Origin of the sequence: Citricoccus sp. SGAir0253 (genome assembly GCF_005877055.1) — a bacterium.
GTDB lineage: Bacteria > Actinomycetota > Actinomycetes > Actinomycetales > Micrococcaceae > Citricoccus.
Genome location: NZ_CP039424.1, coordinates 2,564,897 through 2,621,639 on the forward strand (window position 1 = coordinate 2,564,897; position 56,743 = coordinate 2,621,639).

Below are 56,743 nucleotides of genomic sequence, written 5' to 3' on the forward strand. Positions count from 1 at the left end.
CACGGAGGTGTCCAGCAGGTAGGACTTCTCCCCCACGCTCATCCGCTCAGCGGGCTGGGTGGCCACCGGGGTGCTGGTGGCGAGGGAGGATGACAGGTGTTCCATGTCGGACTCCAGACCGGGGCGCGCGCCCCGACGATCGGGGGTGGATGGGACGGACCGGCCGGGGCCGGAACGACCCCCCGCTGCGTGCTGTCTGGAGTGACGGCATACGGCCTGGCCTTTCCGATCAATCCGCAGGTCCGGTCCGGGGTTCCGGCGCCGACGTCCTGCCGCTGACTGATGCTCCCACCGTAGGCACCCCGGACCGCGCGTGGGGCCATTCCCTCGATGTGACGCGGTAAACATTCGGTGAAGGACCGGTCACGCCCCGGCCACGACGGTGCCCGGGCGGGCGGGGCCTCAGGAGCCGAAGCGGCGCTGGCGGGAGGCGAAGTCCCGCAGGGCGCGCACGAAGTCCACGCGCCGGAAGTCGGGCCAGAGCGCCTCGCAGAAGTAGAACTCCGAGTAGGCGGACTGCCACATGAGGAACCCGGAGAGCCGCTGCTCCCCCGAGGTGCGGATCACCAGGTCGGGGTCCGGCTGGCCGCGGGTGTAGAGCCGGGCGGAGATCTGCTCGTCGCTGAGCTCGGCGGCCACCTCGGCGGCGCTGCGCCCGGCGGCGTCGGCTTCCAGCAGCAGCTCCTTCACGGCGTCCACGATCTCCCGGCGGCCCCCGTAGCCCACGGCCACGTTGACGTGCAGGCCCTCGGCGTCCGCGGTGCGGGCCTCGAGGTCGGCGAGCGTGGCGGCCAGTCCGTCCGGCAGCAGCTCGGAGGCGCCCACGGCCTGCACCCGCACACGGTGCCCGTTCTCGAGCCCGTCGCCCAGGCGCTCGAGGGTGGTGCCGATGATGTCCACGAGCTGCTGGAGCTCGTCCGCGGGCCGGTTCATGTTGTCGGTGGAGAGCATGTAGAGGGTGACCACCCGGATCCCGAGCTCGTCACACCAGCCGAGGAACTCGTGGATCTTCTCCGCCCCGGCCTGGTGGCCGTCCGCGGTGGTCGCCCCGCACGCCCGGGCCCAGCGCCGGTTCCCGTCCAGGACCACCCCGATGTGCCGGGGAAGCCGGTCCGCGTCGAGGCCGGCGGCGATGAGACGCTCGTAGAGGCTGTAGAGGACGTGCGGTCGCCTCATGGTCCCGTTCCTTTCCCGCCGCGGCGCGCTGTGTGGCCGGGCTCCTGCTGTGTCCTACGGTATCGAACGCGCGGACACGGTCCCGACGCCGGCCCGCGCCCTCCCGGCCCCGGGCGGCCCTTCCGGGCCGGTCGCCGCCCCGCCTCCGGACCGGCCCGGGCGGGCCGGCGCCCTCCCTACGCGCCGGTAGTCTGGGCGCATGAGCGCGCCCCCCGACCAGACGGCCACCGGCAGCCGCCGGTGGCGCGTGGAACGGGTCACCGACCCGGACCACCCCGACTTCAAGCCGCGGCTGCGCGGCCACCTGCACGCGGCCATGGCCCCGGTGGCCCTCGTCGCGGGGGTCGTCCTCGTGGCACTGTCCCCCACGCCGGGGCTGGCGTGGGCCTCCGCGGTCTACGCGCTGACCGGGCTCCTGCTGTTCGCCGTCTCGGCCACCTACCACCTGGTCCAGTGGGCCCCGGAGGTGGCGCTCGTGCTCAAGCGGCTGGACCACACCAACATCATGCTGGTCATCGCCGGGACGTACACCCCGCTGTCCGTGGCCCTGCTGCCGCCGGGCCGGGCCACCGTGCTGCTCGTCCTCGTGTGGATCGGCGCCCTGGCCGGCGTGGCGTTCCGCGTGCTGTGGACCGCCGCCCCGCGCTGGCTCTACACCCCGGTCTACGTGGCCCTGGGCCTGGCCGCCCTGCTGTACATCGGGGACTTCCTCGCCGCGAGCGTGGTGGCCACGGTGCTCGTCTGCGCCGGGGGCGCCCTCTACATCGCCGGAGCCGTGTTCTACGCCCTGAAGCGGCCCAACCTGCACCGCGAGTGGTTCGGCTTCCACGAGCTGTTCCACCTGTTCACGGTCGGCGGGTTCGCCTGCCACTACGCCGCCATCCTGGTCGCCGTGCTCGGGCGCTGAGCCCGGCAGCCCCGTCCCGCTCCCGGTGCTGCGGGGCCCGCCTCCCCCGCCCCCCTCGGGGACCCTCAGCCCCGGCCGGGGGAGAGCCCGGCGAGCCGGTCCAGCGCCGCCGTCGTGCCCACGGGGGCGTGGCACAGCGTCCCGTGGCACAGGTAGAGCGCCGGGCCGCCGTCGCGCGAGGTGCGGCCGGCGGCCACGTCGTCTGGGTCCGGCGGCACCGTCCGCTCCGGTGCGGATCCCGCCGGCCCCGCCACGCCCACCACGCCGTGCACGAGCGCCCAGGCGAGCGACCGCCGTCGTTCCCCCGCGGGATCGTCCGCCCCGCCCGTGGCCACGAGCAGGTCCTCCACCGCCGCGTGCCGGGCGGCCAGCCGCAGCGCCGTGCCGGTCTCCACGGGCGCCTGCGGGCCGAGGCGGTCCACGTGGGCGAGCAGCCCCTCCGCCCAGGCGCGCGCCCCGCCGGCGGGCAGCGTGGCCGCGTGCCCGGGCGAGACCACGTGCCACTGCAGCAGCACCTCCGCCCAGGACCCCACGGCCGAGGGTTCCGCGCCGTCCAGCGGGGAGGCGAAGGCCGGCCCGCCCTGCGCGGCCGCGAGCGCCCGGTCCCCGGCCGGGGAGGCCAGCAGCGCCGGCCCGTGGTCCGTGTCCACCACGAGCGTGGCGACGACGGCCTCGACCACCGCGCGGGCCCGCGCCTTCCAGTCCGGGTCGCCCGTGGCGCGGTACAGGGCGAGGAACGCCCCGGCGGCGTGGGCGTGGTCGGCCAGCGTCCCGGGGGCCGGGCCGGGCCGGCCGTCGAGGGCCGAGCGCAGCACGACGGCGGGTCCGGCGGCCCCCGCCGTCCCGTCGGCCGGCGTGTCCGCCCCGCCGCCCCCCGCCTCGGCCGCCTGCTCCGCGGCGCCCCGTTCCGCCGTCGGCGTCCCCACCGGCGTCCCGCCCGGGAGCGCCAGGCCCCGGCAGTGCACCCGCCACAGGGCCCGGCCGGCGGCCAGGGCGGACCCGAGCAGCGAGTCCTCCCCCAGCAGCGCCCATGCCTCGGCCAGCGCGGTGACGGCCATCCCGTTCCACGCGGCGACCTCCTTGCCGTCCCGGGCCGGCTGGGGGCGGGCGGCGGCCCGGCGGCGCAGTTCCGGCAGCGCGCGGTCCCACAGCCGTTGCTCGGCGTCCGTGAGCAGGCGCCCGGCATGCAGGGTCAGCTCCCGGCCCCCGGCCTCGACCGGCACGCCGGCCAGGACCCCGGCCAGGTGCGCGACGTCGGCGGCCCGGGCCTCCGGGGCCCCGGCGGCCAGCGCCTCGCCCAGCTCGAACGGCGTCCACGTGTAGGTGGCGCCCTCCACGGGGCGGTCCCCGACCACGGTGTCCGCGTCCAGGCTGGCGGCGAAGGCCCCGGAGGCCGTCCGCATCCGCCCGTCGAGCCACGCGGCGGTCCCGAGGGCCAGGCGGCGGCCGAGCCCGGGGTGGCGCGGGTCCACCGGCTCGAGGTCCACGAGCCCGGGCAGGGCCGCCCAGCGGGCGTACCAGCGCAGCAGCTGCGCGTTGTCGTAGAGCATCTTCTCGAAGTGCGGCAGGGCCCAGTCGCGGTCCGTGGCGTAGCGCGCGAAGCCGCCGGAGAGGGGGTCGGCGAGGGCCGAGGTGCCCATCGTGGCCAGCGTGCGCGAGGCCAGCTCCCAGGCCGCGCGGCGTTCCGGGGCCGGCCCGGTCGAGGCCATCTGGAGCAGGAAGCCCAGGGCGGGGCTCGGCGGGAACTTCGGGGCGCGCGTGCCGAAGCCGCCGTGGCCCTCGTCCTCGAGCTCGGCCAGCCGAGCCAGCGCGCCGGTCAGGGCGGGGCCGAACCGCCGGGGGCCCGCCTCGGCGCCGGGCGCGGCGGTCGCCTCGGCCGGCTCGGCGAGCCCCGCGGGCCGCAGGTCGAGCGGGTCCGGCGGGCCGCCGTCGGGGCCGTCCGCCCCCGGGGGCTCCCCGGCCCCGGACGCGGGGCCGTCCTGGGCACCCCGCTCCGCCGCCGTCCCGTCACCCCGCCCTGCGGCCGTCCCCGCACCGGATCCGGCGCCCAGGACGATCCCGGCCAGCGCGCCGGACTGCCGGCCCACCTCGGCGGCGAGGGCCGCGGCGGCACGCTCCACCTCCGCGCGCCGGGAGCTCCACGCGGAGAAGACGGCGGCCAGCACCTCGCGGAAGGACGGCACGCGCCCGCCGTGGGCCGCACCGTCCCCGCCACCGACCTGCCGCGGCGTGGGCGGGTAGTACGTCCCGGCGTGGAAGGGACGGCCGTCCGGCGTGGTGAACACGCTCATCGGCCAGCCGCCCCGGCCGGTCAGCAACTGGGTGGCGGTCATGTAGGCGTCGTCCACGTCCGGGTGCTCCTCGCGGTCCACCTTGACCGCCACGAAGTGCTCGTTGAGCTCCTCCGCGGTGGCCTGGTCCTCGAAGGACTCGTGGGCCATCACGTGGCACCAGTGGCACGCGGCGTAGCCGATCGAGACGAAGACGGGGACATCGCGCCGGGCGGCCTCGGCGAAGGCCTCGGCGCCCCAGGGCCGCCAGTGCACCGGGTTGCCGGCGTGCTGGAGCAGGTAGGGGCTGGTCGTGTCGGAGAGCTGGTTGCCGGTGGGATCCACCCTCCCAGCGTCCCACCCGGCGGGCGGGCCGGTCAGCCCCCGGGACGCGGCGGGGTCGGCCGGGGCGGGACCAGGGGCGGGGGGTCGGTCGCGCGGACTCAGTCGCGGCCGGAGTCCGGGGCCTTCGGCTCCGGGGCCGGGCTGTCCAGGTAGCCGGGGTAGCGCTTCTGCAGGCGGGCGCGCTGGACGTCCACGTCCGAGCCGGGCCGCTCGTCCGGGTCCCGGTCCCCGGGACGCCGCACGTCCTCGGGCAGGTAGCCCTGGTAGCGGTCCACGAGCATGTCCTCGGCCTGCTCGGACCGGTACTGGACCCGGCGGATGGAGCGCACCATGAGCCGGATGACCACGATCGCCATGGCGACCATGAGCGCCGTGAACAGGAAGCCCTCGATCCCGGGGGTCACCTGCGCCTGGTCGAGGCCGGGGCGCAGGGTCGGCTCCGGCACGCCCGGCACCGGCTGCCCCGTGGCGCCCTCGGTCCCGGTGGGGGCGGCGGAGGCGGACAGCAGGAGCGGAAGGAAGGCGATCACGGGAGACCAGTCTACCGGGGCGGCCGGGGCCCGGAGGGCCTCAGCGCAGGCCCGTGAACAGGTCCGTCTCCGGCAGCGTGGTCTCGACCCGCGAGTCGATCAGGACGTAGTCCTCCCACGGCCAGGTGCGCCGCAGCAGCTCGTTCGGGGCCGCGAAGAAGTGGCCGGTGGGGTCCACCTGCGTGCGGTGCGCCCGCAGGGCGGTGTCCCGCCGTTCGAGGTAGTCCGCCACGTGGATCTGGGTGGTCACGCGGTGGTCGGTGAGGCGGAACCGGGGCACCCGCGAGTGCTGGGGCCGACCCTCGGCCGGGGCGTCGTCCGCCTCGGCCGAGGCGCCCTCCTCCGTCCCGCGCTCGGCCTGCTGGGCCTCACGTGCCTGCTGCGCCCGCTCGGCCTCCCGGGCCTGTTCCTCCTCCAGCGACGCGTACCACTGCATCCGCTCGGCGAAGGGGGACTCCTCCCCCGCCGCGAGGTAGGCCTCGTGGAGGGCGCGGTACTTGTCCGGGTTGAACGCCCGGTCGTAGTACAGCTTGGACGGGGTCCACGGCTCGCCCGTGCCGGGGTACCTCTCCGGGTCACCGGCAGCGCGGTAGGCCTCCACCGTGATCTCGTGGGCCTTGATGTGGTCCGGGTGCGGGTAGCCGCCGATCTCGTCGTAGCCGATCAGCACGTGCGGGCGGAACTCCCGGATGACGCGGACCAGCGGCGCCGCGGCCTGCTCCAGGGGGACGGTGGCGAAGCAGCCGGCGGGCAGCGGCGGCAGCGGATCGCCCTCGGGCAGGCCGGAGTCCATGAAGCCGAGCCAGCGGTGCTCGATCCCCAGCGCGGCCCCGGCCTCCTCCATCTCGGCCCGGCGCACCCCGGTGATGTCCCGGTCCAGGCGCACGGTGTCCCCGTAGGCGGGGTTCAGCAGATCCCCGCGCTCACCCCCGGTGCACGTGACCACCATGACCTCGGCGCCGGCCTCCTCGTAGGCGGCCATCATGGCCGCGCCCTTGGAGGACTCGTCGTCCGGGTGCGCGTGCACCGCCATCAGGCGCAGCCCGTGCGAGGCCGGGACGCCGCGCGCCTCGGGACCCGTGTGCGAGTCCTCGGGCTCGACCGTGCCGTAGGCCGCCTGGCCCACGGGCACCCCGAACTCCGGCGTGCCGGTCCCGTCCCGGTCCTCGGGGGAAATGCTGCTCACGTGGGCCTCGGTGTCTCTGCCGCCGGGGCGCCCCGCAGGAGCGGGCGCGGCGGCATGGTCGGGGACCGGTGCGGTCCGCTGGTCTGGAGGGGGTGGTGCCGGGGCGCCGGGATACCATGGAGGGAAATGGACGACTCACTCCAGGCCTCGGCGCACGAGGCGCCGACAGACAGCCTAGCGAACCGGTATGGCCGTCCCCAAAGCCCCCGGGGCCCCTCGGGGCGCCGCCGGGGCAGGGCGATCGCGGTCGCCGCACTGGTGCTGGCCGTCGGCCTCGTCGCCTGGTTCACCGCCTCGGCCACCGGCCGCGGCCTGGACTGGAAGGACGTGGGCTTCGAGATCGCCTCGCCCACCCGGGCGTCGGTGACGTTCCAGCTCACCAAGGACCCGGCGGACACGGTCGAGTGCGCCGTGCAGGTGCTCTCCGAGGAGTACGCGGTGGTGGGCTGGCGGACCGTCGTCATCGGCCCCCAGGACGCCTCCGGCACCGGGCTGCCCTCGGACCGGACGCGGTACTACGACGTGGACCTGCGCACCGACGCGCTGGGCGTCAACGGCGGCGTCAACTCCTGCTGGGTGCGCGACGCCTGAGCCGGATCCCCGCGTGACGCCGTGAGACGGGGCCCACGTCCCGGCTGACGGACGTGAAGCAGATCCGTTAGAATCGTCGCATTGGTTTCCAGCCCCGCCTGTCGGGGGCCGCCCGGACCCCGGGCAGGCTCCGCCGGCGGGGTTCTTGCATGGACGCCCCCCGGGCTGCAGTCAGCGGCTCAGCGTCATGCATCGGCAGCCCGGTACGCACGCCGGGCCGTCGGCGCCGATCGACCCGAAGGAGAACACGTGTCCCCGAGCAACACCGAGAGCGCTCCCTGGCTGACCCAGGAGGCCTACGACCGCCTCAAGCGGGAACTGGACTTCATCTCCGGTCCCGGGCGCCAGGAGATCATCGACCGCATCGAGCAGGCCCGCGAGGAGGGGGACCTCAAGGAGAACGGCGGCTACCACGCCGCCCGCGAGGAGCAGTCCAAGAACGAGGGCCGCATCCAGGAGCTCAAGCACCTGCTGGAGACCGCCGTGATCGGCGCCGCCCCGGCGGACGACGGCGTGGTGGAGCCCGGCATGGTCGTCGAGGCCAAGATCGCCGGGGACCTGGAGACCTTCCTGTTCGGCAACCGCGAGATCGCCGACGACAAGGACAGCATCACCGTCTACTCCGAGCGCTCCCCGCTGGGCACCGCCATCCACGGCGCCAAGGTCGGCGACAAGCTCGCCTACACGGCCCCGAACGGCAAGGACATCGCCGTGGAGATCGTCTCCGCGAAGCCCTACAAGGGCTGACACCCCACCCGCGGGTGGGCCGTGCCGGAGGGCTCCGGCAGGACACCCGCAGGCCCGACGGCGGCGCACCGGTCCCCAGGACCGGTGCGCCGCCGTCGTAGTTGCTAGGTTGGGGACATGCTCATCGTCGAAGAGACCTTCCTGCTGCTGACGAAGGACCACGGGCCGACCGAGCGCGTGGGCGCCTACCGGCGCCACGGCCTCGTGACCGCCCTGCTGGCGGACCTGGAGGAGGCGGGGGTCGTCCGCATCGGCGACGAGGCCGATCCCAAGGTGACCGTGGTGCGCGGCGGGGCCACCGGCCGGCCGGTGCTGGACGAGGCGCTGCCCGCCCTGGACGGGCTCTCCGGCACGCGGCTGGGCAAGGTGCTCGGCGCCAAGGCCCTGGACCCGGGGACGGCCGTGGGCCGCTCGCTCGCGGCGCAGGGGATCGTGCAGGAGGTCCCCCACCGGTTCGGCGCGCCGGACTTCGTGGTGGTGAACCCGGCCCCGGAGATCGCGCTGCGCCGGCGCCTGGGCGAGGTGCTGTCCGGCAGGCGCACCGCCACGACGGCCGATGCCACGGAGCTCGGCATCCTCAAGGCGCTCAACCTCGCCTACCGGCTGCTCGCGCCCGGGCGCGGCGAATTCGACCGGAGCACCCTGGACCGGACCCTCGTGCCCGTGGTCCAGGACCGGCCCCTCGTCGCCGCGCTGCAGCGCGCGGTCCCTCCAGTGACGGCCTCCACCACGGTCGCCGTCACCGCCCCCGGCGCGGCCGGGGTGGCCGAGCGCCACTGAGGAGGGCGCCGGACCGAGCGGCCCCGGACGGCCGGCGTCGGGAGGCCCGCTCCTAGTGGGGCACCTGCGGCTGGTACCCCGAGGCCCGGAGCCGGCCGAGGACCTGCTCGGAGTGGTCCAGTCCGCGCGTCTCCATGTCGATCGTGATGGTCACGTCCCCCATGCCCAGCGAGCCGCCGATCCGGGTGTGGTCCACGCGCGTGACGTTGGCGTCCGTCTCCGCGATGATCCGGGAGATGGTGGACAGCTCGCCCGGGCGGTCCCGCAGGGACATCTTCACGGTGAGGTAGCGCCCCGCCGCGGTCAGCCCCGACTGGATCACCTTGAGCATGAGCATGGGGTCGATGTTGCCGCCCGAGAGCAGCACCACGGTGTGCTGGGACCGGATCCCCAGCTCCGCGAGCTTGCCCTCCAGCAGCGCCGCCACCCCGACGCCACCGGCCGGCTCCACGACCATCTTCGAGCGCTCGAGCAGGAACACGAGCGCATTGGCGATCGCGTCCTCGGAGACGGTGACGACTCCGTCCACCAGCTCGCGGATGATCTGGAAGGGGATCTGGCCCGGCTTGCCCACGGCGATGCCGTCGGCGATCGTGGACACGTGCTCGAGCGGCACGAGGGCGTCCGCGGCGAGCGAGGGCGGGTAGGCCGCCGCGTTCTCCGCCTGCACGCCGATGATGTTGATGTGCCGCCCCTGGCGCCGGGCGATCTCCTTGACCGCCACCGCCACGCCGGCCAGCAGCCCGCCGCCGCCGATGCCCATGACGATGGTGTCCACGTCCGGGGCCTGCTCGAGGATCTCCAGCCCGATGGTGCCCTGGCCGGCCACCACGTCGGCGTTGTCGAAGGGGTGGATGAAGACCGAGCCGGTCTCCTCGGCGTACCGCTGGGCCTCGGCGAGGGCCTCGTCCACGTTGTTGCCGTGCAGCACCACCTCGGCGCCGTGGTCCCGGGTGGCCTGCAGCTTCGGCAGCGCCACGCCCAGGGGCATGAAGATCCGGGCCTTGATGCCCAGCTTGGAGGCGGCCAGGGCCACGCCCTGGGCGTGGTTGCCGGCCGAGGCGGCCACGACGCCGCGGGCCCGCTCCTCCGGGGTCAGCTTGGCCATGCGCACGTAGGCCCCGCGGACCTTGAAGGAGCCGGCGCGCTGCAGGTTCTCGCACTTCAGGTGCACGGTGGAGCCGGTGATCCGGCCCAGCGCCCGCGAGTGGTCCAGGGGCGTGGACACGATCACGCCCTCCAGCATCCGGCGGGCCTGCTCGATGTCCTCCAGCGTGACGGGCAGGCCGGCGTGCGGCACCGGGGATCCGGCGGCGTCCTGCCGGTGGCTCTGCGGGGTGGTGGTCACTGGGGTCCTCCGTCCTGGTCCGGCCCTCGGCCGGAGTGGTCCATCCCCGTATTGTCCTCCTCCGGCGGGCCCGCCGCGCGCACATTGCCGTCCGGGGCGGACGGGGACGCCTCGGTCTCCCCCGGCGCCGGGGCGGCCGGGGGCGCCGGGGGGACCGGGCCACCGTCGTCCCGGCCGCCCCAGCGCAGGGGCAGCAGCCGGGTGCGGGAGCGGAGGCGGGAGCGGGAGCGCTTCAGGGCCCGCCGCTCCCGCCGGGCCCGGCGCTGCGCGTCCGCCTCGGCCGCGCCCGTCGCCTTGCGCACCACGCCGTCGATGGTCACGTAGGCGCGGGCCCACGGCCCCTCCAGCTCCGCGGCGCGCTGGCGGAGGGTGCTCTCCGGTGCCTCGGCCGGCTCCGGTGGCGCGGCGTCCTCGAGCCACGGCCGGGCGTGGAAGTACCGCACCGTCGCGTTGAGGAAGGCCATGAGGGGCACCGCGAAGACCGCCCCGACGAGCCCGAGGACGGCCGTGCCGCCGGACACCGCGAGGAAGACGGCCAGCGGGTGCAGGCTCACCGCCCGGCCCATGACGAGCGGCTGCAGGACGTTGCCCTCGATCTGCTGCACGAGCAGCACGATGCCGAGCATGATGAGCGCGTTGACCCAGCCGTTGGCCACGAGGGCGAGCAGCACGGCCACCGCGCCGGTCAGGAAGGCGCCCACGAGGGGGACGAAGGAGCCGAAGAACACGAGCACGCCCAGCGGCAGCGCGAGCGGCACCCCGAGGATCCAGGCGCCCAGGCCGATGCCGAGGGCGTCCACGAAGGCCACGAAGACCTGCACGCTGACGTAGGAGCCCAGGGACCTCCAGCCGGCCCGGCCGGCGCCGTCGATCGCGGCGCGGTGCCGCCGGGGCGTGAAGTTCAGGCAGAAGCGCCAGATCCGCTCCCCGTCGTAGAGGAAGAAGACGAGGGCGAAGATCGCCAGCACCGTGCCGGCGGCGATGTTGCCCGCCGTGGAGCCGAAGCCCAGGGCCCCGGAGAGGATCTGCTGGCTGTTGTTGCGCACCGCCTGGCCCAGGTCCCGGACGATCTCGTTCCACTGGTCCGTGGTCACGCCGGCGCTGGCCAGCCAGTCGACGATGCCGCGCAGCCCCACGGTGATCTGGTCCCGCATGTCCCCGAACCCGACGGCGAGTTGCTGGCCGACGAGGGTCAGCAGGCCGACCACGACGAGCAGGAAGCTGATGACGATGGCGGCCACGGACAGTCCCGCGGGCACGCCCCAGCCGCGCAGGCCCCGCTGCAGGCGGCCCAGGGAGGTGGCCAGCAGCGCGGCGATGATGAGCGGGACGACCAGCAGGGACACGTGGCTGAGCAGCCAGAAGCTCGCCCCGGCCATGGCCAGCACCAGCAGCACGCGCCAGGACCAGGCCGCGGCCACCGTCAGGCCGTACGGCACGTCCGCGGCGATCCGGTTGTCCCGCTGGGCCGCCGTCAGCGCCGGCTCCTCCGGGACGGCCGCGGCCGCGACGCCGGACACGGCGGCGGAGGCGGACACCGGCACGGCGGGCGCGGCGCCCGCGGCGGCGGGTGCGGGGCCGGGCGCGGTGTCCGCGTCGGACGGGCTCCGCTCCTGCCCCGGCGGCGGGGTGCTGGTCAACGGCGTACCTCCTGGATGCGGTCGGGCGGGTGCGGTCCCTCCGGTCGGGCCGGTGCGGTGCCGCCGGTGGGGCGCGCCCGGGTCAGCCGAGCCGGCCGGTGATGCCCCACGCGGCCGAGAGCGACTCCCCCGGGGCGGTCCACGCCAGCCCGTGGCCACTGTTGAGCGCGTCCGCCGGGGCGGTCATCGGCTCGAGGGCCACGGCGCGCGGGCGGCCGGGGATGCGGTCGGTGAAGAAGACGTGGACGTAGCGGTAGGCGGCCTCAGCCCACAGCTCCACGCTGCGCCCGTCCGGGGCGGCCAGGACGTGGTGGTGGCGGCCGTCGGTGCCGGGGGCGAGGTCCGTGAACGCGGCGTCCAGCAGCCCGGTGCCCACGCGGCGGCCGCCGCGGAAGTCCTCGCCGGTGCCCGCCACGGGCACCGAGCCGGTCGGGATGAGCCGGTCGTCGGCCACGAGGCGCGTCGACGCGGCCAGCGTCAGGGTGAGGTCCTCGCTCGGCACGTCCCCGATCCGCAGGAACGGGTGGGCGCCGAAGGCCAGGGGCGCCGGACGGGCGGAGTGGTTGGTCAGCCGCTGGTGCACCGTGAGGGCGCCGGCCTCGTCCAGGGCATAGGCCACCTGGTGGGTCAGCCGGAACGGGTAGCCGTGCTGGGGGTGGATCTCCCCGCGCAGCACGACGCGGTGGTCCGTGTGCTCCACAGCGTGGAAGGCGGTGTTGCGCAGTAGCCCGTGGCTGGCGTTGGAGCGCGAGGGCTCGGTCAGGTCCAGCTGCTGGGTCGTGCCGTCGAGCACCCACCGCCCGTCGCGGACGCGGTTGGGCCACGGGGAGAGCTGGATGCCGCACCCCGAGGGCGGCAGCTCGTCCGCGCCGTAGGTCTCCACCAGCGGGGTGCCGTGCACCTCGTAGCGGCGCAGGGCCCCGGCCAGGGAGGTCACCGTCACCTCGGCCCCGCCGCGGCGGAGCCCGTACTGCGTGCCGGTGGCCGCCGGCCCGCCGAAGGCGGGCACGGCGGCCACCGGGGTGGACCCGTCCGTCGTGCCGGGGTCCGGGACGCGCACGGCCACGGTCAGTCGTTGCCGCGCAGGATCGCCAGGATGCGCAGGATCTCCACGTACAGCCAGACCAGGGTCACGGTCAGGCCGAACGCCGCGGTCCAGGAGTACTTCTGCGGGGCGCCGGACTGCACGCCCTGGGTGATGGAGGTGAAGTCCATGACCAGCGAGAACGCGGCCAGGAACACCGCCAGCAGGCCGATGCCGATGCCCAGCAGCGGGTACTCGCCCCGCAGGCCGAACATGGCGTCGGTGACGCCGAAGAGCATCAGGAAGAGGTTCACGAGCGAGAACACGGCGTAGCCGATCATCGCGATCATGAAGATCTTCACCGACTTGGCGGTCACCCGCCACTTGCCCGAGGAGTACAGGGCCAGGGTCACGGCGAAGACGCAGAAGGTGGCGAGCACGGCCTGGGAGGCGATGCCCGGCCACATCTGCTCGAAGACCTGCGAGATGCCCCCGAGGAACAGGCCCTCGGCGGCGGCGTACAGGAGGATCAGCACGGGCGAGGGCTCGCGCTTGAAGGAGTTGACGAGGCCGAGCACGAGCCCGACGATCGCCCCCGGCAGCATGAGGGCCGGCATCATCCAGCCCACGACGGCGCCGGCCAGCACCACCACGAGGGTCATGACGGTCTTGGCGATGACGTCGTTGTAGCTCATCCGGCCGGTGTCGGCCGGGCCGGCGGCGGGCCCGCTGTAGCTCTGCTCGAGCCGCTGCAGCTCCTCCGGCGAGTACTGCGGGGCGCGCTGGCCGTACTGGGGGGCCTGCTGGCCGGCGTACCAGCCCTGGCCCTGCTGGCCGGACTGCCCGCCCTGGTACCACCCCGGCGCCTGGCGTCCCTGGCCGGAGTGCATCTGCTCCTGGAAGTTCTTGGTGTTGAAGACGGGGTTGGCCACTGGCCATCTCCTCTGCTTGGTCGCGTGCGGTCCACAAGGTGCTGTCCGTCCTCGTCGGACGGACGTGGCGCTGACCGCAGTCTATCGGCCACACCTGAAAGGCAACCCGGAACGGGCGGCAGGATACGCCACTCCGCTCACAGCGCAACGCGGTGCCCCCGGTGGGACTCGAAACCTCCCCCAACCTCTCTAGAGCATCGACTTCCGCGAAATCCCGGGGTCTTTGATGCGGCGAGATTAGTGGATATCTGCACAGTTGTGGGCAAAATGTGGGCAAAACGTGGGCACGCCCACAAGCCTCAGTGCTGCCGCGTGCCATGGCCCGCCCCACACCGTCTCAGTGAACGCGGTGCGTCTCCAGATAGCGCACAGCCGAGTTCATCACAGCAATATCCTCCGCAAAGTGGCCGATTCCTTGATTGCACCCCTGGCACAGGAGGCCTCGTGGGGCACCGGTCACATGGTTATGATCCACCGACAAGGTCTTGAGCTTTCCAAAGCGCATTACTGTTTCCGGTTTGCCGCAGATTGCGCACACCCCGCCCTGCAGTTCGAACATTGCGTCGTACCACTCGAGAGACACTCCATACTTCTCCCAGATGTGGCGTCGGCGCTTGGATAGTGCAACCTTCTCTGGAAACCGCTCCTTGTATCGCCTCCGGTACTCGGAATACTTCTCCGGAGATATGACTCGCGCCCGCTGCTTCAGGAGGCGACATTCCTTGCAGGCGCTTTCCAGCCCTGTAGTGGCCCTCGAGCTCTTATAAAATTGGTCAACAGTCAACCACCGCTTACAGGTTCCGCACCGCTTCTTGCCATCAACGATTTGGGACGCCTGCACCGAGCACCTCCCATGGTCGATCGGTCAGGTACCTGATTGCTTTCTCGAGGAGGGCAGGATCGTCTCGAAGTGCCCCCAGGCCGATATTGCACTGCTGACACAAGAGTCCCCTCGGCAGACCAGTGGCATGATCATGGTCTACCGCCAACAACTTGATGCCTCCACCCGAACTGATCTTCGACTCAGGCCGTTTACAGATGGCGCACACTCCTCCTTGCTCCATCAAGGTTGCCTCGTACCACTCAGCCGTGACTCCCTTACCCCTCAGTAGCCCCACTCTTCCACGAGCCTTCCGGACTTCAGACGGAGCGCTTGCGCGCCAAGCTCGTTGTCGTTCCCGCTGGAGCGCCAGATAACCTTCGGGGTCTTTAGCCTTCTCCGCATCGCGCCGCGCCCTCTGTTTCGCCGCTGAGCACTTCTTACACCGGTGGCCGAGCCCAGTCTTCGTCGCCTTGCTCTTGCCAAACTCGCTGACGGGCAGCACCTTCTTGCACCCAGTACAAAGCTTCTTTCCGTCGACTACCAGGATGGCAGTGGTTCGGACGGTGGGTACATATGTCGCCTTGCGGGCCGCAGCGGTACACGGCCTGCAAGCGCTCGCTAGGCCGCTGGAGGTCTGCGAATGGCGGTGGAACTCACTGACGGGCAGGAGCCGTAAGCATTTACTGCACGTCTTCTTGCCGTCCACCACCTCGACGCGGGGTCTCAAAGTTGCTCCTCGCTCTCCAGCCCTGCCTGTCACCCGCGTCTCGGCTGAGCGGGACTGTCCGACGAACGGGACTGCTGCACGAATAGGCGACGTTGATGATGGAAGGGCCTCGTCGCCGATGCGTGTGACTCTGTAGGTGACTGATGGCCGCAGGGCTTGTCTTTGAACTGATCCGTCCGCGTGCCGGTGGCGATGGCGCTGTCCGATGCATGTCGGCCGGAGACGAGCATGACTTCATACGAGCCTGGTCAACCCCGTCAACGTCTTGTCTGCCCGGCCCCTGGTCGACGTGCCCTCTGAGGAAGGCACGGTCCCATCATGACAACATCCCTTTCCGAAGGCGTCGAGTCTTCGGCTGATCTCGACGTCGTTGCCGGAGTCGACACGCACGCCGATACTCACCATGTCGCGATACTCAGCGTCACTGGCGCTCGGCTCGGTGATCGGCAGGTTCCCGCGACGGTTGCCGGCTACGAGCAGCTCCTGTCCTACGTCAGATCGTTCGGGAGCGTTCGACTCGTCGGGATCGAGGGCACCAGTTCCTACGGCGCCGGGTTGTCCCGGTATCTGAGGTCACAACACGTGGAGATTCGCGAGATCGTCCGGCCCCGGCGGTCGCAGCGGCGAGGTGGGAAGTCGGATCCGATCGACGCCTACGCTGCCGCGCAGCAGGCACTGGCCGAACCGGAGGCCCTGCCCTTGGCCAAGACCGGTGACGGGCTCGTCGAACAGATCCGCGTGTTGCTGACCGTTCGTCGTAGCGCGATCAAGGCCCGAGTGGCGGTGATCCGTCAGATCAAATCGCTGCTGGTCACCGCGCCCGAGCCCATCAGGATGCGGTGGGCGGGATCAAGCGAGCGTCGTGTCATCGAGGACCTGGCCGCCACCAGGCCCGGTGCTCCGTCCGCCTCGGTGAGCGCCGCGACTGGTCAGGCGTTACGCCGCCTGGCGCGTCGCCACCAGTACCTGACCAGCGAGATCAATGAGCTGGAGGAAGACCTGCGCGACCTCGTGGGAAGAGCCGCGCCCGCGATGATCGCCACCAAGGGGTATGGCGTGATTACCACGGCAACGCTCCTGGTCACCGCCGGATCGAACCCTGAGCGACTCCGATCAGAAGCATCGTTTGCCGCGTTGTGTGGGGCTTCGCCGATCCCCGCGTCCTCGGGAAAGACGAATCGGTTCCGGCTCAACCGGGGTGGGGACCGGCAAGCGAACTGGGCCCTGCACCAGATCGCTCTGGTGCGACTGTCCAATGACCGGCGTACAAAGGACTACGCGGCGCGCTTGCGAGCGAAGGGGAAGTCGAAGAAAGACGTCCTTCGGTGTCTCAAACGCGCGATCGCCCGAGAGGCGTTCCATCTCCTCGTCCACCCCCAGCCTGTGCCGGCGACTGACGATCTCAGAGAACTCCGACTCCAGCGTGGTGTCACGCTTGTCCGGGCCGCGATGAGCATCGGCGCCGAACCCGCCCGCCTCTCCGAACTTGAACGCGGCCGGCGGCCCAATGCCGAACTCGCCACCACTTACCGCGCCTGGCTCACCGCCGCTTGACACGTATAGGAGCATCAGGGGGCCGGCTGCCTAAGCAGCAGGTGTGGTCATGATGGTCTCCTACTCGACGGGAGTCAACCGGCCAAGGGTCGCTTACCTGCGAGGGTGGTAGGTCCGCTCGATCCCAGTGGGGATCGCAATCCACCGGCCGCTTGGCGAGGCTGGGCCGTCCACGTTCGTGGCTGCCGACGCGCTGAGCATGAAGGTCCGCGAGGGTGGCCGGGTGATCAGCGCGGTGGTGCCGCTGGCCACCGGGGTTAACGGCGACGGCCACCGCGAAGTATTGGGCCTGCGGGTCGCCACGTCCGAGATCGGGGCGGCCTGCAACGAGTTCTTCGCCGACCTGGTTGCCCGCGGGCCGGCCGGGGTCCGGCTAGTCACCTCCGATGCCCACCCCGAGCTAAAGGACGCGATCACCGCAAACCCGCCCGGAGCGGTGTGGCAGCGGTGCCGAACTCACTACGCGGCCAACCTGATGGCCTCCACCCCGAAGACGATGTAGCCGGTGGTGGCCGAGAATCTAGTTGGGGTCCGGCGGACATCCTCGCCTTCACCACGTTCCCGAAGGACGTCTGGACCCGGAACTGGTCGAACAACCCGGCCGGAATGTCCAAACGCGAGATCCGCCGCCGCACCGACGCGGGTCTGCCTCATCATCGAACAACACCAACGGTGGGAGGACAGTCGCCTTATCGCATGGAGCGCCGAGACATATCTTGTCCAATAGCCTGAGATCGACTTGATTCTGCGACGACGGCAAGGAACGTCGTTGTCATTCCCACGGGCGCCGCACCGAGCCCGTTGATTTTGACCCGGTGCGGCGTACCGCTCGAGTTGTCAGACGGTGACCCTTCCTACCACAGGCTCAAGACCCCAGTTCCGCACATCTCTCCCGTCAACGAAGCGCCACTCGACGCGGCATCTATCGCAGTCAAGGCGCACGTCGTGCTCCCGAAAGCCTGGCACGTTGTCGTGCTCTTCGATGATCTCCCCGTCGCCGCAGGGACACCGGTATTCGACTCGCTCTATGGTTCCGGCGCCGGCTCCCCATCCCTCGTGGCCGTGGGCGTCTCCGCCGGTTCGCTCAGTGCGCACGGGTGCTGCGGATGGCACCGTCCTCATCCACTCTGCGATCGCGCTGACCACGGAGTCATAGGCTTCAGGTGAGTGTGAGATCTCATGGAAGATCGCCAATAGCTCGTCAGGAGTATGGGCGATGCGGTGGTGGCTGAGTCGGATGCCCGCAGCGTAGTCGCTCGCGAGATCGCTGATGATGTCATCGCGGTCCACCTGGCGGATCAGCCAGTCATGGAAGGGAGCCGTCTGGTCCACAGGAGTCGGCTGGACCCAGCGGGCTGTAGCGGACTCCCCCGCGGTCGCCTTCGCAAGCGCGGTCTGTAGATGTGTGAATCCGGCCGGACGGTAGTGGTCGGCTTGGGGGCGGGATCCTCCTGGACTGACCATTCGACGAACGTAGTCGTGCCCGCGCTCCGACACGCCGACTAGGAGGTTCGAGCCTGCTTCATCCGGAGCGGCGAGCCGAAGCCCCAGCGCCGCTGCGGCCCAAATCAGGCGGCCGTTGGAAACGTAGGAGCAGTGTGGGCGGAGAAACCACTCCGCCGTGTGCTTCAACGAGTAGCTGCTCACCTCTGGCGCAGTGGCGTCCGAAGCGGGCATAAGCATCCGGAGCACGTCCGTGATGAGGGCGAGCTCGATGAAATCGGTCTTGCCGTTGAAGCTCCACGGCGATTCCGCAAGGTAACCGCCCTCACCGAGGACCGGTGTGCCATCTCGTAAGCCGATGAGGTCGTGATCGTCCAGGACGGCGATCAGCTGCCGTGCGCTGACCCGTTCGCCAAGGAGTCCCTGAGCCAGCGGGGAGCTCATCTGTCGCAGTGCAGCGTTATATGTCGTGCCCGTGAATTTTGCCCACGCGCGCGCGTCCTTTTGGAGTTCACGACTGTGGGTGTGGTTGTCGGAGGTCATCTCAATCTCTGTTCCGGGCCGTGCACCCCACGCCTGCCAGCCCTGTAAACACGAGAGAGATCTCAATCCAACAGGTGTAGCTTCTCTGGATCGGCCACCGTTGTCCTCATCATCTTCGTCGCGTGGGGACTCAGACTCGGAGAGAGGCAGTCCAGACTGCCGGAGAACAGTATAGCGGATAGCATCCTTGCACGTCAACGGCCGCATGAGGGCGGTCCGGCTCCTCCGGCATCATTCAGCTGATTAGGGCGCCACGACGAGAGGTCCCGCTCCGGACAGAATCAAGAGCAAGGCCTCTCGGGACAGCCGAGTCCTTCTTAGTCCTCTTAGTCGTCCAAAACTCGCTTCACAAAGTCGACACGCGCTTGGATCAAGCCGGCGAGGGTACTAGCGGTGGCCGTCGCGAGTGGCTCGTCATAAGAGAAGGCGTTGTCGCCCTCACGCTTAGTCGTGAGAAACCATCCAGCGTCGTACAGCTTCTCCCCAACAAATCGTGACAGCGCCAGTTGATACTGCTGAGAGTATGAGATTCCGGAGAATACCGGGTCCTGCGGAAATACCGTTGTGATGGGTTTGATGGCGCTCTCTGTCTTCGGCGTCTCTTCGAGAACCATGATGAAGGCTAGCCACGGCGGGACTTCTCCGAACGTGCCGTTCTTCTTCTGCACTGCCCCCACGTCGACTGCGTTACCGAGCGCCTCCTCAATCCGGTTGTTGGCGTTGTTGCCCACGCTCCCCACTTGGGACTTAAGTTCTACTGCGCCTACGAGTACGCCCTTATAAGTGACGACGACGTCCCAAGACTTTGATCGCCGGAAGTAGCCCGGCAAACTCGGGCTACCCGCCAAGACGCTGCTTTCGGGCAACCCTGCTTGGACAAAAAGCAGGCGGACGTAATCCTGGATTGCCTTCATGTGCTGTCCCGACCGAGCTTGGCCACCCTGCACGCCCGATTCCAGGTGCTTGCGGACGAGTTCGTCCCGCTTGCCCCAGAACGCATTGACGACCGCCTGTACTTCTTCGTTACTACCCAGCACAGAGCATCTCCTTCTTCGCCAGTCCGTACATGGATAGGTCTATGCCGTAAGCCTCCGCAGCGGCGTCCGTTGCCGCTTCTTCGTCCCGGCTTCGGAATGCGGCGCGAAGGCGGTCCGACACATCCGCGTCTAGATCGCTAGGGCGCGGTACCCGAATCTTCTTCAGATATTGCGCCTGGAACCGCAGTGTGCCGCCACGCATCCTCACGGCATATGCCTGAATGAACGCCTGACCAACACGGCTCAGGAGAATCCCCCCGAGCACCTCCATGTCCCAAGATTCCGAAGTGATGTAGTAGAGGTTGTGATGGGGGTAGTGGCCGCCGGGCTCTAGGACCGGATTGATGCTAGCTCGCATGTCTTGAATGAGAAGCTTCGGCTTCGCTGTCAACGAATGGTGGACTTTGTCGATGGTGCGGTACCAGTTGCTCCGGTTCTTCTTGGCAACGTGGCGTTCATGGAGCTTTGGAGCCGCCTCGTAGTAAGCCCGGAGTCGGGGGTACCTCTCGAGGTCTACAAGCTGCCCCTCCTCGGTCCACGGATTCACGAGATAGTTTCCGCCCCACTCGAAATCACCGGTCTGCCGAAGATCGCCGACCATCGCCAGAGGGAGGAGTCGGTCCTCCTCCACGTCGGCCGACTTGACGACATAAACCTTGTCGGCACCGGAGGCGACCCCGATAGACACCTTTGTCCCTGTACTAGCGTCCTGAAGCGGGTAGAAATGCTCGTTCAAATGCTCCATGAGCGCAATGAGGGCCGGACTGCCCGCGGCCCACATCTCATCCCCTGGGAACCAACCTTCCAGCCGATACGCTTCAAAACCTCGGCCGTTCAAGGTCAGCCCATCTCCGGTCAACGTCCATGCCGCGAGTTCAGCTGCAGACCCTGCTCCGAATGAAAACGTCGTATCAGCGACGACGACTTCACTCTGGCTTCCTCGTCGAATGACGGTAATCGCGGGATAGGCACTGACCTGCGACTCGAAAGCATCCACATCGTGCATGATCCAGACCGATTCGACTGCGAAGTCTTTTGCCACGAGGGCTCGGAGCCTGGCGCCGTACTGATTCCGCATCCAACGGTCCGCACAAATGTAGCCGAGGCGTCCACCTTCATTCAGGAGGCTGAGTGCCCTCTCGTAGAACCCGACATAAATGTCGGCGCGACCCTGCATCGTCGGCCAGCGGAGCCTGTAGGCGGCGCTCACCTCGGGGGGAATATCCTCCAGCCGAATATAGGGTGGGTTACCCACGACGAAGTCAGCGGCAGGGATGTCCTCCGTCAGCAAGAAGTCGGCGACCTGCACCCACTCCGCCAAGAGAGCTTCAGCGGAAGCACCCGTTATGCCGACGTTCGTCAACAATGGCCGGATGGCCTCGCGGGAGCGCTCGACACTCTCCTCCTGAAGGTCATATCCCTTAAGCGCCCCCGAGAGCGACTCAACAGGCCGCCCGTGTTTCTCTGCGCTCGTCAATAGACGCTTGACGATCGAAACCAGAAAGGCACCAGAGCCCACGGAGGGTTCAACGATGACCTTGCCGCCGAGATCGTCATCAGGGTTGTAGCCGATCAGGTCTAGGATCGTTTCAACGACCCATCGACGCGTGAATACTTCGGCGTATGTTGTCCAGTCACCTTGCACCGTTCGAGTCTACGGGCGTCCCAGGACCCGGTAACGCCACTCCGACTCCCAGGACACTTTCCTTGCTTATAACTCGCTGCAGTGCTCATCGGGGGGCTAGCAACGGCGGATTACCCCTAAATTATTCGTTTCCGTACTCAGATTCTGTCATCAGGTGCTCGACGAACTCTTCACCTTCGACCTCGAAAGTCGGGTCAATTCCCGCCGCTTCAAGAAGTTCGTAGTCGTTGAGCACCAGCTGACAGTGCTCGCAGGCGAAGTAATCTGCCATTGCATCGGCGACACCGCGATAACCAAACCCCTCCATGGGGTCTCCCCAGTGTTCAATTCTCATGTTCTCGACCTCCTCGGCTTCAAGGAGGCCCCATTCAGCGCATGCGGGGCAGATCTCGTCGGTGGAATATCGCAAGCCGGCACTTATCTCGTGCGCTGACTTCCATTGTTTACTTCGAGCAGTCGAGATCCTTCCCGACCGACGGTCTTCATATCTCGCCTTGGCGCGGCTCAACAGCGACTCGACGCGCTCGGCTAGATATGTCCTGTTGTTCTGAAGGTGGCGCCGGACCATCTCTGCACGCTGGACTCCGACGATATCCTCGACTTCTTTGTCTAGAGCATCGACAAGAGGCGCGGCGAGGCTCCAGAAATCTGCCCACCAGATATCCTCGGGAATCGCACTGAAGGCTACGCCCCCGCCGTGCAGATACTCATTTCGCGCCACAGCGAACTTTTCTGCCTTCTTTTCATCGAATGGGCGAAAAGCTCGCTTACAGCGTCGGTAGACAGTCGTAGCGCGAACTGATTTGAAGCTACTCTCGGCGCTCACAAGTCCGGAAGCCCCTAAGAGACTCGCATCATCATTGGGATCAGCGATTAGGACTGGCGATTGGTTCGACAATGCTGCCTTGGCTAGGAGCTCCAGGGCCAGAGTGGCCCACATGGCGCGTTCATCGAAAGATCTTGGGTCGTTGTCCATCGAGCGATTGATGAAGAGCTTGGCCTTCAACCACAGGCCTTCCGGATCGTAAGCCGTTCTCATTTGGCGCTCCTGATGTTGAATGCCATGCGGACGAGCTTCCTTCCTCGGTCACTCTCCGAGACCGCAGCCCTACCATGCATGACTAAACGATTGGCCACAACAAGGACGCTATTCTCTTCATCCCAAGGCACCTCTGTGGCCTTGAGATTTGGCTCGGAGTTGAGATGGTCAGCGACTTGTCGTGCTCTTTCGTCCGCAGGCTTCATGATCACAGGGTCATACCGCCAGCCGTCCGGTTCCAGAGCCGGTGCCAGGAAGGCCGATTTACCGGCCCCCACAGTGAAGACCCCGTGGCGAGCTGCGTCCCAGTCCAATCCTTGCGGTTCCGGTTTCCAGATGCGGGTGGGGGTCCCGTTGGGCTCCTCTGAAACGAGGATGATGACCTCCGGCGGTCGAATCATATGGGAACCATCGACATGCAGCGGCTGTGCATCGAGGCCATACACGGCACTCATCGTCTCTGCACGCGCCTCGGCCTGATCCCTAGGACGCAATACTGACACCGGCCCTTCTCCGGCGCGCGTACCAACGGCTTCCCAGCCCAGTTGTCCGGCATAGTAGGGAATCAGGTCCATCCGACGGGCATACGGTAGCTGCCCCATAGCCCAGCCCGATCTTCTTGCCTCGTTCCACATCTTGTCGAGCTCCATAGCCAAACCTTAGCTATCGACGGCCTTACGAGGCGCGCGAACTAGCGTCCGGAATATCGACGGACGCTAGACCAGCCGTGCCTATTCGACATGATGCCAACTACGAGCAGGATGGTCACCGATGGTGGCTGCTCGGGCCTCGGTGCCCCGAAGCACCTATCCCGGCCGATTCTTCGTTCCACGGCACCAACTCGTCCGACCAGCCGATTGGGATGTACTCCCCCCTTCTGTGGCCTCCGGTACTACATCGGCCTGCATCGAGTGGTTGGTCCTTGTCCTCCCTAGCTCCGTACATGAGCAATGTTCTGTTGTCCTCATGGCAAGCGAAACGCCCCCGACAGCGGCTCTATCGTCTCGGGAGCATGTCCTGGATGGTCAATTTCGGGCGCCCAGTGGTCCCGTCTTCGTATCCTTCCGCGTACCCGACCAGTTTTGTCCAGGCGAGCTGGCGGTCGACGTCCTCTCGTCGAGACATCTGCTTCGTAGCGTCCCTGTGCCCCTGTTCGTACCCGCGCCGGTATGCGGGCCCTACGCCTGGCTCACTCAACTCCCTTCGTAGCTTCTCAATTTCTTGGTCCGCGGCCGATATGGAAGCCACTAGCGCGCCATTGGACCGCATAGTTCTCTCCCACATGGTGGCGTACTGCTCCGCTTCCTTGGCCGCCTCTGCAGCCCTTTCCTCGGCACCCTGCAGTTGAACCTCGAGGAGGCGCCGGTCGTCTTGCAGGGACTGCACCTCTGCCCGCAGCTGGTCCACTTCGGAACCGTCAACGACCGGTCGGCGCCGGGCTCGGTAGGCGGCTTGGCGGTGTGCATTTGAGCAGTACCGTCGGCCGGCGGATGGGTCCGGCAAGGGCTCGTCACACCACCCGCACCGTAAAGCTAGGGAGCGGCGGGGTGAGGAGCGTCGGGCCTTGGCCATGGGTTCCTTCCGTAACGCGCACCTGTTACAGCGTCGCGGACACAATGTCCGGGAGTGCACCTTGGTGCCAGAGGTGTGCTGACTGATCTTGGTGTTGGTTGTGCCTGCTAAAAGTCGGTTCGGCTGGCGGGCGTCAGGTGTTGGCCTGCATGGCCAGAGACTCGCGGGCGTGGGATGGAGTCTTTCCAAGTAGGAGGGCCTTTGGAGGTGCCATACTGCCGGCATGGGCTTCTGGAAGACATCTGGGTTCGGCATAGATGACGAGACCTTGGAGGTGGCGGCGGACATTGATATCGGCGCACCGAGACAAGCCGTGTGGGACCTCATCAAGCCTGCCGAAAATGCACACTTGCTCGACCCTGAGGTTACGAGAGCCTTCCGCGCCGAGGGAACTCCAACGGGCACGGGGGAGATCCAAGTCTTCATCTATAACAGCGACGGCGAAGAACATGTCAGCGCCGTGGAAGTGATTGACGAAGTCCCAGGTGAGTACGCCATCACTCGTAGCTTCGGCGGAACAGTGTCGGCTTTAGGCGGCTATTTCCTGACGGACACCGCCACAGGCACTCGTCTGGAGAAGCGGGTCAAGTTCGTCCCCCCGCCAAACATGGGGTGGATAAGGCGTCCGGATATGAAGCAGTGCGCCCGCGGAATAAACGTGTACCTGAAGCGCGTGAAGGCTTTCATGGAGGGTCCTGCAGAGCCGGGGGCCGGGGGTATGCGGACTTGGAATAACCTCTAGGCCTACAGGCGGGCAGTCCGCTTATGCTCAGGCGCCGGGGCCACATTGGCTTCCCTCTCACGGGATCGTGCCGACGACTCTTGACCAGTTGACAGATGAGCTCATAGCAGGACCAAGCGAATGAGGGCCGCCCAGCCGAGCAGCACAGCCACTGCAAGGGCGCCGAGGACGGCACGACCGCGCATCGTTCCGGCCCAGGCCGGCACCCAGTTCGCGACCGCCATGGGCAGGGCAGCGTCCAGACTGTTCCGGACCCACGCCTGACGGGCCTTGCGAGCCCGTCGGGCGGAGACTCGGAGGGACCGTCGGAGGCGGCTGAGCATCACAGCCCTCCGGGGAAGAGCTGGTGTCGGTCGGTGGCGGGCCGTCCTTGGTGGTCGAAGGTCCACGCCGCGACCCGAGCGAGGTCCCGAACCCGTGCCCAGTACTGGCGGACCGTGTTGAACCGCGTACCGGTCACGGTGGCGAGGGCGTGCGCGTCCACGGCGGTGACGCCCCCGGCCTCCCGTGCCGCACCGAGGTAAGCGGGCGCGTGGCGGCCAATGGTGCCGGGCACGCTGGCCACCGTCGCCACGATCGACGAGCCATCCTCGGGGGCCTCCAGGGCAGCGCGGATGACCTGCGCGAAGGCGATGACGTCCCGGGAGGACGCCCGGAGGACATGGGCCGAAACGCCGAGAGCCGTGCTGGCCGCGGTGGTGTCCCCGTCGTAGATCAGGTGCAGGCGCAGGAAGTGCTCCACACGGTCTCTGTTTATGCCGAGTGTGTCCTGGACGAGGTGCAGCACCCCGAACACCTGCCGGAGCTCGTCGGCGGCCTCTACGCGCCGCGTGTCGTCGTCCACGTGGCCGCCCACGGCCGAGTCCCCTCGAACCGCGGTGAGGGCCTCCAGGCTCTCTGCCTTGCCACCGTTGCACTGGGCGCCGTGGCTGGCCGTCCGCCGGTAGTAGTCATGGACGCGGCGCCGGGCCACGACTCGGCACAGCGTGGGCCAGTCCCCCCGGGCCGGGTCGAACGTCACTCGCTGCAGGGAAAGCCACGTGTCCTGCAGCAGGTCATCGATGTCGTGGGCGGGGCCGCCGTACTGGCGGACCATGGCCGCGACGAGGGGTCGGAGGTCGTCGAGGTCTACTTCGGTTGTGGTCATCGGGTGGTCTCCTTCCGGATGTCCCGGGCGGTGGTCTGCGCGGCTGCGGGCTGGGCGCGTCGGGCGATGCTGAAGTGTTGGCTGGCTGCCTGGTCGAGATCCCGGAGGGCTCGGCTGGGAGTCCAGCAGCCCAAACCGGTCATGCCGTGCTCGACGAGCGCTTGTGCCTGGTCGTGAGTGGCGGTGATGCCCGCGGCATTGAGGGTGTGCAGCAGGTCGCGGATGCGGTGCTCCAGAGACTGGTTCGGCAGGGGCTCGACGAGGGCCAGCAGCGGGGGCTGGATGGCGCGGGGCTGATGGGAACTCATGCCGCAGCCTCCCGGGGCCGCCAGCCGGCGAGTTGGGCGGCGGTGATGACCTGGCGGCGCACCGAGCAGTCCGGGCCGAGCTCGGCCGCCGCAAGTTCCATCAAGGTCAGGTGTTGCATCGGCCGGGCTTGGAGGTACGCGCTGGCGGCCGCATAAACCTCCGCGTCGATCCCCTCTGCCGTCCGTGCGCCGGAATTTTCCACAGGCGCTGGTGAGGGTGGCTGGGACTCAACCCCTTCCTCCTGCCTGTATTCCTGTAGTGGTTCCTCAGTCCTCCTAGGGGGCAATGAACCGTTGGGGCTCACCCCAATGGATCGTTGGGGCTGGTGCCCCAATGGATCGTTGGGGCTGAGGGGCAATGCTTCGTTGGGGCTGGCGTGAAGACGCGGATCCTGCCGGTGGACGACCGACCAGGTGGTTACGGGCCGGCCGGTGCCGTTCCGAGTGATCGTGGGGACGGCCGTCAACGCCGGGTTGAGGGCAAGGGCGTATTCCGCTCGGTTGCCCTGCCGCGCGACGCCGTTCGGGACGACCGCCCCGGCACGTTTGAGCTTGGAAATGGCCTGCCGGAAGGACTCTGCCGCGCTGTCCGGGTTCACCACCGGATCCAATCCGAGGTGCTCGGCCCCGGCCTGCCAACCGCCGAAGTAAATCGGCGGACGGTCGGTGTCCAAGGACACCAATGCCATGAAGGTCAGCAGGCGGTGCTCGCGGTGTCCCAAGTGCTTCCAGTTGGCGGAGACCATCAAGGCGTTGGAAGCTCCCATCGGTGGACTTACCGAGGTCTGGGAGACAACAACGCGGGTGCGTCGATCAACCGCTGAGGGTGCAGGGCGCTCATGTGAGCACCCCCAAGACGCCCAGGGCGACAATGACGATGTCGAGGTCGTCGCGTAGGTCCCGGGCAGCGGTAAGGCTGTGGCCACCGGCCGCCTCCTCGGAGACCACCACCTCCACGTCACGGTCCGGCGTCCAGATCGAGTACACGTCCCCAGATCGGGGGCCGTAAGCGATCCGGCCCCGTGGGTCCACGGTGAAGCCCGCCGGCGGGTCGATACACGGAAGATTGCTCGCGCTAGAATTGGTCATGGATCCTGACTCCTGAATGGTGACTGGTTCCGAAGGGCGTTCGCGGGTCTCCCCAGACAGATGCGAACGCCCTTTCACGTAGGTGCTCCCCCGTTGGCTGCGCTTATCGTGGCGCCTCCTGCGGGGCGCTTCGCTGCCCTCAGGCACTGGCGCTCTCCCCCGTCCTGGTTCGGGTTTGAGCCCTGAGCCACGCCTTCACGTCACTCCCCCGGTAGCTCACATTGCGGCCGATCTTGATGAAGGCTGGACCCTGCCCCACGTATCGCCAGTAAGCCAAGGTGTTCACCGTGCTCCCCAAATACTCCGCTGTGGGGCCCGGCTTGTAGAGCTTCTCGTCTTCCATGAGCAACCTCCTGATCGATCATGATGATTGTTCATCTATGATGATTGAAGCTTAGGTCGACGTCTGGGAGATTGCAAGAGGGCATGTGGTGAATCATCTTGATGTGCCAAAATGGGCTCATGGAAGATGCCGCCTCCCACAAAAGGAATCCGCTCGGGCCTACCGGTCACACGGTGCGTTTGAACGTTGCCCGCCTGCGAGGGGGGATGCAGTACAAACAGCTTTCCGAAAAGCTCGCTGAGATTGGGAGGCCGATTCCGCCGCTTGGGTTGCGCCGAATCGAAGACGGCGAACGTCGAGTGGACGTCGACGACCTTATGGCTCTCGCCGTGGCGCTAGATGTCAATCCTGTGGCGCTCCTCCTGCCTAGCGAGGACAGAGGCGTGCCCGTTGAGGCAACCGGGGTTGGCTCGATCGGATTCAAGGAACTCTGGAGATGGTCCGACGGCGTCAAAGCCCTTCGAGACTCCACCGATGCCACAGACAGCGTGATGGAAAATGAACTACGCGGACATCTTGACGATGCATCCTTCCGGAACCGCGTTCGGCCGCCCCTCCAACGGGTGGAAAGTGTGGCGCCAACTTCCTCCAGGAGGGGTGAGGTACGGCGTATAGACATGGTTCTCCGCTCTCTGCGAGAAGTGACGGAGACCATTGAGGAGATGCAACGGGAGGAACCGCCTCAGGAAGCCGAGAACCGTGGCGACGATTGAGGCATACGAAACGAAGGCGGGGCGCCGCTACCGGGTGCGGTATCGGACACCAGAGCATCGCAGTACAGATAAACGTGGGTTCAGAACGAAGCGGGATGCAGAGGCTTTCGCGGCCACGGTTGAGGTGTCCAAGCTGCGGGGCGAGTTCATCGACGCGGCCGCGTCGAGGACCACGGTAGGCGAATTGGGTCCGGCGTGGCTCGGCCGGCAGTCGCACTTAAAGCCTTCGGCGCTGCGACCTGTGGAGAGCTCATGGCGAGTCCACGTCGAACCGCGCTGGAGCCGGGTGGCCGTTGCGGATGTGCGGAAGACGGCGGTCCAGCAGTGGGTCGCAGATCTGGGCCGTGACCGCGGGGCAACGACGGTGATCCGGGCGTACGGCGTACTAGCCGCCATCCTGGATGACGCAGTGGACGATCGCCGGCTACTGTCCAACCCCGCGCGCGGGGTGAAGCTACCCCGCAAGGGGAAGAAACCGCACGTGTACTTGTCCCACCGTCAAGTGCACGACATCGCGGAGGCCTCCAAGCACCCCGTCCTGGTCCTGACACTGGCCTACTGCGGTCTGCGGTGGGGCGAGGCTGTGGGCCTCCAGGTGAAGCACCTGGACATGCTGCGTCGCCGGATCCTGGTCGAGCGGAACGCCGTCGAGGTCGGCGGGGTGTTCGAGGTCGGCACGCCGAAGGGCCACAAGCATCGGTCAGTGCCGTTCCCTCGATTCCTGGCGGAGCATCTGGCGAAGCTGTGCGAGAGCAAGGGGCCTGACGATCTGGTGTTCCCGGGGCACCACGGCCAATTCCTGCGGCAGCCTCGAGTCCGCGGCGGGGCGGACGCGGACACTCGAGCCCGGGACTCGTGGTTCGCAGCCGCACTCCAGGATGCCGGGGCACCACGGGTCACCCCGCACGACCTGCGGCACACGGCAGCATCGTTCGCTGTGTCGGCCGGGGCGAACGTCAAGGCCGTGCAGCGCATGCTCGGCCACAGCTCTGCAGCCATGACTTTGGACATCTACGCCGACCTCTTCGATGACGACCTGAACGCCGTCGCTGACCGGCTGGATGAGGTGGTCTCGAAGCAGATTGTGGGCAAAACGTGGGCAAACGCCTGATCCGAGAACCCACGAAGGCCGCAACTTCCCTGTAATTACGCGGGATTTGCGGCCTTCTCACATGGTGCCCCCGGTGGGACTCGAACCCACAACACGGCGATTTTAAGTCGCATGCCTCTGCCAATTGGGCCACGGGGGCGGGCACGGCGCCGCCCTCGGTCCGCCGGGGCGGACGCTCGGGGACGGCTGCGGCCCGGGACCCCTCAAGGGTACCGGGCCGCGGCGCGTGCCCCGGTGCGGGACACCGGGACGCGAGGCGCCGGCGGGAGGCCCACCGGCGCCGTCGGGGATCAGGCGTTCTCGTACTGCGTGGCGTGGCCGATCGCCCGGGGCGCGAAGCGCCCGGACTCGAGCTGGCCGCCGGCCGCCTCCAGGAAGGCGTTGTGCGGGGTCTCGAGCTCCTCGATGGCGGTGGTGTCCCGGCCGAACACGGCGCCGAGGATCCAGTCCGTGATCACGCGGGCCTTGCGCTCGTACGTGGGCATGGCCATGCCGTGGTAGCCGCGGTGGGCCAGCCAGGCCGGGATGCCGGAGATCTTCAGGCCCATCGGGTTGCCGACGCCCTTGCCGGTGCCGAGGCCGGCCACGGCGCCCAGGGACTTGTGCACGTACTCCTCCACGGCGCCCTCGCCGAAGCGCACGGCCAGCAGGTTGGCGGCCAGGCGGCGGGCCTGGCGCACGGCGTGCTGGGCGTTCGGGACGCAGTGGCCGCCGGGGCCGTCGCCGGTCAGGTCCGGCACGGCGCACACGTCGCCGCAGCCCCAGGCGCCCTCGAGGACGCCGTCCTCGCCGGACTTGACCTGCAGGGTGGGGGTGACCTCGATCCGGCCCCGGGCCTCGACCGGGAAGTCGGTCTGCTTGGCGACGGCGTTGGCGGCCACGCCGGCGGTCCAGACCAGGGTGTCGGCCTCGAAGGAGCCGGCGTCCGACTTGTCCGCCATGTTGATGAGCTTGAGCAGGCCGCCCTCGGCGCTGGACAGGGAGGTGTTCAGCAGCACCTCGATGCCGCGGGCCTTGAGGTGCTCCACCACGCCCACGGCCTGGTCCTCGGAGACCTCGGGCATGATCCGGCCCATGGCCTCGATCAGCACGATCCGGGCGTCCGACTGGGCCAGGCGCGGGTTCTTCTTGATGGCGTCCCGGATCAGGTCCTCCATCTCGGAGATGGTCTCCACGCCGTTGAAGCCGCCGCCCACGACCGCGAAGGTCAGGGCGCGCGAGCGGGCCGCGGCGTCCGTCATGGTGGAGGCGACCTCGAGGCGGTCCAGGATCTGGTTGCGCAGGGTCAGCGCCTCCTGGACGGTCTTCATGCCGATGCCGGCCTCGGCCAGGCCCGGGATGGGGAAGGTGCGGGTGGTGGCCCCGGCCGTCATGACGACGTCCTGGTAGGGGACCTCGAACTCGGCGCCGTCCTGGGTCTGGACGGTCGCGGTCTTGCGGGCGTGCTCGACCTTGACGACCTTGCCCTGGACGATCTCGGTGTGCTTGAGGTGGGTGCGGTGGTCCACGATGATGTGGCGGGCCTCGAGGTGGCCGCCGACGACCTCCGGCAGGAACGGCTGGTAGGTCATGTACGGGAGCGGGTCGACGAGGGTGACGACGCCGCCACGCTCCTTGACCTTCTTCTCCAGGTTCTTGGCGACGTACAGGCCGGCGTAACCGCCGCCGACGATGAGGACACGGGGCTTCGGAGACAGCTGCGGGGTGATTGCCATGGCCATACCCTAAACCCGGCACCCGCACTTCGTGAAAAACCTCACAAAGTCACAAAGTCACCGGCGGCGCCGGCGCAGCGCGAGGACCGCGCCGGTGGCGGCGAGCGCGGCGGCGAGCAGGCCGGTCCCCAGCACGAGCGCCGGGCGCAGCCCGGGGGCCGGATCGGGCACCGCGCGCGCCTGCGGCAGGGCGGTGGCCACGGGGGCGGGGCTCGACGCCGGCCCGCTCGGCTCGGGCGCGGCGGCGGACGGGGGCGCCGCGGGGGTCTCCGCGCGCCGGTGGACCCGGATCCAGTCGGCGATCGTGTCCATCGGGTTGCGGTCCACGGCCGGCACCTCGGCGGTCACCGCGGCCGCGGCGTCGATGATCCCGTGGCCGTACACCGGGTCCACGCCGGGGGCCCCGGCGTCCTGCGCCGTGGCCAGGATCCGGTGGATCACCTGGTGGGCGGGCATGTCCGGGTGCGCGGAGCGGACCAGGGCGGCGAGCCCGGCCACCAGCGGGGCCGCCCCGCTCGTGCCCTGCCAGCCCATCCAGTCGTCGCCCGGCACGGCGCCGACGAGCGGATAGGCGGGCGCGGCCACGCCGATCGAGATGCCCTCGGTGGAGGCGTCCCAGCTGGCCGTGCCCTCGGCGGTGAGCCCGGCCACGGTCAGCACGCCCGGGATCGTGGCCGGCGCCCCGGCCGTCATGGCGCCCGAGGCGCGGTTGCCGGCGGCGGCCACGACCACCACGTCGTTCTGCTCGGCGTACAGGAACGCCCGGTCCCAGCTCTCCGGCCAGTCCTGGCGGGTGGAGCCCAGGGACATGTTGATGACGTCCGCCCCGTGGTCCACCGCCCACGTGACGGCCCGGGCGATCTGCTCCTCGGGGTCGGGGCCGCCCGTGCCGTCCGCGGCGAGGTCCACGGAGACGGACAGCAGCCGGGCCTCCGGGGCCACGCCCATGATCCCGTCCGGTCCCGGGCCGCCGGCCGGGGCCGCGGCGGAGGAGGCCGCCGGCGCGTCCGGGGCGGCGGTGCCCGAGGCCTCGGCGGACTCGGGGGACGCGGCGTCCGTCGGGGCCGCGGTGGCCGCGCCGCCGTCGGGACCGCCGCTCGCGGCGGGGTCCTCCCCCGCTCCGGCCGCGTCCCCGGGCGGCGCGGTGCGCGCGGCGGCGCCGTCGTGGCCGTGGCCGGCCAGCAGGGAGGCGACCAGGGTGCCGTGCGCGGGCATCGTCCCGACCGGCTCCGTGCCGTCCGGGCTGCCCGCCCCGGAGAGGTCGGTGCCGCCGGCCACCTGGCCCGTCAGGTCCGGGTGGGTGTCGTCGATCCCGGTGTCGATCACCGCCACCGTGACGCCCTCGCCCCGCGTGGTCTCCCACGCCGTGCGGTAGCCGTACTCGTCCAGCCAGTACTGCTGGTCCCGCCACTCGTCCGCCGCGGCCCGCGGCACGTCCGGGGCCAGCGGGGACAGCGGCCCCAGGGGCGCCACCAGGACCGCCCCGGCCGCCGCGGCGGCCCCGAGCGCCCGGCGGGCACGGCGGGCCCGGTCCCCCGCCGTCGCGGCCCGGCGGTCCCTCACGGGAGCTGGGACAGGGCGATCCCGTCCAGGATGTCGTGCTCGGACGTGATGGCGTCGACCACCGCGCCCCCGCTGGCTCGGGCCACCCGGCGGAGCAGCGTGGCCCAGATGAGCGCCCCGGCCCCGATGACGTCCACCCGGCCCGGGTGCATGTAGGGCAGGGCCGCCCGCTCGGCGCGGGTGGCGGTCAGCAGGCGCTCGGCGGTGGCGGTGATGTCCTCGATCCCCAGCCGGGTGCCGTGGATGACCCCGGGGTCGTAGGCGTCCAGGTCCAGGGCCGCGGCCGTCACCGTGGTGACGGTCCCGGCCACGCCCACGACGGCGGCGGCGCGGCCGAGCGGGACGCTCGCCTCCACCTCGTCCAGCACGGCCTCGATGTCCGCGGTGGCCGCGGCGACCTCGGCGGCGGTGGGCGGATCGCCGTGCAGGTGGCGCTCGGTGAAGCGCACGCAGCCCATGCCCACGCTCACGGAGTCCGTGACGCGGGGGCCGCCGGGGCCGCCGAGGGTGCCCAGCACGAACTCGGTGGAGCCGCCGCCGAGGTCGACCACGAGCACGCGCCCCGCCCGGTCCTCGGTCCCGCCGTCCCCCGGGGCCCCGGACGCGCCGAGCGCCGCCGGGTCGAGCACCGCGGGGTCGAGCACCGAGGCCGCCCCCGCGAAGGACAGGGCCGCCTCCTCCCGGCCGGAGACCACCTCGGGCTCGACGCCGAGCCGCTCGCGGATCCCGGCGGTGAAGACCTCGGCGTTGCCGGCGTCGCGGCTGGCGGAGGTGGCCACGAAGCGGACGGACCCGGCGCCCAGCTCGCGCAGGATCCGGGCGTAGTCCTCGGTCGCGGCGAAGGTCCGGGCCAGCGCGGCCTCGGAGAGCATGCCGGTGGCGTCCACGCCCTCGCCCAGCCGCACGACGCGCATCTCCCGGTGCAGGTCCACGAGGCGCAGCCGCCCGCTCCCGCCGCCCGGGCCGGCGCCGGGCCCCTCCTCGAGGGCCGGCTCCACGCGGGCCACGAGCAGGCGGATCGAGTTGGTGCCGCAGTCGATGGCGCCGACCACCCGGCCGGCCGCGGCCGCCTCCCCCGGCTCCCGGGACACCACGGACTCGGCGGACGGCGAGGACGCGGCGGTATCCGCGGCCCCGGCGGGCACGGTGGGCTCGGACTGGACGGGGTTGCGCTCCCCGGCCAGCCGGCGCACGTGGCGGCTGAGGTCGCGGCTGGGGACCGGGGCATCCGGGTCCCAGGCGCCGGCGCAGTGGCACGTGTCCGCGGACCAGTCCTCGCGGATGGCCTCGAGGGCCTCGTCGCCCAGCGGGTTGACGCCCGGGCCGGCGGCGAGGGAGTGGCCCACGAGCACGTGCAGGCACTTCACCCGGTCCGGCATGCCGCCGGCCGAGATGCCGGTGATCTCCGGGACGCCGTCCGTCCCGGCCACCCGGCCGACGCGGTCCCGCTCGGCCAGGTAGGCCTCGTGGGCCCGGCGGTAGCGGGCGGCGAGCTCCTCGTCCTGCTGGAGCCGCTCGCTCATCTCCGCCATCACGCCGGCCGCCTCGAGCCGGGAGACCGCCGCGGTCAGGACGGGGTGGGTGAGGTAGAAGGTCGTGGGGAACGGGATGCCGTTGGACAGCCGCGGGGCGGTGGTGGCCACGAGCGGGTTCCCGCACACGCAGCGGGCGCCGATCTCCACGACGTCGCGGGCCGGCCGGCCCAGTTGCAGGCTGATGGTGTCCAGGTCCTGCGGCGTGGGGGTGCGGTCCAGGTCGTGCGTCACGGGTCCTCCGGTGCTCTGCGGTGCCGACGGCGGTGCTCCGCGGCGGCGGATCAGCCTATCTCAGTCCGTGCCGGCCCGCACGACGGAGTCCCACAGCGCGTCGGCCCAGGGCATGTCCGGGTTGACCTCGCTCGGGCTGGCCGGGGGCGGCACGGGGTCCTCGGCCTCCTCGTCCCCACCGATGACCATGTACGTCTTCTCCCCCGGCATCACGAGGTTGAAGCGGTCGCGGGCCTGCTGCTGGATGTAGGCCGGGTCGTCCCAGCGGGCGATCTCGTCCCTGAGCTCCTGCTGCTCCTGGCGCTGGGCGGCGATGTCCTCCTGGACCGCGCGCAGCTCGGCCTGCTGGTCCAGGTACACGCGCAGGGTGGGGGCCAGCAGCACGGCGGCGAGGAACAGGACCACGAGCAGGGCGATCGAGTGCCCGGAGAAGTGCCGGGCCGGGACGGGCTCGACGACGGCGGCCGGCGCGGCCTGCGCGCGCGGCGGACCGGCCGCGGTGGAGCCGGGGCCGGCGCCGGCAGCCGGCGCGGAGGCCGGGCCCGTGGTCCCGCCGGTGGGCCGGTCCGTGGCCCGGGCCCCGCGCATCAGCTCGCGGCGGGCGGCGGCCCGGCGCTCGGCGGCCGTGCGCGGCAGCGCCGGCCGGCCGGTGGTGCCCCCCGTGCCCGGCGCCGTGTCCTCACCCGCGGCGCCGGTGTCCCGTGTGCCCGCGGGGCCGGTGTCCCGGGTGCCCTCCGCGCCGGGGCGACCGGGGGCGGCGAGGGGCCCGGAGGGGCCGGGGTGATCGGGATGCCCGGTGGGCTCGCCCGCGTGCCGCGAGGGCGCGGCGTCCAGGGGGATGACCTTGGCGGAGTACCCGCCCACGTGCGTGCGGGCCCCGGGGCCGGCGGCCCGTCCCTCCTCCGCGGACGCCGGGCCACCGGGGTGGCCGGCCTCGACGAGGGCAGGGCGGGAGGACTTGGGTACGCGCGGCCGCCGAGTCGCCACCTGCACCTCCCGCGTGCGTGTCCGTGTCCGGGACCGGCGCGGTGCCGCGCGCCGCCGGGGTCCCCGGTCGGGTGGTCGGGGATCTCCCCCGAGGATACCGGCTGGGCGCGCCGGTCCGGGACAGCGCGCCGGACGGGCCCGGCGGCGCGGCCGTCGCCGGGACGCCGATCGCCCCGCCCCGGGAGCGGGGACGGGGCGATCGGGTGCCGGCGCCGCCGCAGGGCGCGGGCGGCTCCCGGCGGCGGGCCGGGCGGGGGTCAGGCGCGGGCGGCGTACCGCGGGAAGGCCGAGGTGCCCGCGTAGATCGCGGAGTCGCCCAGCTCCTCCTCGATGCGCAGCAGCTGGTTGTACTTGGCCACGCGGTCGGAGCGGGCCGGGGCACCGGTCTTGATCTGGCCGGCGTTGGTGGCCACGGCGAGGTCGGCGATGAAGGTGTCCTCGGTCTCGCCGGAGCGGTGGGAGATCATGCAGTGGAACGTGTGCCGCTGGGCCAGCGAGATCGCGTCGAAGGTCTCGGTCAGCGAGCCGATCTGGTTGACCTTGACCAGCAGGGCGTTGCCGGAGGCCTCGTCGATGCCGCGCTGCAGCCGCTCGGGATTGGTGACGAACAGGTCGTCGCCCACGAGCTGGACCTTCGTGCCGAGGGCCGCGGTGAGCTGCTGCCAGCCCTGCCAGTCGTTCTCGTCCAGCGGGTCCTCGATGGACACGAGCGGGTAGTTGGCCACCAGCTCCTCGTAGTAGGCGATCATGTCCGCGGCGGACCGCTGTTCGCCCTCGAAGGTGTAGGAGCCCTTCTCGCAGAACTCGGACGAGGCCACGTCCAGGGCCAGGGCGATGTCCTCGCCGGGGGTGTAGCCGGCGCGCGTGATGGCCTCGGTGATGAGGTCCAGGGCGGCGCGGTTGGACGGCAGGGACGGGGCGAAGCCGCCCTCGTCGCCGAGGCCGGTGCCGAGCTCGCGCTCCTGCAGGACCTTCTTCAGCGTGTGGTAGACCTCGGCGCCCCAGCGCAGGGCCTCGGAGAAGCTCGGCGCGCCGATCGGGGCGATCATGAACTCCTGGATGTCCACGTTGGAGTCCGCGTGGGCGCCGCCGTTGAGGATGTTCATCATGGGCACGGGCAGCACGTGCGCGTTCGGCCCGCCCAGGTACTTGAACAGGGACAGGTCGGCGGAGGCGGCGGCCGCGTCGGCCACGGCCAGGGAGACGCCGAGGATCGCGTTGGCGCCGAGCTTGCCCTTGTTCTCGGTCCCGTCCAGGTCGATCATCAGGGTGTCCACGAGGCGCTGGTCGGTGGCGTCCTGGCCCTCGAGCTCGTCGGCGATGTCCTCGATGACGGCGTTGACGGCGCCCAGCACGCCCTTGCCCAGGTAGCGGTCCTTGTCGCCGTCCCGGCGCTCGACGGCCTCGAACTCGCCCGTGGAGGCGCCCGAGGGCACCGCGGCGCGGCCCATCGCGCCGTCGCTCAGCAGCACCTCCACCTCGACGGTGGGGTTGCCGCGGGAGTCGAGGATCTCACGGGAATGGATGGCGTCGATCAGGGCCATGTGCGGTCTCCTTTGAAGGCGTGTGGTTCCGAGGGTGCAACGCGGGTTCAGCCTAACCGCTCGCCGCCGGCCCCGAGCCGCCGTGACGGGGTGGCGTGCCGGCCTCCAGGTCGCGGCGCACCGCGGCCAGGTGCCGGCGCAGGGCGCGCTCCGGGTCCAGGCCGCCGGCCCGCGCGTGCCGGACGAGGCGGAACAGCTCCGCGCCCAGGGCCGCCTCGTCGGCGAGCGGCTCGCCCGCCGGTCCCGACGGCGGCGGGCCGGGCGCCGGCAGCGGGTCCACCGGCTGCCGGGCCGCCCGGTCGACCACCTTGGCCGCGGCGGCCAGCGCCGGCAGGGAGGCCGGCAGGTCGGCGAACGCCGCCCCGCCCGGCGTGGTGCCGCCCGGCGCCGTGCCGTCCGGCGCCGCGGCGGTGCCCGCCGCCTCGCGCTCGAGGCGCTTCACCCGCTCCCACGTGCGCTCGACGTCCGCGATGGTCGCCGCCGCCAGGTCCTCCGGGTCCCGCAGGGTGCCGTCCGGGTGGAAGACGTGCGGGTTGCGGCGGATCATCTTGGCGGTGATCGCCTCGGCGGTGCCGTCGAGGTCGAAGCCGCCCGCGTCCGTGGCGATCGCCGCGTGCAGCACCACCTGGAACAGCACGTCCCCCAGCTCCAGGCGCAGCCGCTCGTAGGTGCCGTCCCGCAGCGCCTCATCACCCCAGGCCCCGGCCGGGCCGGACTCGATCACCTCGACGGCCTCGTAGGCCTCCTCGACGAGGTACTCGCCCAGGGCGCCGTGCGTCAGCCGGCGCGTCCAGGGACAGTGCTCCCGCAGGCGGGCGACCACCCAGACGAGCCGGTCGACGGTCTCGCTCACGCCCGGACGTCGTCCTCGTGGGCGTCCTCGTCCCCGTCGGCGTCCACGAACGCCTGCAGGACGGCCGGGCCGTCCCCCGTGCCGCCGCGGGAGATGACCTCGCCCCAGGACTCCACCAGCAGCTCGGCGAGCACCTCGCGCTCCTCGAGGGGCAGGAAGGCGGCCTCGGCGGCGTTGAGCTGGAAGTCCAGCAGCTCCTCCAGGGAGTAGCCGAAGACCTCGGCCAGCAGGTACAGCTCGTCCGTGAGGGACACCCCGCTCATGAGCCGGTTGTCCGGGTTGATCGTCACGCGGAAGCCGAGCTGGTGCAGCATGTCGATCGGGTGCGTGGAGACGGTCCCGCCGTAGGAGGCCACGGCGCCGGTCTGCAGGTTCGAGGACGGGCACACCTCCAGGGCGATGCCCCGGTCCCGCACCCAGGCGGCGGTCTCGCCGAGGTCCACGAGGGCGGAGTCCTCGCCCACGCGCTCGCCGTCCTCGTCCACCGCGTCGAACTCCACGGTGATGTCGTCCGCGATGCGCACGCCGTGGCCCAGGCGCAGGGCGCGGCCGTTGAGCAGCGCGTCCTGGATGGAGGCCACGCCGTCCGACTCGCCCGCGTGGACGGTGGCCGGGAAGTGCTGGGCGGCCAGCCACGTGAAGGCCTCGGTGAACCGGGACGGCGGGAAGCCGGTCTCCGGGCCGGCGATGTCGAAGCCGACCGCGCCGGTGCCGCGGTGCCGCACGGCCAGCTCGGCGATCTCCATCGACCGGTCGTTCTGCCGCATCGCGGTGATCAACTGCCCGACGCGGATGGTCGCGCCCTCGGCCTCGGCGTTCGCCACGCCCTCGTCCAGCCCCGCCTGCACGGCCTCGACGGCCTCGTCCAGGGTCAGCCCGCCGGCGAGGTGCTGCTCGGGGGCCCAGCGGACCTCGGCGTAGACGACCCCGTCCTCCACGAGGTCCTCCACGAACTCGCGGGCCACGCGGTGCAGGTGCGCCGCGGTCTGCATGACGGCGATCGTGTGGTCGAAGGTCTCGAGGTAGCGCTCGAGGGTGCCGGAGTTCGCGGACTCGGCGAACCACTCGGCGAGCTCGTCCCCGGTCTCGGCGGGCAGCGCGTGGCCGGCCTCGGCGGCCAGCTCGAGGATCGTGGCGGGGCGCAGTCCGCCGTCCAGGTGGTCGTGGAGGCTGATCTTGGGCAGGGCCGCCAGGTCGACGTCGAGGGGCGAGGGTGCGGTGAATTCGATCGCGTCAGTCACGGGGCGAGTCTACGGCAGGCGGGCCCGGCGTCCCGGGGTCCTCCGCCCCGCCGGGGCCGGCCGGTCCGGTGTCCTCCTCCGGCCCGGTCACCCGGACGATCACGGCGCGCAGGACGACGTCCAGCACCCAGCCGAGCACGGCGGCCGCGATGACGGCCACGGTGATCTGCAGCAGCGTGCTGTCCAGCCAGCCGGCGGTGAGGCGCGCGATGCCGATCGAGTAGGCGGACCACAGCACGCCGGCGGCCACGTCCAGCAGGGTGAAGGCGGTCCGGGGGTAGCCCGTGGCGCCGGCCGTGTAGTTCACGGCCACCCGCCCGCCGGGGACGTAGCGGGCCGTGAAGATGACGAGCGCCCCGTGGCCGTCGAGGGCGCGGCGGGCCGAGCCGACCGCGCGGGACACCGACCGCGTGCGCATCCAGCGGTAGCGCTCCACGCCGATGCGCCGGCCGAGCGAGTACGCGACCTGGTCCCCCGTGATGGCCCCGAGGGCGCCGAGCGCCCACACCCACCACAGGGAGACGGTGTCCTCGGCGCCGGCGATCGAGGCCAGGGCCACCAGCACGGACTCCGAGGGCACCACGGGGAAGAACCCGTCCACCGTGCACAGCACGTAGACGAGGACCAGGACCCACCACTGCCCGGCCGCGCGGAGGACCGCGTCCTCGATGATCTGCAGCACCGGTCCAGCCTATCGGCGCCGGTGACGGGTCCCCGCCGGCGGCGGGGACCCGGGGCCGGCCTCAGCCGATCCGGTCGAGGATGAGCGGGCCCGCGGCGAAGTCCCGGGCCCGCTCGCTGCCGGTGTCCGCGATCTCGAACCCGCCCTCCAGCGCGGCCAGGGCCCGGTCGAACTGCCCGGGCGTGTCCGTCAGCAGGGTCAGCAGCGGCTGGCCCCGGCGCACCTCGTCGCCGGGCTTGGCGTGCATGCGCACGCCGGCCCCGGCCTGCACCGGGTCCTCCTTGCGGGCGCGGCCCGCGCCGAGCCGCCACGCCGCCAGTCCCACCGCCATCGCGTCCAGCCGGGTGAGCACCCCGGAGGCGGGCGCGGTGACCACGTGCGACTCCCGGGCCCGGGGCAGGGCCGCGTCCGGGTCCCCGCCCTGGGCGGCGATCATCCGGCGCCAGACGTCCATCGCGCGGCCGTCGGCGAGGGCCTCGGCCGGGTCCACCCCCGTCACCCCCGCACCGGCCAGCATGGCGCGGGCCAGCTCCACGGTCAGCTCCACGACGTCCGCCGGCCCGCCGCCGGCGAGGACCTCCACGGACTCCTCGACCTCGATCGCGTTGCCGGCGGTGAGCCCCAGCGGCGTGTCCATGTCCGTGAGCAGGGCCGAGGTGTTCACCCCCGCGTCCCGGCCGAGGTCCACCATGGTGCGGGCCAGCTCCCGGGCGTCCGCCTCGTCCTTCATGAACGCGCCGGAGCCGCACTTGACGTCCAGCACCAGCGTGCCGGTGCCCTCGGCGATCTTCTTGGACATGATCGAGGACGCGATCAGCGGGATCGCCTCCACGGTGCCCGTGACGTCCCGCAGCGCGTACAGCTTCTTGTCCGCCGGGGCCAGGCCCGCCCCCGCGGCGCAGATGACCGCGCCCACGTCCTGCAGCTGGGCCATCAGGGCCGCGGTGGACAGCTCCGCCCGCCAGCCCGGCACGGACTCGAGCTTGTCCAGGGTCCCGCCCGTGTGGCCGAGGCCGCGGCCGGAGAGCTGCGGCACCGCCACCCCGTACACGGCCACGAGGGGGGCCAGCGGCAGGGTGATCTTGTCCCCCACCCCGCCGGTGGAGTGCTTGTCCGCGGTCGGCCGCGGGCCGCCGTCGGGGGCGCGCAGCCCGGAGAAGTCCATCCGCTCGCCCGAGGCGATCATCGCCGCCGTCCACCGGGCGATCTCCGCCCGGTCCATCCCGTTGAGCAGGATGGCCATGGCGAGGGCGGACATCTGCTCGTCGGCCACCACGCCGCGGGTGTAGGCGTCCACCACCCAGTCGACCTGCGCGTCCGAGAGGGCCCGCCGGTCCCGCTTGGCGCGGATGACCTCGATCGCGTCGAAGGGCTCGGTCACGGCAGCGCCCACCGGCTCACCCATGGTGCCCCCCGTGCCCGCGCAGGTCCGCCGGCCCGAAGGCGGCCGGGAGCACCTGCTCCATCGTCAGCTCCCCCTCCGGGCCCCTGAGGACCATGCCCGGGGCGTGGAACTCGAACAGCAGCTGCCGGCACCGCCCGCACGGCATGAGCACCTCGCCGTGGCCGTTGACGCAGTAGAAGGCCACCAGCCGGCCGCCGCCGGTCATCTGCAGCTGGGACACCAGGGAGCACTCGGCGCACAGGGTCAGGCCCAGCGAGGCGTTCTCCACGTTGCAGCCGGACACGATCCGGCCGTCCTCCACCAGGGCGGCCGCTCCCACCGGGAAGGAGGAGTACGGCACGTAGGCGCGCGTCATCGCGGCCCGCGCCGCCGACTCCAGCCGCTCCCAGTCGATGCCCGAGCCGGACCGGCCCAGCCGCGGCAGGGCCGCCGTGAGCGGGATGTCGTCGGTGAAGGCCTCCTCGAGGCCGGGTGGGAAGGGATCGGTCATGGCTACTCCTTCACGTAGGGGGTCCCGGCGGCCGCCGGACCTCGCGACCGGCCCACCAGGCCGGCCACCACCAGGATGGTGACGAGGTACGGCAGCATCGCCATGAACTGGCTCGGCACCGGGGTGCCCAGGATGGCCAGCACGAACTGCATGTTGGTGGCGAAGCCGAACAGCAGGGCGGCGAAGAACGCCCCGATCGGGTTCCACCGGCCGAAGATCACCGCCGCGAGGGCGATGAAGCCCTGGCCCGCGGTCATCTCCTTGGAGAACGAGGACGAGTTCACCAGCGTGAAGAACGCCCCGCCCATGCCCGCGATCGCCCCGGCCAGCAGGACGTTGGCGTAGCGGGTGCGGAGCACGTTGATGCCCACGGTGTCCGCGGCCTTCGGGTGCTCGCCCACGGCGCGCACGCGCAGCCCCCAGCGGGTGTGGAACAGGCCCACGTACAGCGCCGCGACGATGAGGTACATCCCGTAGCCGAGCACCGTCTGGTCGAACAGGATCGGCCCGAGCACGGGGATGTCCGCCAGGACCGGGATGCGCACCGTGCCGAAGTGCGGCGGGGAGTTGTAGCGCGAGGAGTCCGAGGACAGCAGCGTGGAGAACAGGAAGCTGGTCAGCCCGGCCACCAGGACGTTGAGGACCACGCCCACGATCACCTGGTTGACGAGGTAGCGGATGGAGAACACCGCCAGCAGGGTGGACACCAGCACGCCGGCCACGACGGCGGCCAGCAGCCCCGCCCACGCCGAGCCCGTGACCGAGCCGGTCACCGCGGCGGTGAACGCCCCGGCCAGCAGTTGCCCCTCGATCGCGATGTTCACGACGCCCGCCCGCTCGGAGAGCACGCCGGCCATGGAGCCGAAGATCAGCGGGACGGCGAGGGCGAACGCCCCGGCCACGAGGCCCGTGAGGAACACCGTGGTGGTGTCGGCGGCGCCGACGACCCAGACGAGGAAGCCGACCACGAAGAGCACGGCGAACAGCGCGGACACCCAGCCCTGGACCGTCCCGCGCCGCCGCACCGCGACGAAGCCCCACGCCGTGAGCGCCGCGAGCAGGACGGTGACCGCCCAGCCGACCGGGACGGTGGGGGCCACGAGGTCCGGGATGCGGACCGCGTCCGCGTCCGTGGAGATCCGGAACGTCGCCTCGCGGCCCGAGGCGCCGAGGGCGAACACGAGCAGGGAGACGACCGTGAGGACCGCGAAGGTCACGGGAGTCGTCCAGTGCCGGACGAGGTCGCGCTGCGGCGCCTCGGCGGTGGCGGCCGGGGCGGGGCCGGACCCGGGGGGGACGGTGACGGTGGTGCTCATCGCTGGACGCCTTCCTCGCCGGGGGTGGCCGGCCGGTCGGCCGCGGTGCTGCCGGTGCCGCGCGGGGGCGGGCCGGGGTCGTGGGGGGCGGGGCCGGCGTCGTGGACGGCCGGGACGGTGCCGGGACCGTCCGGCGCACGCCCGGCCTCCGCGGGCGACGGGGCGTCCCCGGCGGCCGCTCCCCCGGCTTCCCCGACGGCGGCCGGCACGGCCGCGGGCGCGGTCCCGCCCGCGGGGGCGGTGGTCACCGCCCCGGCCAGCGCCGGCTGGGTGACGGGGTCGGCCGCGGTGCGGGCCTGGAGGGCACCCGGGCGCGGCAGGCGGAAGATCGTGCGCACCAGCGGCGGGGCCGCGATGAACAGGACGATGAGGGACTGGATGATCAGCACGATGTCGATCGGCACGCCGGTCTCGGTCTGCATCGTCACGCCGCCGGCGCGCAGGGCGCCGAACAGCAGCCCGGCGAAGAACACGCCGACGGGGTTGGACCGGCCCAGCAGGGCCACCGTGATGGCGTCGAAGCCGTAGGACCCGGCCACGTCCGTGTTGAGCACCTTCTCGGTGCCCGAGACCTGGGCCATGCCGGCCAGGCCGGCCAGCCCGCCCGAGATGGCCATGGCCACCACGTAGAGCCCGCGCACCGGCATGCCCGCCGTGCGGGCCGCCTCCGGGTTGGCGCCGAGGGCCCGCAGCTGGAAGCCGATGGTCGAGCGCCGGACCAGCCACCACGCGAACACGGTGGCGAGGACGGCGACGACGAAGCCCCAGTTCAGGCGGAACGCGCCGCCCAGCAGGGGCGGGAACAGCGCCGTGGGCGCCAGGAAGTCGGAGACGGGGTTGGTGGAGCCCTCGCGCTGCAGCACGGGGGTCTGCAGCAGGTAGGCCACGAGGTTCACGGCCACGTAGTTGAGCATGATCGTCAGGATGACCTCGTGGGCCCCGGTCAGGGCCTTGAGCGCGCCGACGATCGTGCCCCACAGCGCGCCGCCCAGCACGCCCATGACGAGCACCAGCAGCAGGTGCAGCCCGACCGGCAGCTGCACGTGGACGCCGAACCACGTGGCCACCATGGCGCCGAGGATCATCTGGCCCTGGCCGCCGATGTTGAACAGCCCGGAGCGGAACGCGATCGCCACGCCGAGGGAGATGATGATCAGCGGCGTGGCCAGCGTCAGCGACTCCATCAGCGGGTAGAGCATGCCCGTGAGGTCGTCCGCGCGGTAGTTGAACACGGCCCCGCGGAACAGGGCGGCGTAGGAGGCCGCGACGGCCTCCCACGCGGCCTCGAGGGTGTCCTGGGGCCGGGCGAGGAAGTAGCCGGCGGCCTCCGTGACGTCCTCGTCCGTGAGGACGATGAGCACCGCGCTGATGACCAGCGAGAGCACGATCGCCAGGACGGTGACGACCCCGTTGCCGGCGAGCACCCCGCGCAGCGCGGAGCCGCCCCCGGGCCGGGCCGGGCCGGCGGGCCGCGGGCGGACGGTCGTGGTCGCGGCGCTCATGCCGTCTCCCCCTTCGGGTGGTGCTGGGTGTCGTGCTGTGATGCGTGCCGCGGTCCGTGCGGGAGGTGCTGCCCCGGGTCGCCTCCCGGCGCGGGGGCGGCGGGGGCCGTGGAGACCGTGGGGGCCTGGGCGGCGGGGTCGATGCCGGCCATCATCAGGCCGAGGTCGTCGCGCGAGGTGTCCCCCGGCACGATCCCGATGATCCGGCCGTGGTACATCACCGCGATGCGGTCGGCCAGCTCCAGGACCTCGTCGAGCTCGGTGGAGACGATCATCACCGGCGTGCCGGCGTCCCGCTCGCGGATGATGCGCTCGTGCAGGAACTCGATGGAGCCGACGTCGACGCCGCGCGTGGGCTGGGAGGCGATGAACAGCTTGAGGTCGTCCACCAGTTCGCGGGCCATCACGACCTTCTGCTGGTTGCCGCCGGAGAGGGTGCCGACCGGCAGGTCCACGCCCTGGGTGCGGATGTCGAACTCCCGCACGCGCCGCTCGGCCAGCTCGCGGATGGCCCGCGGCCGCAGCTGGACGCCGTTGCCGGCGGGGGGACGGTCGAAGCGGTTGAGCACGAGGTTCTCGGCCACGGAGAAGGGCCCCACGAGCCCGTCGGTGGAGCGGTCCTCGGGGACGTAGCCGACGCCGGCCCGGATGACCTGGCGGGGGCTGCGGCCCACGAGCTCCCGGCCCTCGAGCCGGATGGAGCCCTGGGCCCGGTGCAGGCCCATGATCGCCTCGGTCAGCTCGGTCTGGCCGTTGCCCTGGACGCCCGCGATCGCGAGGACCTCTCCGCGTCGGATGCCGAAGGAGACGCCGTCCACCAGCCGGACGCCGTCCGGGCCCAGGACCGTCAGGTCCGAGACGGTGAAGGTCTCCTCGCCGAGGGTCGGCGCGGACTTGGTGCGGTTCAGGACCACCTCGCGGCCGACCATGAGGGCGGCCAGCTCGGACTGGTCCGCAGCGGGGTCGGCCGTGCCGACCACCCGGCCCCGCCGCAGCACCGTGATGCGGTCCGAGATGGCCTTGACCTCGCGCAGCTTGTGGGAGATGAACACCACGGCGGTGCCGCTGTCCCGCAGCTGGCGGATGATGTCCAGCAGTTCGTCCGTCTCCTGCGGGGTGAGCACCGCGGTGGGCTCGTCCAGGATGAGGACGCGGGCGTCGCGGACGAGCGCCTTGATGATCTCCACCCGCTGCTGGACGCCCACGGGCAGGTCCTCCACGCGGGCGTCCGGGTCCACCCGGAAGCCGAAGCGGTCCGAGATCTCCCGGATGCGCCGGCGGGTGGCCTCCAGGTCCAGCACCCCGGCGGCGCGCGTGCGCTCGTCGCCGAGGGCCACGTTCTCCGCGACCGTGAACACCGGGATGAGCATGAAGTGCTGGTGCACCATGCCGATGCCGGCGGCCATCGCCTCCCCCGGCCCGCTGAAGCGCACGGGGCGCCCGTCCACCAGGATCTCCCCGGCCGTCGGCTCGTACAGCCCGAACAGGACGTTCATGAGGGTGGACTTGCCGGCGCCGTTCTCTCCCAGCAGGGAGTGGACCTGCCCGGACTCCACCGTGAGGTCGATCGAGTCGTTGGCGGTGAACGCGCCGAATGTCTTGGTGATGCCGCGCAGCTCGAGTTTCACCGTGCTCCAGCCAATCTGGCCCGACGAGGACCGTTGAGGGGTGACGGACGGACGGTGGGGCGGCCCGGTGCGGGCCGCCCCACCGGGGACGGTCAGGACTCGGGCGAGTACTCCGAGCCCACCGTGATGGACCCGTCGACGATGCCGGCCTTGACGTCCTCAAGCTCGGTCTTCAGCTCCTCGGGGACCTTCGACTCGAAGTCGTGGAACGGGGCGAGGTCCACGCCGCCGTTCTCCAGGGTGCCCACGTAGGGGTCGGAGGAGAACTCGCCGGCGAGGTCGGACTCGATGACGGTCTTGACCGCGTCGCCCATGTACTTCACGACGGAGGTGAGGATGACCTCGCCCTGCTCGGTGGTCTCGTAGCCGTCCGAGTCCACCCAGATGACCTTGACGTCCTTCCCGCCGGCGTTGGCGGCGGTGACGGCGTCCAGCGTGCCCAGCCCCACCGGGCCGGCCACGGGCATGATGATGTCCGCGCCCTCGTTGATGAAGTTCGTGGTGTTGGTCTTGCCGGCGGCCTGGTTGTCGAAGTCGCCCGTGAAGGAGCCGTTCTTCGAGTCCCGGTCCCAGCCGAGGACCTCGACCTCGGCGCCCTTCTGCTCGTTGTAGTACTCCACGCCGGCGGCGAAGCCGTCCATGAAGATGGTGACGGTCGGGATCTCCATGCCGCCGTAGGTGGCCACGGTGCCGGTCTCGGTGGTCCCGGCGGCGAGGTAGCCGGCCAGGAACGCGGCCTGGGCCGTGTCGTAGATGATGCGCTGGACGTTGTCGGGGAAGTCCGGGTCCGTGACGTCCACGCCCACGAAGTGCGTGTCCGGGTTGTCCTGGGCGATCGGCTTGATGGCGTCGCCCAGCAGGAAGCCCACGCCGATGATGGAGTCGCAGCCGGCCTGCAGCATGGAGTTGACGTTCGGCGTGAAGTCGGACGGGCTGGTGGACTGGGCCTCGCGGGTCTCGATGCCGAACTCCTCCTCGGCGGCCTTCAGGCCCTCGTAGGAGGACTGGTTGAAGGAGCGGTCGTCGAAGCCGCCCGCGTCCGAGACGATGCAACCGGTGTAGTCGGAGTTGTCCGAGCCGACGGCGGAGGTGCTGCCGGAGGCGGACCCGGACGCGGAGCCGGAGGGTTCCTCCGACGGGGCGGCGCCGCAGCCGGAGAGCAGCAGGCCGGACAGGCCGAGCGCGGCGGCCGGCAGGAGTGCCTTGCGGGACAGGGGGGAGGCAATGCCCATGGTGATCCTTCGGTGCGGGTGACGGGGCTCCAGTGCGGCCGGCCGTGCCGGTCCCGGTCCGGGCCCTGGGCCCTCGCCGCGGTGTCCGCGCCCTCGTGCGGACAGCTACCCGCCAGTTTATCCAACCTGGCGAGGAAACGCTTCAGATCCCGGTGGCGGCTACTGGGCGCCGGCCAGGGCGCGCAGCGCGGCGGCCGTGAAGATCCGCATCCCCACCCCGATCGCCCGCTCGTCCGGGGCGTAGTCGCCCATGTGCAGGTCGTAGACCGGACCGCCCGGGGTCCGGGTGCCCAGTCGCAGCATGGCGCCGGGCACCTGCTGGGTCATCCACGCGAAGTCCTCGCCGCCCATCGACTGCTCGGTCAGCTGGATCGAGCGGGAGCCGAGCTCGAAGCGGGCGGCGTCCTCGATGAGGTCCGTCTCCGCCTCGGTGTTGACCACGGGCGGCACGCCGCGGACGTGCTCGAGGTGCACCTCGACCCCGAAGGGCCGGGCGACCTGCTGGACCACCTCGTCCAGCATGTCCCCGGCGGCCTCCCAGACGTCCGCGTCGAGGCAGCGCAGGGTGCCGGCGAGGTAGCCGGTCGAGGGGATGGCGTTCGGGGCGGCCCCCGCGTTCACCTGCCCCCAGACGACCGAGACGGCCGAGCGCACGTCGATGCGCCGCGTCAGCACGGCCGGGACGTTGACCGCGATCTCCGCCAGCGCGTAGACGAGGTCCTCCGTCACGTGCGGGCGCGAGGTGTGCCCGCCGCGGCCGGTGAGGCTGATCTTGATGGTGTCCGAGGCCGAGGTGATGGCGCCGATCCGGGTGCCGATGGTCCCGACGTCGAACCGCGGCTCGCAGTGCGCCGCGAGGATGCGCGGCAGGCCCTCCAGGACGCCCTGGCGGATCACGGACAGCGAGCCGCCGGGCAGGCGCTCCTCGGCGGGCTGGAAGATCACCCGGACCCGACCGCCCAGGACCGCGGGGTCCAGCCCCAGCCCCGAGTCCCCGGAGACGATCCGGTGCAGCGCCAGGGCGGTGCCGGCCATGACCGCGGTGTGGACGTCGTGGCCGCACGCGTGGGCCACCCCCTCGGTGCGGGAGGCGTACGCCAGCCCGGTGCGCTCCGGCAGCGGCAGGGCGTCGATGTCGGCGCGCAGTCCCAGCACGAGCGGGCCCTCGCCGATGTCCACGTACGCGCCCGTGTCCTCCAGCCGCACCGGGGACAGGCCCGCGGCGGACAGCGTCTCGAGGATGCGGTCCGTGGTGCGGTGCTCCTCGTAGGACAGCTCGGGGTGGGCGTGCAGGTCCCGCCGCAGCGCCACCGCGTCCGGCTCGATCCGGGCCACCAGCGGGGCGACGCGGGGCAGTCCGGGGTCGTCGAGGACGGGCAGGCTCCCCGTGGCGGGCTGGCTCTCGGTCATCCCAGTGATGTTACCGCCGGGCCGGGCCCTACAGGACGTCGTGGTCGCCGTGCGCCTTGAGGGACTCGACGGCCTGCTTCACCGACTGCGCGTGCTCCGTGGTGGTCACCAGCAGGGCGTCGGGGGTGTCCACCACCACGATGTCCTCCACCCCGATCAGCGCGATGACGCGCTGGGTGTCGGTCACCACCACGCCGCTGGCCTTGGAGGAGTACACGCGCGGCGTCTCGCCGATCACGGTGATCCCGGAGGAGTCCCTCGCCGGGTTCAGCCGGGCGATCGCGGCGAAGTCGCCGACGTCGTCCCACGTGAAGTGGCCGGGGATGACGGCCACGTCCCCGGCGGCGGCGGCCGGCTCGGCCACGGCGTAGTCGATCGCGGTCTTCTTCAGGCCGGGCCACACCCGGCGCATCACCTCGTCCTGGGCGTCGGTGCCCCAGGCCCGGGCGATCTCCACCAGCCCGGCGTGCAGCTCGGGCTCGTTGGCCTGCAGGTGGTGCAGCATCAGGGACACCGGCGCCACGAACATCCCGGCGTTCCACAGGTACTCCCCGGAGGCCACGTACTCGCGGGCGAGCTCGGCGGAGGGCTTCTCCACGAAGGCGGCCACGTCCTTGGCGTTCGGCGCGCCCTCCACGTCCAGGGGCCGGCCCTGCCGGATGTAGCCGAAGCCGGTCGCCGGGTGGGTGGGCCGGATGCCGATCGTCACGATCCGGCCGGTGGCCGCCGTCGCCACGGCCTCGGCCACGGCGGCCTCGAAGACCTCCACGGGGCCGATGACCTGGTCGGCCGCGAACGAGCCCATGATCGTCTCCGGGTCCCGCTCGTGCAGGATGGCCGCGGCGAGGCCGATCGCGGCCGCGGAGTCCTTCGGCTCGGGCTCCAGGACCATGTCCGCCCGGTCCAGGTCCGGCAGCTGCTGCCACACGGCCTCCTGGTGGGCCTCGCCGGTGACCACCATGACGCGGTCCCCGGCCAGTCCGGCCAGCCGGTCGTAGGTGGCCCGGATCAGGGTCTGGCCCGAGCCGGTCAGGTCGTGCAGGAACTTGGGGGCCGCGGCGCGGGACAGGGGCCAGAGGCGGGTCCCCACGCCGCCGGCGGGGATCACGCCGTAGAAGCGGTCGAGTCCGGGTCCGCCCGCGTCCCCGGCACGGGACAGGCCGTGCTCTTCAGGTGTGGTCATCACACGGGCCAGCCTAGGCGACGGGCACCCGCCCGCCGCCCACCGCCGCACGCCGGGTGACGCACCGCACACCCGCTCCGGACCACGTCAAAACTCACGCGGGGCCCGCCCGGAGGTACTACCCTTGACAGGAGGAATGCACTCGCACCGGCGTTTTCTCTGTGCGCATCGGACGTGGCACAGGCGCCCTTGCAATCCCCTGGGAGGTTTAACAGTGTCTACTGCGACATCAGCGCAGGCCCCGGCGAAGACCGGCCGTGGGACCCTCTACCGCGGCAACGAGGGCATGTGGTCCTGGGTGATCCACCGGATCACCGGCGTCGTCATCTTCTTCTTCCTGCTCGTCCACGTGCTGGACACCTCCCTCGTGAGGGTCTCCCCGGAGGCGTACAACGCCGTGCTGGGCACGTACAAGAACCCGCTGATGGCCGTCGGCGAGGTGGGCCTCGTGGCGGCCATCGTCTTCCACGCCTTCAACGGCCTGCGGATCATCCTCGTCGACTTCTGGAAGGGCGGGACCCGCCACCACAAGAAGATGCTGTGGACCGTCGTGGTCCTGTGGGTCCTGACCGTCGCCGCCTTCGCCATCCGTCACCTGATGCTGGCCCTGGGAGGTCACTGAGCCATGAGCGCCAACGCTGAATCCACGATCGCCGCGCCCCGCACCGGGCGCATCGACCCCAAGTACACCCGCGACGGCGGCCGCTCGGGCAACTTCGAGATGCTGACCTGGCTGTTCATGCGCCTGTCCGGCATCGTCCTGGTCGTGCTGATCTTCGTGCACCTGTTCTCCAACCTGATGGTCGGCGACGGCATCAACGGGCTGGACTTCGGCTTCGTGGCCGGCAAGTGGGCGGACCCGTTCTGGCAGTTCTGGGACCTGGCCCTGCTGTGGCTGGCCATGCTGCACGGCACCAACGGCGTGCGCACCATCATCAACGACTACGCCGAGCGTGACGGCGTGCGCTTCTGGCTCAAGATGGTCCTCTACGCGGCCACCACGGTCATCATCGTGCTGGGCACCCTGGTGATCTTCACCTTCGAGCCGTGCCTCACGGACGCCACCGGCGCCCTGCTCGAGTCCTCCCCCGCGTTCTGCCAGACGCTCTGACGCACTCGACACCCGAACCCCCGAGACTTCTCGAGAAGAAAGAACTCAACGAATGCAGGTACACAAGTACGACGTCGTGATCGTCGGCGCCGGCGGCGCCGGCATGCGCGCGGCGATCGAGGCCGGTCAGCGCGCCCGCACCGCGGTGCTGACCAAGCTCTACCCCACCCGCTCCCACACGGGGGCCGCGCAGGGCGGCATGTGCGCCGCCCTGGCGAACGTGGAGGAGGACAACTGGGAGTGGCACACCTTCGACACCGTCAAGGGCGGTGACTACCTGGTGGACCAGGACGCCGCCGAGGTCATGGCCAAGGAGGCCATCGACGCGGTGCTGGACCTGGAGAAGATGGGCCTGCCGTTCAACCGCACCCCGGAGGGCCGGATCGACCAGCGCCGCTTCGGCGGCCACACGCGCGACCACGGCAAGGCACCGGTCCGCCGCGCCTGCTACGCCGCCGACCGCACCGGCCACATGATCCTGCAGACGCTGTACCAGAACTGCGTCAAGCACGACGTCGAGTTCTACAACGAGTTCTACGTCCTGGACCTGCTGCTCGTGGACGAGCCGGGCACCCGCGCGGACGGCACCCCCTTCACCCAGAAGCGCGTGGCCGGCGTCGTCTCCTACGAGCTCGCCACCGGCGAGATCCACGTCTTCCAGGCCAAGTCCGTGGTGTTCGCCACCGGCGGCGCCGGCAAGGTCTTCAAGACCACGTCCAACGCCCACACCCTCACCGGTGACGGCATGGCGATCGCCTACCGCAACGGCCTGCCGCTGGAGGACATGGAGTTCATCCAGTTCCACCCGACCGGCCTGGCCGGCCTGGGCATCCTGCTCTCCGAGGCCGCCCGCGGCGAGGGCGGCATCCTGCGCAACGCGGACGGTGAGCGCTTCATGGAGCGCTACGCCCCCACCATCAAGGACCTGGCCCCGCGCGACATCGTGGCCCGCTCCATGGCCGAGGAGGTCCGCCAGGGCCGCGGCGCCGGCCCGAACAAGGACTACGTCCTGCTGGACCTGACGCACCTGGAGCCGGCGCACATCGACGCCAAGCTCCCGGACATCACCGAGTTCGCCCGCACCTACCTGGGCGTGGAGCCGTACACCGAGCCGGTGCCGGTCTTCCCGACCTGCCACTACGTCATGGGCGGCATCCCGACCAACATCAAGGCCGAGGTCCTCCAGGACAACGACACCGTGGTCCCCGGCCTGTACGCCGCCGGCGAGGTGGCCTGCGTGTCCGTGCACGGCTCGAACCGCCTGGGCACCAACTCCCTGCTGGACATCAACGTCTTCGGCCGCCGCGCCGGCATCTACGCCGCGGAGTACGCCGCGACCGCCGACTTCGTCGAGCTGCCGGAGAACGGCGAGGCCCCGACCATCGAGCACATCGAGCACCTGCGCTCCGCCACCGGCACCGAGCGCGTCGCCGACCTGCGCGCCCGGCTGCAGGAGGTCATGGACGCCGACATGCAGGTGTTCCGCACCGACGAGTCGATCCGCCGCGCGCTGGCCGAGATCGAGGACCTGCGCCGCCGCTACGAGAACGTCTCGGTGCAGGACAAGGGCAAGCGGTTCAACCTGGACCTGCTCGAGGGCCTCGAGCTGGGCTACCTGCTGGACATGGCCGAGGCCATGACCGTGGCGGCCCTGCACCGCAAGGAGTCCCGCGGCGGGCACTACCGCGAGGACTACCCGGACCGAAACGACGACGAGTGGATGAAGCACACCATGCTCTACCGCGACCCGGACTCCGAGATGGAGGGCGTCAAGGGCATCCGCTTCGAGACCAAGCCGGTCGTCGTCACCCGTTACCAGCCGATGGAGCGTAAGTACTGATGAGCCACACTGCAACCGAACCCGCGGAAGGACCCTCGAAGGTCACCCTCGGCGAACAGGGCGGCGCCGGAGCCATCGAGAGCTTCGACGTCACGCTCCGGGTGCGCCGGTACCTGCCGGAGTCCACCGAGGAGTCCTACTGGGACGAGTGGAAGATCACGATGTACGGCACGGACCGCGTGCTGGACGCCCTGCACAAGGTCAAGTGGGACCTGGACGGCACGCTGTCCTTCCGCCGGTCCTGCGCCCACGGCGTGTGCGGATCCGATGCCATGCGCATCAACGGCCGCAACCGCCTGGCCTGCAAGACCCTGCTGAAGGACCTGGACCTGTCCAAGCCCATCCTGGTGGAGCCCATCAAGGGCCTGCCGGTGGAGAAGGACCTGATCGTGGACATGGACCCGTTCTTCCAGTCCTACCGCGAGATCATGCCGTTCCTGATCAACAAGGGCGCGGAGCCGACCAAGGAGCGCCTGCAGTCCGCCGAGGACCGGGAGCGCTTCGACGACACCACCAAGTGCATCCTGTGCGCCGCGTGCACCTCCTCGTGCCCGGTGTTCTGGACCGACGGCCAGTACTTCGGCCCGGCGGCGATCGTCAACGCGCACCGCTTCATCTTCGACTCGCGCGACGATGCCGGGGACCTGCGCCTGGAGATCCTCAACGACAAGGAGGGCGTGTGGCGCTGCCGCACCACCTTCAACTGCACCGAGGCCTGCCCCCGCGGCATCCAGGTGACCAAGGCCATCGCCGAGGTGAAGCAGGCGGTCCTCGCCGGCAGCTTCTGATGTCCTCGTGAGTCCGTGGCCGGCCCGCCCGCCGGCCACGGACCGACCACGCGACAGCCCCCCGGGATCCGTCCCGGGGGGCTGTTGCTTTGCCCGGCGCTCGCCGCGCGGCCGAGCCGGGGCGCTCAGCGCGCCGGCGGCAGGAACCCGACCTTGGCGTAGACGTCGGCCAGCACGGGCGAGGCGACCTCGCGCGCCTTGGCGGCGCCGCGGGCCAGCAGCCGGTCCAGCTCGGCCGGGTCGTCCATGAGTTCCAGGGCCCGCTCGCGGATCGGGGCGAGGCGCTCGACGACGGCCTCGGCCAGGTCCACCTTCAGGTGGCCGTACATCCGGCCCACGTACGCCTCCTCCAGCTCGGCGACGGAGCGTTCGGTGACGGCGGCGTAGATGGACAGCAGGTTGGACACCCCCGGCTTGGCCTCGCGGTCGAAGCGGACCTCCGTGCCGTCGTCGGTCACGGCGGACTTGATCCGCTTGGCGATGACCTTGGGGGCGTCGAGGATGTTGACCAGCCCGTTGGGGGACGCGGCAGACTTGGACATCTTCGCCAGCGGGTTCTGCAGGTCGTACACCCGCGCGCCGTTGACCGGGTAGAACCCCTCCGGGACCACGAAGGTCTCCCCGTAGCGGGCGTTGAACCGCTGCGCGAGGTCCCGCGTGAGCTCCACGTGCTGGCGCTGGTCGTCGCCCACCGGCACGCCGTGCGGCTGGTACAGCAGGATGTCCGCGGCCATCAGCATGGGATAGGCGAACAGCCCGACGCCGGCCGCCTCCGCGCCCTGCTTGGCCGCCTTGTCCTTGAACTGGGTCATCCGCTGGGCCTCGCCCATCCCGGTCATGCACATCAGCACCCAGGCGAGCTGGGCGTGCTCGGGCACCTGCGACTGCACGAACAGGGTGGAGCGCTCGGGGTCGATGCCGGCGGCGATGTACTGCGCGGCCGCCACCCGCGTGCGCCGCACCATGGACTCGGGGTCCTGGGGCACCGTGATCGCGTGCAGGTCGGGGATGAAGAAGTAGGCGTCGAAGTCGTCCTGGACCTTGACCCAGTTCACCAGCGCGCCGAGGTAGTTGCCCAGGTGCAGCGAGTCCGCGGAGGGCTGCATGCCGGACAGGACGCGGTGGCGGGTGCCCGCACCGGCCAGGTGGGCGGTGGGCGCGGTGTCCCGGGCCAGGACGTCGGCGGGCGAGGTGCGGCGGGTGGTGGTCTCGGTCATGGAGGGTCCTCGGGTGCTGGGGATGCAGGGGTGCTCGGGATGGCCCGGGGCGCCGGCGGGGTGCGCGGGCGGCGGGTCAGAACTGGTAGTCGACCACGAGCGGGGCGTGGTCGGAGAAGCGCGTGTCGTAGCTGGGGGCGCGGTCCACCACGGCGGAGGTGGCGCGGGCGGCCAGTTCGGGGGTGGCCATGTGGTAGTCGATGCGCCAGCCGCTGTCGTTGTCGAAGGCCTTGCCGCGCATGGACCACCACGTGTAGGGGCCGGGCACGTCCCCGGCGAGGTCCCGGTGGACGTCCCGGTAGCCGATCTCCTCGCCGAAGAAGCGGTCGAAGTACGCGCGCTCCTCGGGCAGGAAGCCGGCGTTCTTGACGTTGCCCTTCCAGTTCTTGATGTCCCGCTCGGTGTGGCCCACGTTGAGGTCGCCGGTGATGAGCGCGTGGTCCTTCTCCGCGCGCAGCTCGGGCAGGTGCCGGACCATCTCCTCGAGGAAGCGGTACTTGTCCACCTGCTTCGGGGTGCCCACCTCCCCGGAGTGCACGTAGGCCGAGACGACCGTGAGGACCCCGCCGTCGGGGGCGGGCAGGTCGGCCTCGATCCACCGGCCGGCGTCGTCGAAGTAGGGGTCGCCGATGCCCACGCGGACGGACTGCGGCTCGAGGGTGGTGGCGATCGCCACGCCGGCCCGGCCCTTGGCCGCGGCCTCGGTCTCCACCACGTGCCAGTCCTCACCGGTGATGTCCTCGAGCAGCTCCTCGACGATCTTCCGCGGCGCGCGGACCTCCTGGAGCGTCAGCACGTCCACGCCGCGGCCGGCGAACCAGGCGCCCATGCCCTTGCGGTGGGCGGCACGGATGCCGTTCACGTTGACGGTGGCCACGCGCAGCGCGCCGTCGGCCTTGGGGGCGTTGGCGTTGGCGTGGAGCGCGGCGGGAGCCTCCTGCGCGGGGGGCTGGGGTGCGGTCTGGAGCGGGTCGGTCACGGCGGAAGTCACGCCCTCCAGACTATCGCCGTCGGCGGCCACCCGGAGTCCGGCCCGGGGCGGGCGCGGTCAGTTGATGACCTCTCCGGAGATGGCCCCGCCGGCCTCCCGGCCCGTGCCCGACGACGGCCGGCCCGGTCCCGCGGTCCCCGCACCGGAGGCGTCCTTGATCATGTCCCGGGCGTTGGCCGCGGTGATCTGGATCGTCTCGAGGGCGCGGGCCACCATGTCGGTGTCCGCGGTGGCGCCCTTGGCGAGCTCCTCGCCGACCACCCGGGCCTGCACCTGCACGATCTTGAAGGAGTGGTCCAGCTTCGTGTCCCGCATCGGGTCGGCGGCTGCGTGCTCGGCGGCCCGGGGGGCGGGCTCGCCGGACAGGCGCGGGGCCAGGGAGGCGGACATGTCCTTCATCCGGCGGTCCACGGAGCGTGCGCCGCGGCGCACCCCGAGGACCACGACGACGGCCAGCACGAGCCAGCCGGCGGCGATGATGACGAGCAGCCAGCCGATGACGTCGTTCTGGTTGGCCGCGAACAGCAGGGCGACCAGCAGCACGACCACCATCACGGCGAAGGTGACGCCGCTGCCCTTGGCGGCCCAGGCCCGGGCCCGGCCGACCGGGGCGCCGCTGTGACGGGGGGATCCACTCTCGACTGCATGCATGCCACCTATTATCCCGTACCCGGCACACCCCCGGCGCCCGGCGACGCCGCGAGGCCACGGCGGGCCTACGCTGGTGCTCATGTCCCGCATGATCCCCCCAGCACCCGCCGGGCCGGCCGCCGCCCCCGGACGCCGCCCGCGGCTGTGGACCCGCGGGTTCGTGCTGGCCTGCCTGGCCAACGTCATGATGTTCTTCAACGTCCACTTCCTGCTGGCCACCGTGGCCGGCTACGTGGCCGGCCGCTTCCTCGTGGGCGACTCGGTGGGCGGGGCCGTGGCGGGCGTGTTCCTCATCGGCACGCTCGTCTCGCGCTTC

General features: G+C 70.9%; 53 protein-coding genes, 1 tRNA gene and 1 pseudogene (2 of these 55 cut by a window edge). 14 read left to right on the forward strand and 41 right to left on the reverse strand.

All coding sequences use genetic code 11. The features are described 5' to 3' along the window. On the reverse strand, positions 1–42 hold the 5' portion of the coding sequence (locus tag E7744_RS11230) for a PhoH family protein (protein ID WP_246858659.1). 1,257 nt of this gene lie to the left of the window's left edge; 42 of the gene's 1,299 nt are visible here — the first part of the coding sequence; the start codon lies at positions 40–42; its stop codon lies beyond the left edge, outside the window. A gap of 360 nt (positions 43–402) precedes the next feature. Next, positions 403–1,176 carry an isoprenyl transferase gene (locus E7744_RS11235; protein WP_137774193.1) on the reverse strand — a complete coding sequence of 258 codons (774 nt, stop codon included), beginning with the start codon at positions 1,174–1,176 and terminating at the stop codon, positions 403–405. 199 nt (positions 1,177–1,375) lie between these two features. On the opposite strand from E7744_RS11235, the gene E7744_RS11240 reads away from it, so the two are divergent. After that, positions 1,376–2,083, forward strand: a complete 708-nt coding sequence (locus E7744_RS11240; RefSeq protein ID WP_137774194.1) for a hemolysin III family protein — start codon at positions 1,376–1,378, stop codon at positions 2,081–2,083. Positions 2,084–2,148: 65 nt separating this feature from the next. Here the strand turns inward: E7744_RS11240 and E7744_RS15975 are convergent, their stop codons facing one another. The 3 genes from E7744_RS15975 to mca form a co-directional block, all read right to left on the reverse strand. Further along, the gene (locus tag E7744_RS15975) at positions 2,149–4,698 is read right to left on the reverse strand and encodes a thioredoxin domain-containing protein (RefSeq protein ID WP_246858418.1); all 2,550 of its coding nucleotides are present in this window, start codon (positions 4,696–4,698) and stop codon (positions 2,149–2,151) included. 98 nt (positions 4,699–4,796) lie between these two features. Next, entirely contained in the window at positions 4,797–5,228 is a 432-nt protein-coding gene (locus tag E7744_RS11250; RefSeq protein WP_137774195.1) for a hypothetical protein, read from the reverse strand. A 40-nt stretch (positions 5,229–5,268) separates the two neighbouring features. Then, a complete protein-coding gene (mca, locus tag E7744_RS11255) occupies positions 5,269–6,261 on the reverse strand; it encodes a mycothiol conjugate amidase Mca (RefSeq protein WP_137775011.1) in 993 nt (330 codons plus the stop codon). A gap of 279 nt (positions 6,262–6,540) precedes the next feature. Here mca and E7744_RS11260 point away from each other — a divergent pair, with 279 nt between their 5' ends. From E7744_RS11260 to E7744_RS11270, 3 genes are all read left to right on the forward strand, one after another. Next, positions 6,541–7,005 carry a DUF4307 domain-containing protein gene (locus E7744_RS11260; RefSeq protein ID WP_137774196.1) on the forward strand — a complete coding sequence of 155 codons (465 nt, stop codon included), beginning with the start codon at positions 6,541–6,543 and terminating at the stop codon, positions 7,003–7,005. A 249-nt stretch (positions 7,006–7,254) separates the two neighbouring features. Further along, positions 7,255–7,752, forward strand: a complete 498-nt coding sequence (greA, locus tag E7744_RS11265; protein ID WP_137774197.1) for a transcription elongation factor GreA — start codon at positions 7,255–7,257, stop codon at positions 7,750–7,752. A 117-nt stretch (positions 7,753–7,869) separates the two neighbouring features. Beyond that, positions 7,870–8,532: a GPP34 family phosphoprotein gene (locus tag E7744_RS11270; protein ID WP_137774198.1), complete on the forward strand. Its 663-nt coding sequence runs from the start codon at positions 7,870–7,872 to the stop codon at positions 8,530–8,532. 52 nt (positions 8,533–8,584) lie between these two features. On the opposite strand, the gene ilvA is transcribed toward E7744_RS11270, so the two are convergent. The 6 genes from ilvA to E7744_RS16595 all read right to left on the reverse strand — a co-directional run bounded on the left by ilvA (position 8,585) and on the right by E7744_RS16595 (position 15,059). Continuing rightward, the gene (gene ilvA / locus E7744_RS11275; protein ID WP_246858660.1) at positions 8,585–9,778 is read right to left on the reverse strand and encodes a threonine ammonia-lyase; all 1,194 of its coding nucleotides are present in this window, start codon (positions 9,776–9,778) and stop codon (positions 8,585–8,587) included. Between the two features lie 98 nt (positions 9,779–9,876). Continuing rightward, positions 9,877–11,520: an AI-2E family transporter gene (locus E7744_RS11280; protein WP_246858419.1), complete on the reverse strand. Its 1,644-nt coding sequence runs from the start codon at positions 11,518–11,520 to the stop codon at positions 9,877–9,879. Positions 11,521–11,602: 82 nt separating this feature from the next. Further along, on the reverse strand, positions 11,603–12,586 hold the full coding sequence (locus tag E7744_RS11285) for an aldose 1-epimerase family protein (RefSeq protein WP_246858420.1): 984 nt from the start codon (positions 12,584–12,586) through the stop codon (positions 11,603–11,605). Positions 12,587–12,588: 2 nt separating this feature from the next. Next, entirely contained in the window at positions 12,589–13,476 is an 888-nt protein-coding gene (locus E7744_RS11290) for a Bax inhibitor-1/YccA family protein (protein WP_137774199.1), read from the reverse strand. 337 nt (positions 13,477–13,813) lie between these two features. Next, positions 13,814–14,317 (reverse strand): endonuclease VII domain-containing protein, encoded by a 504-nt coding sequence (locus E7744_RS16400; RefSeq protein ID WP_256376014.1) that lies wholly within the window; start codon positions 14,315–14,317, stop codon positions 13,814–13,816. Beyond that, positions 14,295–15,059, reverse strand: a complete 765-nt coding sequence (locus E7744_RS16595) for an endonuclease VII domain-containing protein (protein ID WP_371415341.1) — start codon at positions 15,057–15,059, stop codon at positions 14,295–14,297. The genes E7744_RS16400 and E7744_RS16595 overlap by 23 nt, the downstream gene beginning before the upstream one ends. Positions 15,060–15,344: 285 nt before the next feature. Between E7744_RS16595 and E7744_RS11305 the strand changes: the two genes are divergently transcribed. Together E7744_RS11305 and E7744_RS11310 are read left to right on the forward strand one after the other, a co-directional pair. Continuing rightward, positions 15,345–16,580 carry an IS110 family transposase gene (locus E7744_RS11305; RefSeq protein WP_137774202.1) on the forward strand — a complete coding sequence of 412 codons (1,236 nt, stop codon included), beginning with the start codon at positions 15,345–15,347 and terminating at the stop codon, positions 16,578–16,580. Positions 16,581–16,722: 142 nt separating this feature from the next. Next, a pseudogene (locus tag E7744_RS11310) lies at positions 16,723–17,222 on the forward strand (transposase); the annotation flags it as partial. Between the two features lie 195 nt (positions 17,223–17,417). On the opposite strand, the gene E7744_RS15980 reads toward E7744_RS11310, so the two are convergent. From E7744_RS15980 to E7744_RS11335, 5 genes are all read right to left on the reverse strand, one after another. After that, a complete protein-coding gene (locus tag E7744_RS15980; protein ID WP_210417105.1) occupies positions 17,418–18,467 on the reverse strand; it encodes a hypothetical protein in 1,050 nt (349 codons plus the stop codon). A gap of 425 nt (positions 18,468–18,892) precedes the next feature. Further along, the gene (locus E7744_RS11320) at positions 18,893–19,603 is read right to left on the reverse strand and encodes a PaeR7I family type II restriction endonuclease (protein WP_137774203.1); all 711 of its coding nucleotides are present in this window, start codon (positions 19,601–19,603) and stop codon (positions 18,893–18,895) included. Continuing rightward, positions 19,593–21,248 (reverse strand): Eco57I restriction-modification methylase domain-containing protein, encoded by a 1,656-nt coding sequence (locus tag E7744_RS11325; protein ID WP_137774204.1) that lies wholly within the window; start codon positions 21,246–21,248, stop codon positions 19,593–19,595. The genes E7744_RS11320 and E7744_RS11325 overlap by 11 nt, the downstream gene beginning before the upstream one ends. Positions 21,249–21,369: 121 nt before the next feature. Then, complete coding sequence (locus E7744_RS11330; protein WP_137774205.1) at positions 21,370–22,254, reverse strand: hypothetical protein; 885 nt, start codon at positions 22,252–22,254, stop codon at positions 21,370–21,372. Positions 22,255–22,283: 29 nt separating this feature from the next. Then, on the reverse strand, positions 22,284–22,937 hold the full coding sequence (locus E7744_RS11335; RefSeq protein WP_137774206.1) for a TauD/TfdA family dioxygenase: 654 nt from the start codon (positions 22,935–22,937) through the stop codon (positions 22,284–22,286). Between the two features lie 1,145 nt (positions 22,938–24,082). Here E7744_RS11335 and E7744_RS11340 point away from each other — a divergent pair. Continuing rightward, positions 24,083–24,601 (forward strand): SRPBCC family protein, encoded by a 519-nt coding sequence (locus E7744_RS11340; RefSeq protein WP_137774207.1) that lies wholly within the window; start codon positions 24,083–24,085, stop codon positions 24,599–24,601. A 322-nt stretch (positions 24,602–24,923) separates the two neighbouring features. Here E7744_RS11340 and E7744_RS11345 read toward each other — a convergent pair whose 3' ends face one another. The 5 genes from E7744_RS11345 to E7744_RS11365 all read right to left on the reverse strand — a co-directional run bounded on the left by E7744_RS11345 (position 24,924) and on the right by E7744_RS11365 (position 27,488). After that, positions 24,924–25,748, reverse strand: coding sequence for a sigma factor (locus E7744_RS11345; RefSeq protein WP_137774208.1), 825 nt, complete (start codon positions 25,746–25,748; stop codon positions 24,924–24,926). Continuing rightward, positions 25,745–26,056: a hypothetical protein gene (locus E7744_RS11350; protein WP_137774209.1), complete on the reverse strand. Its 312-nt coding sequence runs from the start codon at positions 26,054–26,056 to the stop codon at positions 25,745–25,747. Before E7744_RS11350 ends, E7744_RS11345 begins: the two co-directional genes overlap by 4 nt. Then, positions 26,053–26,802: a hypothetical protein gene (locus tag E7744_RS11355; RefSeq protein ID WP_137774210.1), complete on the reverse strand. Its 750-nt coding sequence runs from the start codon at positions 26,800–26,802 to the stop codon at positions 26,053–26,055. Before E7744_RS11355 ends, E7744_RS11350 begins: the two co-directional genes overlap by 4 nt. A 91-nt stretch (positions 26,803–26,893) precedes the next feature. Beyond that, positions 26,894–27,145 (reverse strand): hypothetical protein, encoded by a 252-nt coding sequence (locus E7744_RS11360; protein ID WP_137774211.1) that lies wholly within the window; start codon positions 27,143–27,145, stop codon positions 26,894–26,896. 139 nt (positions 27,146–27,284) lie between these two features. Next, positions 27,285–27,488, reverse strand: a complete 204-nt coding sequence (locus E7744_RS11365; protein WP_137774212.1) for an AlpA family transcriptional regulator — start codon at positions 27,486–27,488, stop codon at positions 27,285–27,287. A gap of 206 nt (positions 27,489–27,694) precedes the next feature. Between E7744_RS11365 and E7744_RS15985 the strand changes: the two genes are divergently transcribed. Further along, the gene (locus E7744_RS15985) at positions 27,695–28,201 is read left to right on the forward strand and encodes a hypothetical protein (protein ID WP_210417106.1); all 507 of its coding nucleotides are present in this window, start codon (positions 27,695–27,697) and stop codon (positions 28,199–28,201) included. Next, complete coding sequence (locus tag E7744_RS11375; RefSeq protein ID WP_137774213.1) at positions 28,188–29,312, forward strand: site-specific integrase; 1,125 nt, start codon at positions 28,188–28,190, stop codon at positions 29,310–29,312. Before E7744_RS15985 ends, E7744_RS11375 begins: the two co-directional genes overlap by 14 nt. A 62-nt stretch (positions 29,313–29,374) precedes the next feature. Here E7744_RS11375 and E7744_RS11380 read toward each other — a convergent pair. The 17 genes from E7744_RS11380 to E7744_RS11460 all read right to left on the reverse strand — a co-directional run bounded on the left by E7744_RS11380 (position 29,375) and on the right by E7744_RS11460 (position 49,829). After that, positions 29,375–29,451 (reverse strand) — tRNA-Leu (locus tag E7744_RS11380). A 151-nt stretch (positions 29,452–29,602) separates the two neighbouring features. Beyond that, positions 29,603–31,027: an NAD(P)/FAD-dependent oxidoreductase gene (locus tag E7744_RS11385; RefSeq protein ID WP_137774214.1), complete on the reverse strand. Its 1,425-nt coding sequence runs from the start codon at positions 31,025–31,027 to the stop codon at positions 29,603–29,605. A 57-nt stretch (positions 31,028–31,084) separates the two neighbouring features. After that, on the reverse strand, positions 31,085–32,590 hold the full coding sequence (locus E7744_RS11390; protein ID WP_246858421.1) for a S8 family serine peptidase: 1,506 nt from the start codon (positions 32,588–32,590) through the stop codon (positions 31,085–31,087). Next, positions 32,587–34,356 carry a DUF501 domain-containing protein gene (locus E7744_RS16600; RefSeq protein ID WP_137774215.1) on the reverse strand — a complete coding sequence of 590 codons (1,770 nt, stop codon included), beginning with the start codon at positions 34,354–34,356 and terminating at the stop codon, positions 32,587–32,589. The genes E7744_RS11390 and E7744_RS16600 overlap by 4 nt, the downstream gene beginning before the upstream one ends. A gap of 60 nt (positions 34,357–34,416) precedes the next feature. Beyond that, complete coding sequence (locus E7744_RS16225; RefSeq protein WP_246858422.1) at positions 34,417–35,343, reverse strand: septum formation initiator family protein; 927 nt, start codon at positions 35,341–35,343, stop codon at positions 34,417–34,419. Positions 35,344–35,600: 257 nt separating this feature from the next. Further along, positions 35,601–36,887, reverse strand: coding sequence for a phosphopyruvate hydratase (eno, locus tag E7744_RS11405; protein WP_137774216.1), 1,287 nt, complete (start codon positions 36,885–36,887; stop codon positions 35,601–35,603). A gap of 52 nt (positions 36,888–36,939) precedes the next feature. Further along, complete coding sequence (locus E7744_RS11410; RefSeq protein ID WP_137774217.1) at positions 36,940–37,740, reverse strand: MazG nucleotide pyrophosphohydrolase domain-containing protein; 801 nt, start codon at positions 37,738–37,740, stop codon at positions 36,940–36,942. Further along, a complete protein-coding gene (locus E7744_RS11415; RefSeq protein WP_137774218.1) occupies positions 37,737–38,981 on the reverse strand; it encodes an adenosine deaminase in 1,245 nt (414 codons plus the stop codon). Before E7744_RS11415 ends, E7744_RS11410 begins: the two co-directional genes overlap by 4 nt. Continuing rightward, a complete protein-coding gene (locus tag E7744_RS11420) occupies positions 38,974–39,663 on the reverse strand; it encodes a DedA family protein (protein WP_137774219.1) in 690 nt (229 codons plus the stop codon). Before E7744_RS11420 ends, E7744_RS11415 begins: the two co-directional genes overlap by 8 nt. Before the next feature lie 61 nt (positions 39,664–39,724). Next, entirely contained in the window at positions 39,725–41,068 is a 1,344-nt protein-coding gene (locus tag E7744_RS11425) for a thymidine phosphorylase (protein WP_137774220.1), read from the reverse strand. Beyond that, positions 41,061–41,558 carry a cytidine deaminase gene (locus tag E7744_RS11430; RefSeq protein WP_137774221.1) on the reverse strand — a complete coding sequence of 166 codons (498 nt, stop codon included), beginning with the start codon at positions 41,556–41,558 and terminating at the stop codon, positions 41,061–41,063. Before E7744_RS11430 ends, E7744_RS11425 begins: the two co-directional genes overlap by 8 nt. Positions 41,559–41,560: 2 nt before the next feature. Beyond that, positions 41,561–42,874, reverse strand: coding sequence for an ABC transporter permease (locus E7744_RS11435; protein ID WP_137774222.1), 1,314 nt, complete (start codon positions 42,872–42,874; stop codon positions 41,561–41,563). Next, positions 42,871–44,376, reverse strand: coding sequence for an ABC transporter permease (locus E7744_RS11440; RefSeq protein ID WP_137774223.1), 1,506 nt, complete (start codon positions 44,374–44,376; stop codon positions 42,871–42,873). The genes E7744_RS11435 and E7744_RS11440 overlap by 4 nt, the downstream gene beginning before the upstream one ends. After that, complete coding sequence (locus E7744_RS11445) at positions 44,373–46,004, reverse strand: ABC transporter ATP-binding protein (protein WP_246858423.1); 1,632 nt, start codon at positions 46,002–46,004, stop codon at positions 44,373–44,375. Before E7744_RS11445 ends, E7744_RS11440 begins: the two co-directional genes overlap by 4 nt. Positions 46,005–46,096: 92 nt before the next feature. After that, positions 46,097–47,236, reverse strand: a complete 1,140-nt coding sequence (locus E7744_RS11450; RefSeq protein WP_137774224.1) for a BMP family protein — start codon at positions 47,234–47,236, stop codon at positions 46,097–46,099. A gap of 159 nt (positions 47,237–47,395) precedes the next feature. Then, complete coding sequence (locus E7744_RS11455; protein ID WP_137774225.1) at positions 47,396–48,646, reverse strand: amidohydrolase; 1,251 nt, start codon at positions 48,644–48,646, stop codon at positions 47,396–47,398. Between the two features lie 28 nt (positions 48,647–48,674). After that, a complete protein-coding gene (locus tag E7744_RS11460; protein ID WP_137774226.1) occupies positions 48,675–49,829 on the reverse strand; it encodes a mannose-1-phosphate guanylyltransferase in 1,155 nt (384 codons plus the stop codon). A 214-nt stretch (positions 49,830–50,043) separates the two neighbouring features. Here E7744_RS11460 and sdhC point away from each other — a divergent pair, with 214 nt between their 5' ends. The 4 genes from sdhC to E7744_RS11480 are packed head-to-tail and all read left to right on the forward strand — an operon-like array spanning position 50,044 to position 53,568. After that, complete coding sequence (gene sdhC, locus E7744_RS11465) at positions 50,044–50,451, forward strand: succinate dehydrogenase, cytochrome b556 subunit (protein ID WP_137774227.1); 408 nt, start codon at positions 50,044–50,046, stop codon at positions 50,449–50,451. 3 nt (positions 50,452–50,454) lie between these two features. Next, a complete protein-coding gene (locus E7744_RS11470) occupies positions 50,455–50,940 on the forward strand; it encodes a succinate dehydrogenase hydrophobic membrane anchor subunit (protein WP_137774228.1) in 486 nt (161 codons plus the stop codon). A 52-nt stretch (positions 50,941–50,992) separates the two neighbouring features. Beyond that, entirely contained in the window at positions 50,993–52,780 is a 1,788-nt protein-coding gene (sdhA, locus tag E7744_RS11475; RefSeq protein WP_137774229.1) for a succinate dehydrogenase flavoprotein subunit, read from the forward strand. Further along, on the forward strand, positions 52,780–53,568 hold the full coding sequence (locus tag E7744_RS11480) for a succinate dehydrogenase iron-sulfur subunit (RefSeq protein WP_137774230.1): 789 nt from the start codon (positions 52,780–52,782) through the stop codon (positions 53,566–53,568). Before sdhA ends, E7744_RS11480 begins: the two co-directional genes overlap by 1 nt. Positions 53,569–53,693: 125 nt before the next feature. Here the strand turns inward: E7744_RS11480 and trpS are convergent, their stop codons facing one another. From trpS to E7744_RS11495, 3 genes are all read right to left on the reverse strand, one after another. Continuing rightward, positions 53,694–54,785, reverse strand: a complete 1,092-nt coding sequence (gene trpS / locus E7744_RS11485; RefSeq protein WP_137774231.1) for a tryptophan--tRNA ligase — start codon at positions 54,783–54,785, stop codon at positions 53,694–53,696. A 76-nt stretch (positions 54,786–54,861) separates the two neighbouring features. After that, the gene (locus E7744_RS11490) at positions 54,862–55,668 is read right to left on the reverse strand and encodes an exodeoxyribonuclease III (protein WP_246858664.1); all 807 of its coding nucleotides are present in this window, start codon (positions 55,666–55,668) and stop codon (positions 54,862–54,864) included. 165 nt (positions 55,669–55,833) lie between these two features. Further along, the gene (locus E7744_RS11495) at positions 55,834–56,427 is read right to left on the reverse strand and encodes a hypothetical protein (RefSeq protein ID WP_246858424.1); all 594 of its coding nucleotides are present in this window, start codon (positions 56,425–56,427) and stop codon (positions 55,834–55,836) included. A 79-nt stretch (positions 56,428–56,506) separates the two neighbouring features. On the opposite strand from E7744_RS11495, the gene E7744_RS11500 reads away from it, so the two are divergent. Then, on the forward strand, positions 56,507–56,743 hold the 5' end (the start) of the coding sequence (locus E7744_RS11500; protein ID WP_168199810.1) for an MFS transporter. 1,086 nt of this gene lie beyond the right edge of the window; the window shows 237 of its 1,323 coding nt (coding positions 1–237); its start codon is at positions 56,507–56,509; its stop codon lies off the right edge, out of view.

Excerpts from the sequence above, each read along its gene's own strand:
- E7744_RS11480 (WP_137774230.1), top strand. The coding sequence starts at position 52,780 with ATGAGCCACACTGCAACCGAACCCGCGGAAGGACCCTCGAAGGTCACC.
- ilvA (WP_246858660.1), bottom strand. The coding sequence starts at position 9,778 with ATGCTGGAGGGCGTGATCGTGTCCACGCCCCTGGACCACTCGCGGGCG.
- E7744_RS11450 (WP_137774224.1), bottom strand. The coding sequence starts at position 47,236 with ATGGGCATTGCCTCCCCCCTGTCCCGCAAGGCACTCCTGCCGGCCGCC.
- E7744_RS11270 (WP_137774198.1), top strand. The coding sequence starts at position 7,870 with ATGCTCATCGTCGAAGAGACCTTCCTGCTGCTGACGAAGGACCACGGG.
- E7744_RS11440 (WP_137774223.1), bottom strand. The coding sequence starts at position 44,376 with ATGAGCGCCGCGACCACGACCGTCCGCCCGCGGCCCGCCGGCCCGGCC.
- E7744_RS11260 (WP_137774196.1), top strand. The coding sequence starts at position 6,541 with ATGGACGACTCACTCCAGGCCTCGGCGCACGAGGCGCCGACAGACAGC.
- E7744_RS11365 (WP_137774212.1), bottom strand. The coding sequence starts at position 27,488 with ATGGAAGACGAGAAGCTCTACAAGCCGGGCCCCACAGCGGAGTATTTG.
- E7744_RS11345 (WP_137774208.1), bottom strand. The coding sequence starts at position 25,748 with ATGACCACAACCGAAGTAGACCTCGACGACCTCCGACCCCTCGTCGCG.
- E7744_RS11425 (WP_137774220.1), bottom strand. The coding sequence starts at position 41,068 with ATGGGTGAGCCGGTGGGCGCTGCCGTGACCGAGCCCTTCGACGCGATC.
- mca (WP_137775011.1), bottom strand. The coding sequence starts at position 6,261 with ATGGCGGTGCACGCGCACCCGGACGACGAGTCCTCCAAGGGCGCGGCC.
- E7744_RS11305 (WP_137774202.1), top strand. The coding sequence starts at position 15,345 with ATGACAACATCCCTTTCCGAAGGCGTCGAGTCTTCGGCTGATCTCGAC.
- E7744_RS11335 (WP_137774206.1), bottom strand. The coding sequence starts at position 22,937 with ATGGAGCTCGACAAGATGTGGAACGAGGCAAGAAGATCGGGCTGGGCT.
- eno (WP_137774216.1), bottom strand. The coding sequence starts at position 36,887 with ATGGCCCTGATCGACGCCATCCATTCCCGTGAGATCCTCGACTCCCGC.
- E7744_RS11455 (WP_137774225.1), bottom strand. The coding sequence starts at position 48,646 with ATGACCGAGAGCCAGCCCGCCACGGGGAGCCTGCCCGTCCTCGACGAC.
- E7744_RS11360 (WP_137774211.1), bottom strand. The coding sequence starts at position 27,145 with ATGACCAATTCTAGCGCGAGCAATCTTCCGTGTATCGACCCGCCGGCG.
- E7744_RS11385 (WP_137774214.1), bottom strand. The coding sequence starts at position 31,027 with ATGGCAATCACCCCGCAGCTGTCTCCGAAGCCCCGTGTCCTCATCGTC.
- E7744_RS11355 (WP_137774210.1), bottom strand. The coding sequence starts at position 26,802 with ATGGTCTCCGCCAACTGGAAGCACTTGGGACACCGCGAGCACCGCCTG.
- E7744_RS15980 (WP_210417105.1), bottom strand. The coding sequence starts at position 18,467 with ATGAGCTCCCCGCTGGCTCAGGGACTCCTTGGCGAACGGGTCAGCGCA.
- E7744_RS11460 (WP_137774226.1), bottom strand. The coding sequence starts at position 49,829 with ATGACCACACCTGAAGAGCACGGCCTGTCCCGTGCCGGGGACGCGGGC.
- E7744_RS11350 (WP_137774209.1), bottom strand. The coding sequence starts at position 26,056 with ATGAGTTCCCATCAGCCCCGCGCCATCCAGCCCCCGCTGCTGGCCCTC.
- E7744_RS11435 (WP_137774222.1), bottom strand. The coding sequence starts at position 42,874 with ATGAGCACCACCGTCACCGTCCCCCCCGGGTCCGGCCCCGCCCCGGCC.
- E7744_RS15985 (WP_210417106.1), top strand. The coding sequence starts at position 27,695 with ATGCAGTACAAACAGCTTTCCGAAAAGCTCGCTGAGATTGGGAGGCCG.
- E7744_RS11340 (WP_137774207.1), top strand. The coding sequence starts at position 24,083 with ATGGGCTTCTGGAAGACATCTGGGTTCGGCATAGATGACGAGACCTTG.
- sdhA (WP_137774229.1), top strand. The coding sequence starts at position 50,993 with ATGCAGGTACACAAGTACGACGTCGTGATCGTCGGCGCCGGCGGCGCC.
- E7744_RS11495 (WP_246858424.1), bottom strand. The coding sequence starts at position 56,427 with ATGCATGCAGTCGAGAGTGGATCCCCCCGTCACAGCGGCGCCCCGGTC.
- trpS (WP_137774231.1), bottom strand. The coding sequence starts at position 54,785 with ATGACCGAGACCACCACCCGCCGCACCTCGCCCGCCGACGTCCTGGCC.
- E7744_RS11240 (WP_137774194.1), top strand. The coding sequence starts at position 1,376 with ATGAGCGCGCCCCCCGACCAGACGGCCACCGGCAGCCGCCGGTGGCGC.
- E7744_RS11470 (WP_137774228.1), top strand. The coding sequence starts at position 50,455 with ATGAGCGCCAACGCTGAATCCACGATCGCCGCGCCCCGCACCGGGCGC.
- E7744_RS11430 (WP_137774221.1), bottom strand. The coding sequence starts at position 41,558 with ATGACCGATCCCTTCCCACCCGGCCTCGAGGAGGCCTTCACCGACGAC.
- E7744_RS11235 (WP_137774193.1), bottom strand. The coding sequence starts at position 1,176 with ATGAGGCGACCGCACGTCCTCTACAGCCTCTACGAGCGTCTCATCGCC.